The 57,671-nt window shown below is 65.1% G+C and carries 48 protein-coding genes and 2 pseudogenes (1 of these 50 only partly in view); 18 read left to right on the top strand and 32 right to left on the bottom strand.

Features of this window, described 5'->3' with window-relative positions; all coding sequences use genetic code 11:
- Positions 1-367: 367 nt before the first annotated feature.
- The 7 genes from WJ542_RS27820 to manD form a co-directional block, all read right to left on the bottom strand.
- Positions 368-1,354 carry an aldo/keto reductase gene (locus WJ542_RS27820; RefSeq protein ID WP_411192784.1) on the bottom strand — a complete coding sequence of 329 codons (987 nt, stop codon included), beginning with the start codon at positions 1,352-1,354 and terminating at the stop codon, positions 368-370.
- A 102-nt stretch (positions 1,355-1,456) separates the two neighbouring features.
- On the bottom strand, positions 1,457-1,987 hold the full coding sequence (locus WJ542_RS27815) for a nucleoside deaminase (protein ID WP_411192783.1): 531 nt from the start codon (positions 1,985-1,987) through the stop codon (positions 1,457-1,459).
- A gap of 11 nt (positions 1,988-1,998) precedes the next feature.
- Positions 1,999-2,841 carry a GntR family transcriptional regulator gene (locus WJ542_RS27810; protein WP_411192782.1) on the bottom strand — a complete coding sequence of 281 codons (843 nt, stop codon included), beginning with the start codon at positions 2,839-2,841 and terminating at the stop codon, positions 1,999-2,001.
- Between the two features lie 173 nt (positions 2,842-3,014).
- The gene (locus WJ542_RS27805) at positions 3,015-4,313 is read right to left on the bottom strand and encodes an MFS transporter (RefSeq protein WP_411192781.1); all 1,299 of its coding nucleotides are present in this window, start codon (positions 4,311-4,313) and stop codon (positions 3,015-3,017) included.
- Positions 4,314-4,392: 79 nt separating this feature from the next.
- Complete coding sequence (locus WJ542_RS27800; RefSeq protein ID WP_411192780.1) at positions 4,393-5,430, bottom strand: L-idonate 5-dehydrogenase; 1,038 nt, start codon at positions 5,428-5,430, stop codon at positions 4,393-4,395.
- A gap of 68 nt (positions 5,431-5,498) precedes the next feature.
- Complete coding sequence (locus WJ542_RS27795) at positions 5,499-6,869, bottom strand: MFS transporter (RefSeq protein WP_411192779.1); 1,371 nt, start codon at positions 6,867-6,869, stop codon at positions 5,499-5,501.
- Positions 6,870-6,924: 55 nt separating this feature from the next.
- Complete coding sequence (gene manD / locus WJ542_RS27790) at positions 6,925-8,133, bottom strand: D-mannonate dehydratase ManD (RefSeq protein WP_411192778.1); 1,209 nt, start codon at positions 8,131-8,133, stop codon at positions 6,925-6,927.
- A gap of 108 nt (positions 8,134-8,241) precedes the next feature.
- Here manD and WJ542_RS27785 point away from each other — a divergent pair, with 108 nt between their 5' ends.
- Positions 8,242-9,738, top strand: coding sequence for a mannitol dehydrogenase family protein (locus WJ542_RS27785; protein ID WP_411192777.1), 1,497 nt, complete (start codon positions 8,242-8,244; stop codon positions 9,736-9,738).
- Here the strand turns inward: WJ542_RS27785 and WJ542_RS27780 are convergent.
- Together WJ542_RS27780 and WJ542_RS27775 are read right to left on the bottom strand one after the other, a co-directional pair.
- On the bottom strand, positions 9,735-10,292 hold the full coding sequence (locus tag WJ542_RS27780; protein WP_411192776.1) for a sugar O-acetyltransferase: 558 nt from the start codon (positions 10,290-10,292) through the stop codon (positions 9,735-9,737). The genes WJ542_RS27785 and WJ542_RS27780 overlap by 4 nt on opposite strands.
- Before the next feature lie 3 nt (positions 10,293-10,295).
- Positions 10,296-10,520 (bottom strand): annotated as a pseudogene (locus WJ542_RS27775) (hypothetical protein); the annotation flags it as partial.
- Between the two features lie 383 nt (positions 10,521-10,903).
- On the opposite strand from WJ542_RS27775, the gene WJ542_RS27770 reads away from it, so the two are divergent.
- A complete protein-coding gene (locus tag WJ542_RS27770) occupies positions 10,904-12,388 on the top strand; it encodes an MFS transporter (protein WP_411192775.1) in 1,485 nt (494 codons plus the stop codon).
- A gap of 157 nt (positions 12,389-12,545) precedes the next feature.
- Positions 12,546-13,568 (top strand): phosphate ABC transporter substrate-binding protein PstS, encoded by a 1,023-nt coding sequence (pstS, locus tag WJ542_RS27765; RefSeq protein ID WP_411192774.1) that lies wholly within the window; start codon positions 12,546-12,548, stop codon positions 13,566-13,568.
- Between the two features lie 29 nt (positions 13,569-13,597).
- On the opposite strand, the gene WJ542_RS27760 is transcribed toward pstS, so the two are convergent.
- The gene (locus WJ542_RS27760; protein ID WP_411192773.1) at positions 13,598-14,077 is read right to left on the bottom strand and encodes a VOC family protein; all 480 of its coding nucleotides are present in this window, start codon (positions 14,075-14,077) and stop codon (positions 13,598-13,600) included.
- A 38-nt stretch (positions 14,078-14,115) separates the two neighbouring features.
- Positions 14,116-14,484, bottom strand: a complete 369-nt coding sequence (locus tag WJ542_RS27755; protein WP_411192772.1) for a hypothetical protein — start codon at positions 14,482-14,484, stop codon at positions 14,116-14,118.
- Between the two features lie 159 nt (positions 14,485-14,643).
- On the opposite strand from WJ542_RS27755, the gene WJ542_RS27750 reads away from it, so the two are divergent.
- Positions 14,644-15,780, top strand: coding sequence for a transporter substrate-binding domain-containing protein (locus WJ542_RS27750; protein ID WP_411192771.1), 1,137 nt, complete (start codon positions 14,644-14,646; stop codon positions 15,778-15,780).
- Between the two features lie 57 nt (positions 15,781-15,837).
- Here the strand turns inward: WJ542_RS27750 and WJ542_RS27745 are convergent, their stop codons facing one another.
- Complete coding sequence (locus WJ542_RS27745; RefSeq protein WP_411192770.1) at positions 15,838-16,734, bottom strand: SDR family oxidoreductase; 897 nt, start codon at positions 16,732-16,734, stop codon at positions 15,838-15,840.
- A 93-nt stretch (positions 16,735-16,827) separates the two neighbouring features.
- On the opposite strand from WJ542_RS27745, the gene WJ542_RS27740 reads away from it, so the two are divergent.
- The 3 genes from WJ542_RS27740 (at position 16,828) to WJ542_RS27730 (ending at position 20,223) form a co-directional block, all read left to right on the top strand.
- Complete coding sequence (locus WJ542_RS27740; protein ID WP_411192769.1) at positions 16,828-17,676, top strand: helix-turn-helix transcriptional regulator; 849 nt, start codon at positions 16,828-16,830, stop codon at positions 17,674-17,676.
- Positions 17,677-17,817: 141 nt separating this feature from the next.
- Complete coding sequence (locus tag WJ542_RS27735; RefSeq protein WP_411192768.1) at positions 17,818-18,678, top strand: class I SAM-dependent methyltransferase; 861 nt, start codon at positions 17,818-17,820, stop codon at positions 18,676-18,678.
- Positions 18,679-19,161: 483 nt separating this feature from the next.
- A complete protein-coding gene (locus tag WJ542_RS27730; protein WP_411192767.1) occupies positions 19,162-20,223 on the top strand; it encodes a HoxN/HupN/NixA family nickel/cobalt transporter in 1,062 nt (353 codons plus the stop codon).
- A 57-nt stretch (positions 20,224-20,280) separates the two neighbouring features.
- On the opposite strand, the gene WJ542_RS27725 is transcribed toward WJ542_RS27730, so the two are convergent.
- The 4 genes and pseudogenes from WJ542_RS27725 to metE form a co-directional block, all read right to left on the bottom strand.
- Entirely contained in the window at positions 20,281-20,778 is a 498-nt protein-coding gene (locus WJ542_RS27725; RefSeq protein WP_411190568.1) for an IS5 family transposase, read from the bottom strand.
- Positions 20,688-21,098 carry a transposase gene (locus WJ542_RS27720; RefSeq protein WP_411187075.1) on the bottom strand — a complete coding sequence of 137 codons (411 nt, stop codon included), beginning with the start codon at positions 21,096-21,098 and terminating at the stop codon, positions 20,688-20,690. The genes WJ542_RS27725 and WJ542_RS27720 overlap by 91 nt, the downstream gene beginning before the upstream one ends.
- Before the next feature lie 85 nt (positions 21,099-21,183).
- Positions 21,184-21,369, bottom strand: a pseudogene (locus tag WJ542_RS27715) (epoxyqueuosine reductase QueH); the annotation flags it as partial.
- 45 nt (positions 21,370-21,414) lie between these two features.
- Positions 21,415-23,709, bottom strand: coding sequence for a 5-methyltetrahydropteroyltriglutamate--homocysteine S-methyltransferase (metE, locus tag WJ542_RS27710; RefSeq protein WP_411192766.1), 2,295 nt, complete (start codon positions 23,707-23,709; stop codon positions 21,415-21,417).
- A 342-nt stretch (positions 23,710-24,051) separates the two neighbouring features.
- Here metE and WJ542_RS27705 point away from each other — a divergent pair, with 342 nt between their 5' ends.
- The 5 genes from WJ542_RS27705 (at position 24,052) to WJ542_RS27685 (ending at position 28,320) form a co-directional block, all read left to right on the top strand.
- A complete protein-coding gene (locus WJ542_RS27705) occupies positions 24,052-24,705 on the top strand; it encodes a VC0807 family protein (RefSeq protein WP_411192765.1) in 654 nt (217 codons plus the stop codon).
- A gap of 89 nt (positions 24,706-24,794) precedes the next feature.
- Positions 24,795-25,322: a 2,4'-dihydroxyacetophenone dioxygenase family protein gene (locus tag WJ542_RS27700; protein ID WP_027796931.1), complete on the top strand. Its 528-nt coding sequence runs from the start codon at positions 24,795-24,797 to the stop codon at positions 25,320-25,322.
- A gap of 66 nt (positions 25,323-25,388) precedes the next feature.
- Positions 25,389-26,702 carry an MFS transporter gene (locus WJ542_RS27695; protein WP_411192764.1) on the top strand — a complete coding sequence of 438 codons (1,314 nt, stop codon included), beginning with the start codon at positions 25,389-25,391 and terminating at the stop codon, positions 26,700-26,702.
- Positions 26,703-26,716: 14 nt separating this feature from the next.
- A complete protein-coding gene (locus tag WJ542_RS27690; RefSeq protein ID WP_411192763.1) occupies positions 26,717-27,448 on the top strand; it encodes an SDR family NAD(P)-dependent oxidoreductase in 732 nt (243 codons plus the stop codon).
- 62 nt (positions 27,449-27,510) lie between these two features.
- Positions 27,511-28,320 (top strand): IclR family transcriptional regulator, encoded by an 810-nt coding sequence (locus WJ542_RS27685; protein ID WP_411192762.1) that lies wholly within the window; start codon positions 27,511-27,513, stop codon positions 28,318-28,320.
- Positions 28,321-28,351: 31 nt separating this feature from the next.
- On the opposite strand, the gene WJ542_RS27680 is transcribed toward WJ542_RS27685, so the two are convergent.
- The 5 genes from WJ542_RS27680 to WJ542_RS27660 form a co-directional block, all read right to left on the bottom strand.
- Positions 28,352-28,750: a VOC family protein gene (locus WJ542_RS27680; protein WP_411192761.1), complete on the bottom strand. Its 399-nt coding sequence runs from the start codon at positions 28,748-28,750 to the stop codon at positions 28,352-28,354.
- A gap of 140 nt (positions 28,751-28,890) precedes the next feature.
- Complete coding sequence (locus tag WJ542_RS27675; protein ID WP_411192760.1) at positions 28,891-29,241, bottom strand: BON domain-containing protein; 351 nt, start codon at positions 29,239-29,241, stop codon at positions 28,891-28,893.
- A gap of 49 nt (positions 29,242-29,290) precedes the next feature.
- A complete protein-coding gene (locus WJ542_RS27670) occupies positions 29,291-30,376 on the bottom strand; it encodes a porin (protein WP_411192759.1) in 1,086 nt (361 codons plus the stop codon).
- Between the two features lie 126 nt (positions 30,377-30,502).
- Complete coding sequence (locus tag WJ542_RS27665) at positions 30,503-31,804, bottom strand: MFS transporter (RefSeq protein WP_411192758.1); 1,302 nt, start codon at positions 31,802-31,804, stop codon at positions 30,503-30,505.
- A gap of 63 nt (positions 31,805-31,867) precedes the next feature.
- Positions 31,868-33,061 carry a M20 aminoacylase family protein gene (locus tag WJ542_RS27660; RefSeq protein WP_411192757.1) on the bottom strand — a complete coding sequence of 398 codons (1,194 nt, stop codon included), beginning with the start codon at positions 33,059-33,061 and terminating at the stop codon, positions 31,868-31,870.
- Positions 33,062-33,181: 120 nt separating this feature from the next.
- Here WJ542_RS27660 and WJ542_RS27655 point away from each other — a divergent pair, with 120 nt between their 5' ends.
- The gene (locus tag WJ542_RS27655) at positions 33,182-34,081 is read left to right on the top strand and encodes a LysR family transcriptional regulator (RefSeq protein WP_411192756.1); all 900 of its coding nucleotides are present in this window, start codon (positions 33,182-33,184) and stop codon (positions 34,079-34,081) included.
- Between the two features lie 75 nt (positions 34,082-34,156).
- On the opposite strand, the gene WJ542_RS27650 is transcribed toward WJ542_RS27655, so the two are convergent.
- The 7 genes from WJ542_RS27650 to WJ542_RS27620 all read right to left on the bottom strand — a co-directional run bounded on the left by WJ542_RS27650 (position 34,157) and on the right by WJ542_RS27620 (position 45,341).
- Positions 34,157-34,897 (bottom strand): 3-ketoacyl-ACP reductase, encoded by a 741-nt coding sequence (locus WJ542_RS27650; RefSeq protein WP_411192755.1) that lies wholly within the window; start codon positions 34,895-34,897, stop codon positions 34,157-34,159.
- A gap of 156 nt (positions 34,898-35,053) precedes the next feature.
- The gene (locus WJ542_RS27645) at positions 35,054-35,941 is read right to left on the bottom strand and encodes a transglutaminase family protein (protein ID WP_411192754.1); all 888 of its coding nucleotides are present in this window, start codon (positions 35,939-35,941) and stop codon (positions 35,054-35,056) included.
- A complete protein-coding gene (locus WJ542_RS27640) occupies positions 35,938-38,550 on the bottom strand; it encodes a circularly permuted type 2 ATP-grasp protein (protein ID WP_411192753.1) in 2,613 nt (870 codons plus the stop codon). The genes WJ542_RS27645 and WJ542_RS27640 overlap by 4 nt, the downstream gene beginning before the upstream one ends.
- A 50-nt stretch (positions 38,551-38,600) precedes the next feature.
- The gene (locus WJ542_RS27635) at positions 38,601-42,050 is read right to left on the bottom strand and encodes a transglutaminase family protein (RefSeq protein WP_411192752.1); all 3,450 of its coding nucleotides are present in this window, start codon (positions 42,048-42,050) and stop codon (positions 38,601-38,603) included.
- A gap of 356 nt (positions 42,051-42,406) precedes the next feature.
- Complete coding sequence (locus tag WJ542_RS27630; protein WP_411192751.1) at positions 42,407-43,198, bottom strand: hypothetical protein; 792 nt, start codon at positions 43,196-43,198, stop codon at positions 42,407-42,409.
- 206 nt (positions 43,199-43,404) lie between these two features.
- Complete coding sequence (locus tag WJ542_RS27625; protein WP_411192750.1) at positions 43,405-44,451, bottom strand: 2-dehydropantoate 2-reductase; 1,047 nt, start codon at positions 44,449-44,451, stop codon at positions 43,405-43,407.
- Positions 44,452-44,573: 122 nt separating this feature from the next.
- On the bottom strand, positions 44,574-45,341 hold the full coding sequence (locus WJ542_RS27620) for a class II aldolase/adducin family protein (protein WP_411192749.1): 768 nt from the start codon (positions 45,339-45,341) through the stop codon (positions 44,574-44,576).
- Positions 45,342-45,703: 362 nt separating this feature from the next.
- On the opposite strand from WJ542_RS27620, the gene WJ542_RS27615 reads away from it, so the two are divergent.
- Positions 45,704-46,258, top strand: a complete 555-nt coding sequence (locus tag WJ542_RS27615; protein ID WP_411192748.1) for a DUF4142 domain-containing protein — start codon at positions 45,704-45,706, stop codon at positions 46,256-46,258.
- Positions 46,259-46,309: 51 nt separating this feature from the next.
- Here WJ542_RS27615 and WJ542_RS27610 read toward each other — a convergent pair whose 3' ends face one another.
- Together WJ542_RS27610 and WJ542_RS27605 are read right to left on the bottom strand one after the other, a co-directional pair.
- The gene (locus WJ542_RS27610) at positions 46,310-47,047 is read right to left on the bottom strand and encodes an OmpA family protein (protein ID WP_411192747.1); all 738 of its coding nucleotides are present in this window, start codon (positions 47,045-47,047) and stop codon (positions 46,310-46,312) included.
- A gap of 288 nt (positions 47,048-47,335) precedes the next feature.
- Positions 47,336-48,028 carry an aspartyl/asparaginyl beta-hydroxylase domain-containing protein gene (locus WJ542_RS27605; RefSeq protein ID WP_411193512.1) on the bottom strand — a complete coding sequence of 231 codons (693 nt, stop codon included), beginning with the start codon at positions 48,026-48,028 and terminating at the stop codon, positions 47,336-47,338.
- 237 nt (positions 48,029-48,265) lie between these two features.
- On the opposite strand from WJ542_RS27605, the gene WJ542_RS27600 reads away from it, so the two are divergent.
- Positions 48,266-48,532, top strand: a complete 267-nt coding sequence (locus WJ542_RS27600; RefSeq protein WP_411192746.1) for a hypothetical protein — start codon at positions 48,266-48,268, stop codon at positions 48,530-48,532.
- 20 nt (positions 48,533-48,552) lie between these two features.
- Here the strand turns inward: WJ542_RS27600 and WJ542_RS27595 are convergent, their stop codons facing one another.
- Both WJ542_RS27595 and WJ542_RS27590 read right to left on the bottom strand, forming a co-directional pair.
- Complete coding sequence (locus tag WJ542_RS27595) at positions 48,553-49,902, bottom strand: sigma-54-dependent transcriptional regulator (RefSeq protein ID WP_411192745.1); 1,350 nt, start codon at positions 49,900-49,902, stop codon at positions 48,553-48,555.
- On the bottom strand, positions 49,887-51,356 hold the full coding sequence (locus tag WJ542_RS27590; RefSeq protein WP_411192744.1) for an ATP-binding protein: 1,470 nt from the start codon (positions 51,354-51,356) through the stop codon (positions 49,887-49,889). The genes WJ542_RS27595 and WJ542_RS27590 overlap by 16 nt, the downstream gene beginning before the upstream one ends.
- 337 nt (positions 51,357-51,693) lie before the next feature.
- Here WJ542_RS27590 and WJ542_RS27585 point away from each other — a divergent pair, with 337 nt between their 5' ends.
- The 3 genes in view from WJ542_RS27585 to WJ542_RS27575 are tightly spaced (at most 13 nt apart) and all read left to right on the top strand, a layout consistent with a single transcriptional unit that may run on beyond the window.
- Positions 51,694-52,857 (top strand): efflux RND transporter periplasmic adaptor subunit, encoded by a 1,164-nt coding sequence (locus WJ542_RS27585; RefSeq protein ID WP_411192743.1) that lies wholly within the window; start codon positions 51,694-51,696, stop codon positions 52,855-52,857.
- Positions 52,858-52,870: 13 nt separating this feature from the next.
- Positions 52,871-55,969 carry an efflux RND transporter permease subunit gene (locus WJ542_RS27580; RefSeq protein ID WP_411192742.1) on the top strand — a complete coding sequence of 1,033 codons (3,099 nt, stop codon included), beginning with the start codon at positions 52,871-52,873 and terminating at the stop codon, positions 55,967-55,969.
- A 6-nt stretch (positions 55,970-55,975) separates the two neighbouring features.
- On the top strand, positions 55,976-57,671 hold the 5' portion of the coding sequence (locus WJ542_RS27575) for an efflux RND transporter permease subunit (RefSeq protein WP_411192741.1). Its footprint extends 1,532 nt past the window's final position; 1,696 of the gene's 3,228 nt are visible here — the first part of the coding sequence; it begins with the start codon at positions 55,976-55,978; the stop codon falls past the right edge of the window.

The following is a 57,671-nucleotide window of genomic DNA, read 5'->3' as shown; positions in this document are numbered from 1 at the left end:
ATGATTTATGCAAAGGGCATCAAGCGATTCTGAGTAGCCCTTCAAGCAACCGGAAAGCGGCCGCCGGGCATGGTGGATTTCGCGTACTGCCGCCAGCGCTCAGGTGGCTTGAGCCTTTTCCACTGTCCGACTATAAGCTTGCAGGAGACCACTCCTTCTCGATGTATGAATTTGCCGAGGAAGTCTCGAAACAGGCGGGCCGGTCGATCGTCTATAACAATCCGTCGCCGGCCGACTATGGGGCCGCACCGGTAAGATTCGGATTACAGAATATTCAAATTAGCACTACAGGCATAGCTCGAAAGAACGGCAGTGAGGTTGTTTTTTCGGGGTCCCGAGCCGCGACTGGGTGACCCCGAAGGCACCTCTAGCGGTCGAGATAAGACAGCATGGCTGGTAGATAACGCCTGCCGGCAGTCTGGTGTTCAGCAAGGAACGCCCGGATGCGATCCAGTTCCGCCGGCGTCAAACGGACGGAGGCCGCGCCCACGTTTTCTTCGAGGTATTTGCGCCGCTTGGTGCCGGGAATCGGCACCAGATCATCGCCCTGCTGCAACAGCCAGGCGAGCGCGATCTGGCCCGGCGTCACAGACTTCTCGTGTGCCAGTGTTGTGACGAAGTCGGCAAGCTTGACGTTCGCGTCGAAGTTGCTGCCCTGTATGCGCGGATCATTGGCCGCTCGCCAATCGTCGGAGGAAAGTTCCTCCGCTCTCCGGGCCTGGCCGGTCAGGAAGCCCCGGCCGAGCGGACTATAGGGAACAAAGCCGATACCCAGTTCGCGCAGGGCCGGCAAGACCTTGTCTTCGACGCCGCGCTCGAAGAGCGAATACTCGCTCTGCAGGGCCGAGACGGGTTGCACGGCGTGCGCGCGCCGAATGGTATCGACACTGGCTTCGGACAAGCCGAAATAGCGGACCTTGCCTGCGGCGATGGCGTCCTTGACCGCGCCCGCAACCTCCTCGATCGGCACGGCGGGATCCACGCGATGCTGATAAAGCAGATCGATGTGATCGGTCTGCAACCGGGCCAGCGACGCGTCGATCACCTCCTCGATATGTTCGGGGCGGCTGTCCAGACCGCGCACCCCGTTCTCGAACCTGAAGCCGAATTTGGTTGCAATCGTGACCTCATGACGACGCCCTTTCAGCGCGCGTCCAAGTAATTCTTCGTTGACGAAAGGACCATAAATCTCCGCCGTATCGAGGAACGTGCAACCCAGTTCGATCGCCCGGTGGATCGTCGCGATCGACTCTGCGTCATCAGGCGCGCCGTATGCGTAGGACATTCCCATGCACCCGAGGCCAATCTCCGAAACAACGAGTCCTTCACGTCCAAGCTTGCGCGTGTTCAGCATGGCGCCCTCCTGTGATAGCCATCTGCCTACAATGGCACGCAGGTCAAAGAGGTGTTAGACCAATACTCTTGATTCCTTGCACGATTCTTCGGCGCCGGCGCCTCATTGCCTGTCGAGCGTAGGCTGGCTCCAGAAACCAAGGTGCGAGCCTGCCGCTTCATCCTCGATGAGCGGGCCAACGACCTCGACAGGCCGTTGCCCGCGCGCGAAGACCTCGCGGCAGGGAAGCGAGAACGTCGGATTCTCGGCGTGGGCTCCGGTCAGCGCCAGCAGGCGGTGCTCGGAAAGCGCATAGACGACACGCCCGATGTTGCACCAGTAAATCGCGCCCGCGCACATGCAGCAAGGCTCGGCGCTCGTATAGAGCGTGCATCCGGCGAGTTGCGCCGGCGAAAGCGTGCGCGCCGCCTTCGCCGCGGCGACCAGTTCGGCATGCTGGGTAGGATCGCCCTCAGGCGGCATCGAGTTGTTTCCCGCGGACGCCACGATATGGCCGTGCTCGTCCGCCACGATCGCCGCGAACGGGTGGCGGCCGTTGCGTCGCGACTCGTTGGCGAGTTCAATGGCGGCGCGCAGCAGCGCCATGTCGCGTTCATCGAGGTTCGCGGATTCAAACGCCTTGTCTGTGTGCATGGGGTACCTTTCTAGTCCGCCAGCGACACCGTCTCGTGTTCGTCCGCCTCGAACCAGGCCGGATTGCGGGCGGCAATGGGTCCCAGCGTTACCAGGATCTCCCGCAGATGCTCCCGCATCGCGGTTTCCGCGGCATCCGGGTCATGAGAACGCAGCGCCGCCAGAATCTTTGCGTGCTGCTTGATGAGATGATCCAGCGGCGAATCGTCCGGCAGGCTCAGGTAACGAACCCGGTCCATCTGCGCCTTGATATCCTGAATCGCTTCCCAGGCGGCCCCGCAATCGATCGTCTGTGCAATCGTGCAGTGGAATGCTTCGTCCAGCGCGAGAAAGGCGGCCGTATCGTTTGCCTTCGCTGCGAGCCGCTGATCCCGAATGTTGTCCGCGAGCGCTTTCAACTGCACTTCGGTAACGCACTTCGCCGCTTTGCGCGCGACCGCCGCTTCGATCGCCTCGCGGATAAAGCGCCCTTCACGCACCCGGCGCGGCGAAATGCGCTTCACGAAAGTGCCCCGCTGCGGCAGAACCTGAAGCACCCCCGCCTCCACCAGTTTGATGAACGCTTCCCGAACCGGCTGGCGTGATACATGGAACATCCCGGAGACTTCTTTTTCCGAAAGTGGCGTGCCCGGCACCAGTTGACCGACGAAAATCGCCTGGCGAAGCGCGCGGTAAATCTGCCTGGTAATCGGTTCGGGCGATTCCAGCGATACTTGCGAGCGCAGGTCCGGCAACGTGGCGGCGCCGGAGTCATTGTCGCGGAGCCGACGGCGAACGCGTAGCGGCGCCGACCTGGCGAGCTGCGCGCCACCGTCTTCGGCCTGTATGGCGGCCGCGGATTCAGGGGTTTTCATCGTCGTTAAAGCGGTTTGAGAAAAGGCGCGTGGCATGCCGCTGCGCAACGGGCGACGCGGACATTCTCTGTTGCGACGCCGTGATGCTATACCACCATACTACTATGTTTCCTCATTGGCCCATTGCGTACGTCGCCGTCATGCGATGACCCAGGCTGCACCGCTCACGTCATTCACGCCGCTCGCGGCTGCCCTTCCCGACTGCCCTGCCGCTTAGGCTCCCGAACCCACACGAACGCAGCCAGCGCGCCGAGTACGGCAACCCCGCCCGCAAGCGCAAATGCAGCGCCGTACGCACCGTGCGTCGCTTCGATGATGAAGCCTGTCACCGCCGGCCCGATGACACCCGCCAGATTCGCCAGCAGATGCACAAAGCCGCCCACGCCGCCCACATTCTCGCGACGCACCGTATCCGCGATCACCGCCCAATAGACGGAGCCTGTGACATAGAGGAAGAAGATCGTCACGGACATCAGCGCGATAGCGCCCTGGGTCGTTTGCACGCGTCCCGCGAGGGCCACGCATACGGCGGCCATGCCGAGGCAAAACGACAGCACGAGGCGGCGCGACAACAGCGGCTTGCCGGTCAAGCGCAGAATCGCGTCCGTAACGAAACCGCCCGCCGCGAGACCGACGCTTCCCAGCAACCAGGGAATCACGGTGGCGAGGCTCATGTCGCGCAAGGACATGTGATGCGCTTCGGTGAGGTAGGTCGGAAACCACGAGAGAAAGAAGAACAGCACGTAGTTGTAAGCAAAAAACGCCACCGCGGTCGCGAGAATGATCGGCTGGCGCAGATAGAAACCCAGACCCGCTTTCTGTCCGTGCACGCCATGTTCCATCGACGCGGCCTGCTGCTGACCCGCGACGATCAGTTCGAGTTCGGCTTTCGCGACTCGCGGGTTTCCCTGCGGATGCTCGGTCGTGGTGAGCGTCCACAGCACCAGCCATGCGAGGCCGATCAGCATGATGGCGACAAACGCCCAGCGCCATCCGAACGCGATCGCCATATAACCGACCACGGGCCCCGCGACCGCGCCTCCAAGCGGCGTGCCCGAGCTGATCACACCAATCGCGCTCGCCACTTCGCGGCGCGGGAACCAGTTGTTCACCATCTTGCTGTTCGACGAGCTAAAAGGCCCTTCTCCGATGCCAAACAGCACGCGCAGCACGATCAGCGAAGCGAAGCTGCTCGCGAGCGCCGTCGCCCCGCAGAAGAGCGACCAGAGGCCCATTGCGCCGCCGAACACCTTTTTCGCGCCGATCTTGTCCGATAGCACGCCGCCGACGAAGTTGAACAGCGCATAGCCAATAAAGAAACTGCTGAACACCACGCCCATTTGCGCATGTGTGAAGTGCAGATCCTTCTGGATGAGCGGCGCCGCGATCGAAAGCGCGGCGCGGTCGAGATAGTTGACCACGCCCGCGAGAAACAGCAGACCTACGACGAACCATCGTTGGCTTTTGAACATGTTCAGTCTCCGATGTGCCACGTCTTGTTTATGCCGATCTGGCGGCTCGATGGCTTTGCGTGAATACCCAACCGTACTCTCAGTCGAATTGCAGATGCACCTTCATCGACTGACTGCGATCCTGCGCCACCTCGAACGCGCGGTTGGCTTCGGCGAGCGGAAACGAATGCGTCATCAACGGCCGCAGGTCGATGCGCTGCGATGCAATCTCGTCGGCGGCGATCGCGTATTCGTCCGTGAAGCGGAACGAACCTTGATAACGCAGTTCCTTCGCCATCACCAGATTGGCCGCAACGGGCGACTGGCCCGCAGGCAGGTTTCCAAGCTGGATCACCGTACCGCCCGCGCGCACCGCGCGCAATGCCGTATCGAGTCCCGCGGGACTGCCCGATGCCTCGATCACGACGTCGAAGGTGCCGCGTTCGCGCGCCCATGTGTCGATGCGCGCCTGGTCACTCGCGAGTACCGTCTCGTCGGCGCCCAGAGCGGCGGCCATCTGGAGTGCCCTGGGCGCCAGGTCGAGGGCAACGATGCGATGCGCGCCCGCTCGCCGTGCCGCCGCCAGCACGATGCAGCCGATTGGCCCGCACCCTACCAGCAGCAGGTTCGCGCCGACCAGCGAACCCGCCTGCTTCAATGCGTGCAACGCGACGGCAAGCGGTTCCGCCATCGAGGCTTGCGCGTAGTCCAGCGAATCGGGCACCGGCACGCATTGCCGTGCGGCCGCCGTGATGTATTGGCGGAACATCCCTTGCATATGCGGAAAGGTCGACGCGCTGCCCATGAAGCGCATATTCAGGCAGTGGTTCGGCATGCCCTTCAGGCAAAACCGGCACGTGCCGCAGTTCAGCCCGGGATTGACCGCCACGCGCTGGCCCACTTGCAGCCCGCTCACGCCTTCTCCCAGCGCGGCGATCTCGCCCGCCACCTCGTGACCGAGCACGAACGGCTCGTGCACCGCGAAGTCGCCACTCTTGCCTTTGAAGTAGTACGAAAGATCAGAGCCACAAATGCCGCCGGCGCGTACGCGGATCTGCACCTGGCCGGGAAGCGGCTGAGGCGCGTCCAGTTCGTCGATACGGAGTGTCTTCGCCTCATGGAGAACGGCTGCGAGCATGGTTGTGGTCCCTGGTTTTGCGGGGTTCGTGAAGAAGAAGATTGACGGGCATCCGCCGCGATTGCCTTTCAACGGCGCGCCGCGAAAGCGGGCGTGGCCTGCGTCCGAGCCGCGTTGGCGTCGCGCTGCGGCGCCGCCCAGTCATGAAGATCGGTGCCGAGGCGCGCAGGCGCGGTCTCCGGCAAAAGCAGCACGGAGATCGTCGATACGATGCCGGGCACCGCCACGTAAACGACCAGTCCGATCGAATCGCCGCCCGTCGCCTGGATGAGCTTCACGGCAACCAGCCCAAGCAGGCCGCTGCCGATCAGCGAGCCAATCTGCCAGATGAGCGCAATACCACTGCAGCGCACGCGCGCCGGAAAAAGCTCGGGAAAAAGCGACGCTTGCGGCGCGTAAGTGAGACTATGGCCGACCGTGATGGCCAGGATCATCACGATCTGGATCGCGAAGCGGCTGCCGCTGTCGATCGCATGAAAGAGCGGCCAGACGAGCAGCACCTGCAATACCGCGCCTGCGATGAAAGTGGCACGCCGCCCGATACGATCCGATAGCGCGCCCGCCAGCGGAATCGCAGCCAGTTCGAGCAATACCGCAACGATGATGGTCTGCAGCAACAGCGCGTCGGCAACACCGTGTGCGCGGCCGTACGCCAGCACGATCATCGTGTACATCGCAAACGTGCAGGCTTCGATCAGCTTCGCGCCCACGCCCTTCGCAATCGTCGCGCCGTATTGCCTCACCACTTCCACGACGGGTCGCGACTCGACGGCCTGGGTCGCGCGGATGGCCGCGAAAACAGGCGATTCTTCGGTACGCAAACGAATGTAGAGCCCCACCACGACGAGCACGATGCTGCCGAGGAACGGCAGACGCCAGCCCCAGTCCATCATTTGCTCATGCGTCAGCGTAGCGGCAAGCACGGCGAAGATGCCCGACGGAATCAGAAATCCCGCCGGCGCGCCCAATTGCACGAGGCTCGCGAAAAAGCCGCGCTCGCGCGGCGGCGCGTATTCCGCAGTGAGCAGCACCGCGCCCGCCTGCTCGCCCCCCACGCCGAAGCCTTGCAGCACGCGAATCGCGATGAGCGCAACGGGCGCCCAGATGCCTGCCTGCGAATAATCGGGCAGCAGGCCGATGGCGAAGGTGCCGAGCCCCACGATCAGAATGGTGACGATGAGCGCCGTCTTGCGGCCGACCCTGTCGCCGAAGTGGCCGAACACAATGCCGCCGATTGGCCTCGCGACGAAGCCCACCGCATAGGTCGCAAACGCGGCGAGCGTGCCGATCAGCGGATCGCTGCCCGGAAAGAACTTCGCGCCGAACACGAGAACAGCAGCCGTGCCGTAGACGAAGAAGTCGTAATACTCGGCCGCGGTCCCGATGGTCGATGCGGCGGCCACGCGCCGCAGCATTGCGTTGGTTTCTCTGTCTGCCATGTCTGTCTCCGGAATCTTGTGCTTTGCTGTGCGACACGCGGGCGTAGTCGCCCGCTCACCAGTTCCAGAGCGTACCGTCTTCGAGCCGCGCGACGGGCAGATACGCCGGGTCATACGGATATTTCGCGGCGAGCTTTTCGTCGATATCCACACCGTGCCCAGGCACCTCGCCCGGATGCATCATGCCGCGATCGAAGGTCCACGCATGCGGAAAGACTTCTAGCGCCTCCTTCGGGAAGCCCATGTACTCCTGCACGCCGAAGTTCGGCACCCAGAGGTCGAAGTGCAGCGCGGCGCCCATGCAGACCGGCGAAAGATCGGAGGGGCCGTGACAGCCGGTACGCACCTGGTAGAGCGAAGCAAAATCCGCGATGCGCTTCAGGTGCGTAATGCCTCCCGCGTGCGTCAGCGTCGCACGGATATAGTCGATCAGTTGCTCTTCGATCAGTTGCTTGCAATCCCAGATGCTGTTGAAGACCTCGCCTACCGCGATGGGCGTGACGGTATGTTCGCGAATCAGGCGGAAACCGGCCTGATTCTCGGCGGGGGTCGGGTCTTCCATCCAGAACAGACGGCAGGGCTCCACCGACTTGCCCAGACGCGCCGCCTCGATCGGCGTGAGGCGGTGGTGCACGTCGTGAAGCAGATGCGTATCGAAGCCGAACCGCTCGCGCACGGCCTCAAAAAGCTTCGGCACGAAATCCAGGTACTTTTCGGAAGACCAGCTCTGTTCCTCGACCGCTCCCTTGGTCGCCGGTTCGTACATGCCGTTGCCCTTCGCAACACCATACACCGACCGCATATTCGGCACACCGCATTGAATGCGGATCGCCTTGTAGCCCGCTTCGACATGTTCCGCGTAGCGATCGAGCGCTTCGGGAATGTCGCGGCCCGTCGCGTGACCGTAAACCATGACCCCATCGCGCGACGCGCCGCCGAGCAACTTGTACAGAGGCAGGTTGGCCGTCTTCGCAAGAATGTCCCAGAGCGCCATGTCGACTGCCGCGATGGCCGACATCGTGACAGGACCGCGCCGCCAATAAGCGCCTTTGTAGAGGAACTGCCAGGTGTCCTCGATACGCCCCGGATCCCGCCCGATCAGAAGCGGACAGACGTGATCCTTCAGATACGAAGCAACAGCGAGCTCGCGGCCATTGAGCGTTGCATCCCCGATGCCGTAGACGCCTTCGTCCGTCACCACCTTCAGCGTGACGAAGTTGCGGCCTGGGCAGGTGACGATGACATCGGCGCGAACGATCTTCATAGGGGATATCCTTGAGTGGGCAACTCGTTCAGCGCATACTACCATACCAGTATGTTGCAGGGTCAATCGCGGGTTTTCCCTCGCCCAGCTCGTCTACCGGATCGACCAATGACCGAAATATCAAGACTTTCCCGTCGCCATCAGGGTGCGTTGCGCTCCCATCTGCTCTCGCCGGAATGGCGTACGCCGGCCATAGGCATCGTGCATCTGGGCGTCGGCAACTTTCAGCGCGCACACGCGGCGCTCTACACGGAAGAAGCGATGCTGGCTCAGCCCGGCGATTGGGGTATTTGCGGCGTCACGCTGCAAGGCGACGTCAGCAAGCGCGACGCGCTGATGGCGCAGGACGGGCTGTACAGCGTCGTCGAGCGGGGGCCCGCCGGCATTCGGGTCACCGTCGCACGGGCGCTATGCGAAGTTCTCGCGATGCCCTTCGACCGCGCTCGGCTCTTCGAACGGCTGGCCGATGAACGCGTGCGCATCGTTTCGCTGACGGTCACGGAAAAAGGCTATTGCCGCGACCCGAAAACGGGCGATGCCGATTTCGCGCATGCCGGGGTTGCCCATGACCTTGCGCACCCGAACGAGCCGACAACGGTTCCCGGCATCCTGACCGCCGCGCTCAAGGCGCGGCGCGACGCGAATATCCCGCCTTTCACGGTCCTTTCCTGCGACAACCTCTCGCACAACGGCGCAGCGCTCAGGCAAGCCGTCTGTTCGTTCGCCCAAAAGCTCGACGCCCGCCTCGCGGCGTGGATCGAAGCGCACGTCGCCTTCCCGTCGACGATGGTCGACCGCATCGTGCCGGCCACGACCGACGCCGACCGGGAAGCCGCCTCCACCGCGCTCGGCCTGCGAGACGAAGCGCCGGTGCCGTGCGAGCCCTTTCGTCAATGGGTTATCGAGGACCGGTTTCCGGCGGGACGCCCCGCGTGGGAGGTTGCCGGCGCGCAACTGGTGGACGACGTCGCGCCGTTCGAGGTAGCGAAACTGCGCATGCTGAACGCAACGCACTCCGCGCTGGCCTACCTGTCCCTGCTTGCCGGCTTCGAAACGATTAGCGATGCCGTGGCCCACGCGCCGCTGAAGAAACTGATTCACGACATGATGACGCGCGAGATCGCACCCACCCTGGAGGTGCCGGCGTCGTTCGATCTCTTTGCTTACCGCGACGCACTGCTCGAACGTTACGCGAATCCCGCGCTCAGACACCGCTGCGCCCAGATCGCAATGGACGGCAGCCAGAAGATCCCGCCGCGCGTTCTTTCAACGATCGAGGCGCGCCTCAACGCGGGGCAATCCATCGAACGCCTGGCACTGGCAGTCGCGGCATGGTTCACGTTCCTGCGTGGACGCGCAGACAGCGGCGAACGCTACGCGATCAACGATCCGTTAGCCGACCGGTTATCGAAGATCGCTCTGGATGCGCGTGACGAAGCAGGTCTTGTCGACGCGATGCTCGCCGTTAGAGAGGTATTTCCCGCTTCGCTCGCGCATGAACCGGCACTGCGCGAATCGCTCTTGCGCGCCGGGCGTGCGTTGCGAAGCGGAGCACGCTCAGCCATCGACGACTATGCGCATTGCGAATGTTCGAAGCACCCCTAACCGTCAATCGACCGAATGACCCTCGCCGGATTCCCACCGACAAGCGTATTCGGGGGAACGTCCTTCGTGACCACCGATCCCGCCGCGACAACCGAGTTCTCGCCCACGGTGACGCCGCCGATAACGATCGCACCGGCGGCAATCCAGACGTTTCGCTCGATCACGATGGGCTTCGCGATGACACCATTGCGCCGCCGGGAGGGCTCGAGGGGATGGCCGGACGTGATGAGGCTCACGTTGGGCCCAATCATCACGTCGTCGGCAATATCGAGCCCGCCAAGGTCATAGAACGTGCAATTCTGATTGATGAAGACATTGCGCCCGACACGGATATCGACCCCGCCGGTCGTATAGAACGGTGGGATCAACGAAAAGCTGTCGTCCACCGGCTTGCCGATCAGATCGCTGAACAAGGCGCGGATTTCAGCGGCATCGTTGAATGTCAACCGGTTGAGCGCGGCGGTGAGCGTCATCGCTCGCTGGACGTTTGCTGACATTGCCGCCGATTCCGGCGTCCTCCTGGAAATTATCCTGGTGCGATCGTCATTTGCCATTCGCTACGCTCCTCCCGTTGCGGTGTCGTGGTTGCCAGTTGCGGCGGAAGCGGAGCGGTTCAGGCCGCTGGCCGGCGACAACGCCGCGCGCCTGCGCTGCAGGAACCGGCGCACGGCCGGATCGCGCGCCAGTCCGATCGCGAGATCATACGCGCCGAGGGCTTCGGCCCTCGTGCCGGCACGCGCAAGCAGATCCGCGCGCGCAACCCAGTATGGCTGGTAGTCGGCCCGAAAAAATTGCGGACGGCGTGAATACAATCAGCCCGATGTCGATGGATTGTGCGTTGCCGCACAGACTGCCGGCCGAAAAGATCATCGACTGGCATCGGCACCGCCGGGCGGCCCTCCCTCTTTTCACGCCGAACCGATTTCCTGGGCGCCTGTCATCCTCCCGACACCGGCGAGCGTCACCATCCCGTCACGAAATGGCGACCGGGCGGCAGTTTTACTGCGCGGCCTCGGCAACAAACCCCATGTTCCACGTCGCCTTGAACGGAGCATAGACCCGGACTGTGCGATATCCGCATAGCGCTGCGAGTCGCGCGGGCCGGTCATACGAGAATCGCCGATGTACCGGTAATCATCAGACGAGGAGCTTTCGGATGCAAGACATGGCGACTACAAACGACTTTCGGAAAGCCGCGATCAAGTCGGTTCAGGAGTACATCGACGAGCGGCCGATGTGGCCGGACGGCACGCGCCTTCCGTCGATCCCGATGACGGGGATGCAGTGGCGCATCTGGTCACTCGCCGCCGCCGGAAAGTTCTTTGAAGGCTTCGTCGTATTCATGACGGGCGTGGCGTTGCCGCTGATCTCGCGCGAGTTCGGCATCAGCGCGGCGCAGAACGGCTTCATCAGCGCAGCAAGCCTGTGCGGCATTCTCGTCGGCGCAGTGGGCCTCGGCGGCATGTCCGATCACTTCGGACGCAAACGCATGTTCATCGTCGAGATGATCATCTTCGTCGCGTTTCTCGTGCTGCTGGTGTTCTGCGCGAACTTCGTCTCGCTCGTGGTCTGCCTGTTCGGTCTGGGCGTGGCGCTCGGATGCGACTATCCCACGGCCCACATGATCATCTCCGAAAGCATTCCGAGCACGAGCCGGGGCAAGCTGGTGCTGGCCGCCTTCGCGTTTCAGGCCGTGGGCGCACTGGCGGGAACCGGGGTCGGCTTCCTGGTGCTCTCGATGGTGCCGACTCTCGACGCGTGGCGCTGGATGTACGGCACGGCGATTTTCCCCGCGCTGCTCGTCACCATCGGGCGCTTCTTCATTACCGAAAGCCCGAACTGGCTGCACGTACGCGGCGCGACCGACCGCGCGGAACTGGCCGCCCGTCGGCTGCTGGTTCGTTCTCCGCAATATCCGGCCGAGATCGTCCTCGCGCGCGAGTTCGTCGTGGTCGGCAAGGGCGAGCACGAGAAAGGCAGCTTCCTCGCGCTGTTCGAGCGGAAAAACCTGCGCGCGACCATCTTTGCCTCGGCGCCCTGGTTCCTGCAGGATCTGGGCACTTACGGCATCGGCATCTTCACGCCGACGATTCTCGCCACGGCGTTCGGCGCCAAACCCGATCACGTGCGCAGCATTGCCGACCTGATTCTCAACGATATCCTCGCCGCCAAAGGCGCCGCCCTCATCACGAGCCTGCTGATCATCGGCATCATCTTCGCCGTCGCGCTTGCGGACAAGTTTGGGCGTATCTGGCTGCAGGTCGTCGGCTTCGTTGGCTGCGCAGTCGGGTTGCTGATCGCGTCGCTCTCCGACGGCTTCGATGGCACGACCAAGACGGCGATGATTTTCGCGGGCTTCATGCTCTTCAACTTCATGACCAATCTCGGTCCGAACGCGCAAACCTATCTGCTGGCCGGCGAAGTCTTCCCCACCGCGATCCGCGGAACGGGTGCGGGCTTCGCCGCGGCGGTGGGCAAGATCGGCGCAGTGGCCACGGCCTTCCTGTTCCCGATTCTTCTCAGCAGCATCGGCACCGGTCCGCTTCTCTACATCCTCGTTGGTACGTCGATCCTGGGTGCGGTGGTCACCTGGATGTTCCGCATCGAAACCAATGGGGTCAATCTCGACCAGATCGGTCGCCAGTCGTAAGCAGTCCGTATGCGGCGCCCGATTCCCGATCCGGGAATCAGGCACGCGATTGAACCAATGGCTTCCCAACAAGGCGACGGAGATTCGCATGGCTTACCCGCGTAAGTGCCAGGCATTCTGGCTACGGTGGATCAGGTTTGCTGGACGGACGTTCGGCATGGCTGCGATCGCGATGCTGACCAGCGCGCCCGGCTTCGCACAGGAGACGACGCTCAGCGAGACGGGCTCGACCCTGCTCTATCCGCTCTTCACGACCTGGGTGACGCAGTACACCCGGTCGCATCCTGGCGTTCACATCAACACCGGCGCCACCGGTTCCGAGGCGGGAATCCAGCAGGTGATTGCGGGCAAGGTGAATATTGGCACTTCGGATGCCTATATGTCGGATGCCGACATCCGGCAGAATCCGCAGATCATCAACGTGCCGTTGGCAATCGCGGCCCAGACGGTCAATTACAACGTGCCGGGTCTGAACGCAACGCACCTGAAGCTGGATGGCCCGACGCTCGCGGGCATTTATTCGGGGGCCGTGCGCTCCTGGGATGCGCCGCAAATCGCGGCGCTCAACCCCGGCGTGACGCTGCCTCATCACGCGATCGTGCCGATCCGCCGCGCGGAAGGCTCCGGCGATACCTTCGTGTTCACGCAGTTCCTGACGTTCTCCACGCCTTCGTGGGAGAGCGATCACGGCTATGGCACGACGATCTCATGGCCCAGCGTGCCTGGCAGCTTGACGGCCGTGGGCAATGCCGGAATGGTGAAGACGATCCAGTCGACCGACTATTCGATTGGTTACGTTGGCGTGAGCTATAGCGACAGCATTGCTCAGGCGAAGATCGGCACGGCGGCGCTGAAAAACGGCGCCGGCGAGTTTGTCTTGCCGACCCAGGCGACGATCATGGCCGGCGCGGCTTCGCTTGGCGCGCGCACGCCGGCGGACGAGCGCCTGACGCTGGTGTTCGCGCCCGCCAGCGGTTCGTACCCGCTCGTGAACTACGAGTACGCGGTGGTCTCCACCAGGCAGCCCGACCCGGCCACCGCCGCCGCGATTCGCCGCTTCCTGCTCTGGACGATCGTGCCGTCGGAAGACAACGAAGCTTGGCTGACCTCGGCGCACTTCATTCCCTTGCCGCCGCATACCTGGGAATTGAGCCAGGCGCAGATCCAGTCGATCAAATAGCGGTTAAATCGCGTGCGCGGCGCGGCTCGTCAAGCGCCTGCCGCCGCCGCGCGCTCGATCTCCACGATATCGATCTTTCTCATCTGCATCATCGCTTCCATGGCCCGCTTCGCCGCGCCAACGTCGGCCCCGTTGACGAGTTCGAGCAGCCGCGCCGGCGTGATCTGCCACGAGAATCCCCAGCGATCCTTGCACCAGCCGCAGGCCGATTCCTCGCCGCCACGGCCAACAATCGCGTTCCAATACCGGTCGGTCTCTTCCTGGCTATTCGTCAGGACCATGAAGCTGACCGCCTCGCTGGCCTTGAAGTTGGGCCCGCCATTCAGTCCTACGAAGCGTCTGCCTAGCACGGTGAACTCGACGGTCAACTCGGGCCCGTGCCCAATGCCCGGTATCGGGGAGACGTGACCTGCATCGACATGGCTATCGGGAAAAGTGGCGGCATAAAATTCCGCCGCTTCGCGGGCTTTACCTTGATCGAACCACAGGCAGGTGACAAGCTCGGCCATCGCAATCTCCTTTTGAAAGCACGCGCCGTCGGCTGGCATCAGCCGGTTGGCCCGGACCGCGGCGCACTCGAAAGGGCCGCTCTGACTTCCTCCATCAGCGCGCCTTTCTCCAACTCGGAATTCACGGGAAAGCGCGCAAATTCCGGACCGGTTCTCACGTCCGCATAGAGCCCGCCAACGTCCTCGTGAAAATGCAGGAACGGTTTCGATTTCCAGTAGAATACGCCTCTCGAACGCTCCTTCAATTCGGAGCATTCACGCAACGCGCCAAGCAAGCTCTCCAGGCGGCCGAGTGCATCCCAACCCGCATGTTTCACCGTTTCCCGCTCCCATGGAACAACATCGCCCTTGCTTCGCAACCGCTCACGGATTGTGGACGATTCCGGCGGCGGTGTCGAATGGCCCATCCGCCCGGATCCGACTGACCCGACTGACCCGACTGGCCCGGATTCCCCGGAAGCCCACCCACGCCCCGCCGCTCTCGACAGCGTGCAGCCGGCCCGCTAAGCTCCCAGCATCAGTCGTCTCCCCCATGCCAACCAAAACGAAAAGGACGGTGGACGTTCATGAAAGCATGTGGTCCGGCAGGCTCCATTCCGGCTGCGCGTTTCGCGCCGTGGCGCGTGCTCATCCGCGCATGGCTGCTCGCGCTGGCTGCGCTCCTCGCCCCTCACGCGCACGCCCAGTCATCGGCCTCAGCGGTACGGGTCAGCACCTTCGTCATCGCTCCGTTCGTCATGCAGCAGAACGGCCAGCTCACGGGTTTCTCCATCGACCTGTGGACCGAGATCGCCACGCGACTGCATCTGCAGACGCATTACGACGTGACGCCGAACGTGAACGCGCTATTCCAGACGCTGCGCGCGGACAAAGCGGATATCGCCGTGTCCGGGCTGTTCTATAGCGTGGAGCGCGACCGGGAGTTCGACTTCTCCTATCCGATCATGGAGGCCGGCCTGCGCGTGATGGTGCGCGATACAGGCGAAGCGGAGGAAGTCACGCCGCTGCGCAGCCTCGGCACGTTGCTCGTTTCGCGCACGACGCTGCTGTGGTTCGCCGCGGCAATGGCGCTGACCGTGCTCGCCGCGCACGTGGTCTGGTTCGTCGACTGTCTGCACGCGCGCAAGCGCGGCGAGCGGGAGCCCTACTTCCCCAACATCTTCCGCGCCATCTACTGGTCCGGTTCCACGCTGCTCACGCAGGCCGACGAGCCGCGCCGCCTGTGGATCTCGCGCGGGATGGCACTGATCTGGATGTTCGTCGGAATCGTGTTCGTCGCGTCGTACACCGCGGAACTCACGTCGAACCTGACCGTGCAGCACATTCGCGGCGCGATCAACGGGCCCAACGATCTCGTGGGCAAGAACGTCGCCACGCTGGCCGGGAGCTCGGCCGTACCCTGGCTGCACGACCACGGCGCGCAGGTGGTCGAGTACGCGCGCAACCGCGATGTGTACGAGGCGCTGGCGAAGGACGAAGTCGATGCCGTCGTGCTCGGCTCGGCCGGGCTCAGCTATGTCGCGACCCACGAGGGCAAAGGCCTTTTCAAGCTGGTGGGGCCCGAGTTCAACCAGAACGACGTGGGCTTCGTCTTCCCGGTCGACAGCGCGCTGCGCAGGCGCGTGGACGCGGCCCTCCTCGCCATGCGCGAGGACGGGACCTGGCAGCGGATTTACAACAAGTGGTTCGGGACGGAGGACTGACGCCTGGCCGGGCCGCGCGATGACCTACGCGCGGCCCGGCCGCTATCGGGCGGCAAATCAGGCGGCAGCGAAATAACTGCGCTGTTCCAGATCGGCCAGCAGCGACGGCTGCACCGGCTGCCAGCCCAGGCGCGCGCGGGTCCGCTCGCTGGAGCTCGGGCAATCGACGCACGCGAACCGTGCGAACCAGCCGAAATGGCCCCCGGCTTCCTCCGGCGAAATCGCGACCACGGGAACGTTCAGGCCCCGCCCGATCGCCTCCGTGATCTGTCTGAACGGCACCCCTTCTTCGGCGACGGAGTGGAACGGGCCGCCTTCGGCGCCGTGCTCCAGCGCGAGCCGGTAAAGCCGCGCCGCGTCAAAACGGTGGGCGGCAGGCCAGCGGTTCTGCCCGTCGCCCACATAAGCGGCGACGCCTTTCTCGCGGGCAATCGCGATCAATCGCGGGACGAAGCCGTGATCGCCGATGCCGTGCGTGGTGGGCGAGAGCCGGATCGCGGCCACGCGCACGCCGCGCGAAGCAAAAGCGCCGGCAATCCGCTCGGGGTTGCGCGGAAACGCGGGCAAAGACACGTGGGGTCCGTCGTCCTCCGTCGAGACACGGCCCGGCGCGAGCAGCGCGACGCCCGAGGACACGAGGAAAGGGCGCCCCGAGCCTTCGAGCGCACCGCCGATGGCTTCGATGGCGAGCCGTTCCTGTTCGGAGTTCTGCACGAGCTTCGAAAAGTCGTGATTGAACGCGGTGTGGATCACGCCCTCGCTCCGCGCGGCGCCGTCTCGAAGCACATCGAGATCGTCGAGCGACCCGCGCTGAACCTCGGCGCCCGCCGCTGCCAGCGCACGCGCGCTCTCTTCCGAACGCGCAAGACCGAGCACGCTATGGCCCGCCGCAATCAGATCCTTGACGACCGCCGCCCCCACCCAGCCCGTGGCACCCGTTACGAATACACGCATGATGAAGTCCTCCAGGGTTTATGTGCGACTAATATCGATGCACGTCTTATCGTGGTAAAGTAGTGACGTTATCGTGTTATAAAAAGTAACAGGATGAGCGAACCCAATGGCAGTCCCCATCTGCTTGGCGACTTTCTGAAAGACCGCCGCACGAAGCTGGATCCCGCGGCATTCGGCCTGACGTCGCAGCGGCGGCGCACACCCGGCCTGCGCCGCGAGGAAGTCGCCCAGCGGGCCAGCATCAGCGCGGCGTGGTACACGTGGCTCGAGCAGGGCCGCGGCGGCGCGCCGTCTGCCGACGTGCTGGACCGCATCGCTCACGCCTTGATGCTCACGAACGTCGAGCGCGAGCATCTCTTCCTGCTCGGCCTCGGTCATCCGCCCGAGGCCCGCTACCGCAGCAACGAAGGCGTGACGCCGCGGCTGCAGCGCGTGCTCGATACGATGCACCCCTGCCCCGCGTTGATCCGCACGGCAATCTGGGACGTGGTGGCCTGGAACCGGGCCGCGACGGTCATGCTCATGGACTATGGCGCGGTCGCGCCCGCGCAGCGTAACGTGCTGCGCAACATGTTCCTCAATCCGGGTGCCCGCGCCATTCAATACGACTGGGAGAGTGTCGCGCGATTCGTGGTGGGCGCGTTCCGCGTGGACGTGGCCCGTGCGGGCGCCGCGACGGCCGTGAGCGAACTCGTCGACGAACTCTGCCATGCGAGCCCCGAGTTCGAGGCCATGTGGCGCGAGAATACGGTCCCCGTCCCGCATGAAGGCGTCAAGCACATCCGCCATCCTGTGTTCGGTCCTTTCTCGTTCGAGCATTCGGCGTTTGCCGTGGACGGGCGGCCGGACCTCACGATGGTGGTGTACAACCCCGCCACGCCGGCCGACGCCGCCAAAATCAGCGCCGTGATGAACACGGAACCCGTTCCCGAGCAGTCCTGAACGAAGTGCACCGCGCGCCCGGAAGATATCGGGCGCATGACGCAGCGGCCGACCGTCGAACCCGCGAGCGGCCGCGTGAGCCTATGCACCTCGGCCTGCTATCGGCCAGCCTCTTCCACTCTCATCACCCACGGAGCCCGCATGACCGACACACCCCGCACCGAACCGGACAGCACCGCCATTCGCGTCGCGCTGTGGCGCGCCCTGCACGTCGAAGCCGATCCTGCGCCGCACGTGCTAGACGACACGATCGGCCTGCGGCTCGCCGCCCCGCCCGCAGGCTGGCGCGAGCGCCCCGACATGGACCTGAACGGCACGCGAGGCTATCGCGCATCCATCGTCGCGCGGGCGCGTTTCATCGAAGACCTCGTTGCCGATGAAGCGGCGCGCGGCGTCGCGCAATACGTGGTCCTCGGGGCGGGCCTCGACACGTTCGCCCAGCGCCGGCCCGAAGTCGCCGGGAGTCTTACCGTATTCGAAGTGGACCAGCCCAGCCCGCAGGCCTGGAAACGGGAGCGGCTCGACGCGCTGGGATACGGCGTGCCGGACGGGCTACGGCTCGTGCCCGTGGATTTCGAAGCGGGCGAGTCGTGGTGGACGCGGATCGTCGACGAAGGCTTTGCAACGCAGCAACCGGCCGTCATCGCCTCCACCGGGGTCTCGATGTACCTCACGCGGGAAGCCAATCTCGCGACCCTGCGCCAGATCGCGCAACTCGCACCCGGCTCGACGCTCGCGATGACCTTCCTGCTGCCGCTCGACCTGATCGAAGACGCCGCCGAACGCGCGCAGCACGAATTCGTTTATGCGCGCGCCCGCGCGGCCGGCACACCGTTCATCAGCTTCTTCAGCCCCGACGAGATGGTGGCGCTCGCGCGCGAAGCCGGGTTTCGCGAAGCACGGCACGTGGGTACGGGCGAGTTGACGCGCCGCTATTTTCAGGGCCGCAGCGATGGCCTGAAACCGGCCAGCGGCGAATCGTTCCTTCTGGCCACGACCTGACTGAAGCCGAAGCCCCGGGCCGCATCTGGCGACGCGACGCCTACCCGGGATTCTACGTACTCAACTTCGCAGCGCTGCGGCCGTTAAAACAGACATGGAACGGGGCAGCGGAGCCAACGACTTGCCGCCGCATACCACGGGCCATACCCTGTCTCATGCAGTTGTAAGCGAGACGCCAAGCAGAGCCAACCTTCGGCGCCGGAGATGTCTTGTCCGGCGCGTTTTCTTTTGTGTCGCCGGTACACAGCTTCGCTCCCCTCCTTCCCCGTCGCCTCCCTCCCGTCTCCCGACGGAACCCACCAGAATCGCATCGTCGTGCGCAGGCACGACAAGCGGCCGGCGGCAATAGCAAGCAACCCGAAAGCAAAAGCGGCTGGCGCAACGCAAAACGGAATCGACTTGGCTCTATCGGCGATGTATAAGCGCAAAGGGCCACGCCACAACATAAGCGCCGCGGAAAGCCGGCATTGCGGGAGATTGTTAATGCTTGATCACCTCATCCAGATCTTCAACGACTCGGACTCGAAAGTCCGCGGCAAACTGTTCGGCATCCATGGCGTACTGATTGCCATCAACGTACTCGCATGGGTGTGGGCGCTTGCCGCCTTTCACGCTTATCCCGTACTCCTTGGGACTGCGATGCTCGCCTATGGCTTCGGACTGCGCCATGCTGTCGACGCCGACCACATTGCGGCCATCGACAACGTGACACGCAAGCTCATGCAGGAGAAGAAGCGGCCCGTTGCCGTGGGATTTTTCTTTTCGCTCGGACACTCGACCGTCGTCGTGCTGGCTTCCGTTGCCGTGGCGCTTGCAACTTCGGCCATGCAGGATCGCTTCGACAATTTCAAGGAAATTGGCGGCGTGATCGGCACGCTCGTTTCCGCTTTCTTTCTCTTCGCGCTCGCGCTGATGAATTTCCTGATTCTGCGCGGCATTTACCGTGCATGGAAACACGTGCGCAGCGGCGGCGCCTATGTTGACGACGACTTCGACATGCTCCTCGCCAACCGCGGCTTCCTGGCACGCCTCTTCCGCCCGCTCTTTCGCCTCGTGACACGGAGCTGGCACATGTATCCCATTGGCTTCCTGTTCGGCCTCGGCTTCGATACGGCTACGGAAATAGGACTGCTCGGCATCGCGGCAACGCAGGCGGCAAAAGGGCTTTCGCCATGGGCGATCATGGTGTTCCCCGTACTCTTCAGCGCGGGCATGTCGCTGATCGACACGCTGGACGGCCATCTGATGCTGGGCGCCTATGGCTGGGCCTACCAGAAGCCGCTGCGCAAGATCTACTACAACATGACGATCACGCTGGTTTCCATTGTGGTTGCGATCGTGATCGGCGGCATCGAGGCGCTCGGCCTGCTCGCGGATCAGCTCAATCTGAAGGGGGTGCTCTGGGACGCGATCGGTTCGCTCAACGACAATTTCGGAGTCCTTGGCTACATCATCATCGGCATTTTTGCGCTTAGCTGGATCGCCTCGGCGGTGATCTATCGCGTCAGGCGCTACGATGAGGCGAAAACGAGTCCGCAGCCCTGAGAACGAGGCCCGCGACGACGGAAACGCTCGAATCCAGGAAGACGCTTAAAGGCCAGTTCAAAATGGCCGCTCAGCTCGGCTGAAGATGTTCCAGCAGACGAGAGAGCAGCCGAGTTTGAGGAACGCTTCGTGAATGTCAGATCGGCGTTCGAAGCGGATGCGAAGACGACGGAAACCATGGAGCCACGAATGAGTCCGTTCGACGACCCAACGGAATTTGCCGAGGCCGCTGCCGTGTTCGGTGCGGCGTCTGGCGATGACCGGTCTGATACCGCGTTCGCGAAGTCGGTGGCGATGCGAGTCGGAATCGTAGCCACGGTCGGCGTAGAGGACCTTGGGCTTGCGAAGCGGTCGGCCGCGAGTGCCGCGAATCGGCGGGATAGCGTCGACCAGCGGCAGCAGTTGCGTGACATCGTTGCGGTTCGCGCCGGTCAGGATCACGCTGACAGGAACGCCATTCGCGTCTACGAGGACGTGATGTTTGGACCCTGGTCGTGCGCGATCGGTGGGGTTTGGCCCAGTTTTTGGCCTGCCCCAACGGCGCGCACGGACGATGAATCGACAGCCGCATATGAGAAGTCGAGCTGGCCGGATTCGCGCAGCTTGTCGAGCAGCAGCCCGTGCAGTTTGTCCCACACTCCGGCTTGCTGCCAGTCGTGCAACCGACGCCAGCAAGTCGCTCCAGAGCCGAAGCCCAACCGGGTCGGCAGATGATTCCATCGCATCCCTGTCTTGAGCACGAGCAGGATGCCATTGAGTGCCGCACGGTCCGAGACCGGCAGGCGCCCAGGGTATCGCCTGTGTCGCGGCTTGGGCGGCGGAAGTAGTGGTTCGATCAGTGCCCACAGCGCGTCATCGATGATAGGTGCCGGCATTCCTTGATCCGTTGTTCAGGCATCCAAGGTTAACCGTTTCACGGGAAAGTAAACAGCCCTTCCGGGCTCTTTTTGAACTGGCCTTTTACGGCTCCTCAGCGCTCCCATCCGGGTTCGGGCCATTCTGCCCGTAGTACTGAACCCCGATGCGAATCGGCTCGCGATCGTGCGCCTTGCGCTGCAGATTGGTATCGCGCAGCGAATAGGCACAGCCGCAGTACTCCTGCTGATAGAACGATTCCCGCTCGCTGATTTCGATCATGCGCGCCGTATCCGCCGCGCTTGCGGCGAATGCTGGCGGCGAGGCATGCCTCGCTTACTTCGCCTGGGCGCGCAGCGCCTTCGCGGCGGCCACCATGTTGGTCAGCGCGGGAATCACCTCTGCCCATTGACGCGTCTTCAGACCGCAGTCCGGGTTCACCCACAGACGCTGTGCCGGAATGCGCTCGGCCGCCTTCTGCATCAGTTGCACGATGTGCGCTTCGGTCGGGATGTTCGGCGAGTGGATGTCGTACACGCCCGGCCCGATTTCGTTCGGATACTTGAAGTTGTCGAACGCGTCGAGCAGCTCCATGTCCGAGCGCGAGGTCTCGATCGTGATCACGTCCGCATCCATGTCGGCGATCGACGCAATGATGTCGTTGAACTCCGAATAGCACATGTGCGTGTGGATCTGCGTTTCGTCCTGCACGCCGTTCGCCGTGATGCGGAACGATTCCACCGCCCAGCGCAGGTACTCGGCCCACTGCGCGCGGCGCAGCGGCAGGCCTTCGCGCAGCGCGGCCTCGTCGATCTGGATCACGCGCACGCCGGCCTTTTCGAGGTCGATCACTTCCTCGCGGATCGCAAGCGCAAGCTGGTAGCACGACACCGAGCGCGGCTGGTCGTCACGCACGAACGACCAGTTCAGGATCGTCACCGGGCCCGTGAGCATGCCCTTCATCGGCTTGTTCGTGAGCGACTGCGCGTAGGTGATCCACTCGACCGTCATGGCCTTCGGGCGGCTGATGTCGCCGAACAGGATAGGCGGCTTCACGCAGCGCGAACCGTACGACTGGACCCAGCCGAACTGGCTGAACGCGTAGCCGTCGAGTTGCTCGCCGAAATATTCGACCATGTCGTTGCGCTCGGCTTCGCCGTGCACGAGCACGTCCAGACCCAGCGCTTCCTGTTCGCGCACGCTGCGTTCGATCTCGGCGCGCATGGCGGCCTGATAACCCGCATCGTCGAGTGCGCCGGCCTTGTACTGGCTGCGCGCCTGGCGGATTTCGCCGGTCTGCGGGAACGAGCCGATCGTCGTCGTCGGATACGCCGGCAGGTTCAGGATCGCGGCCTGCTTCGAAGCGCGTTCTGCATAGGCATGCTGACGATTGCCGAGGTTCGCGTCGATACGGGCCAGCGCAGCCTTCACCGCCGGATTGTTCACGCGCGGCGAGCTGCGGCGCGCGGCGATCGCGGCGGCGTTGGCGGCCAGCGCGGCGGCAACCTTGTCGCGGCCCTGGTTGAGCGCGGCGGCAAGCAGTTGCACTTCGTCGAGCTTTTGCAGCGCGAAGGCGAGCCACGAGCGAATTTCCGCGTCGAGCTTCGTTTCGCTCGCGAGATCGACCGGCACGTGCAGCAGCGAGCACGACGGCGCGATCCACAGGCGGTCGCCCAGTTGCTTCGCGAGGGGTTCGAGCCATTCCAGCGCGGCGCTCAGGTCCGTCTTCCAGATGTTGCGGCCGTTGATCGCGCCCACGGAAAGCACGCTCTGCGCGGGCAGCTTCTGCGCGGCGAGCGCGACTTCTTCACGTGCGTTGATCGCGTCGATATGCAGGCCATCCACCGGCAGGCTGCACGCGAGTTCGAGGTTCTCCTTGAGCTGACCGAAATACGTGGCCAGCAGCAGCTTGACGCTGCGCTGCTCGAAACCTTCGTAGGCCGTCATGAACGCTTCGCGCCAGGCCGGCTCGAGTTCGGTCACGAGAATCGGCTCGTCGATCTGCACCCACTCCACGCCCAGCGCGTTGAAATGGCTCAGCAGTGCGCGATACACCGCCATCAGGCGCGGCAGCAGCGCGAGCTTGTCCGAGTCGTCCTTGGCCTTGCCGAGCCACAGATACGTGAGCGGCCCGACAATCACCGGCTTGGCCTTCACGCCCTGCACCTGCGCTTCTTTCAGTTGCTCCGAGAGGCGCGAGAAATCCAGGTTGAACTGCGTATCGGCCGTGAATTCGGGGACGATGTAGTGGTAGTTCGTGTCGAACCACTTCGTCATTTCGCCGGCAGCTACACCGCCGCAGCACGCTGCGTGGTCTTCGGCGCCAGCGGCCGAACGGCCACGCGCGACGCGGAAGTAGTTGTCGAGCTTGTCGCCATGAAAGCCCTGCACGCGTTCCGGCAGGTTGCCGAGCGTGAAGCTCATGTCGAGCACCTGGTCGTAGAACGCGAAGTCGCCCACAGGCACGAAATCCAGGCCCTTCTGGTTGTCCCAGTGGCGCGCGCGCAGCTCGGCACCAAGCGCCTTCAGTTCGTCGCGCGACGATTCGCCCTTCCAGTAACGTTCGAGGGCGAACTTCAGTTCACGTTTTGCGCCAATGCGGGGAAAGCCGAGATTGTGTGTCGTGACCATGTGGGCTGCCGTCCGGAATACAGAAGTTGAAAGTCGTGACAGCGATAATAGGTTTTCTATCTCATGAAATAAAATGGATTTATTTCATCTTTTCATTAGAATTCTTCATTCATCCAGTTCAGGTCTGCCGCCATACCCGGACGCATCCATCTCGTCATCGTCCGCGAAGTCGCTCGCCAAGACTGGCAGGCTTCGAGGATAAGCGCCTGAGCCGACCACCGGCCATCGCGCCGAAAAGTAGCCTATCCTTGGCTCTGACTCCGCGTGGCCCAGTAGAACAAGGCCGGCATTCACGACCACGGCAACGACCACGGCGAGCCCATGGTCAGACAGCAGACGCTCATGATGAATCCTTCCGCCCGTTATGTCCTCGCGTTCGTCGTCAACGTCGCATTGCCCGTCGCGGCCTACTGGATGGCAATCGGCACTTACGGGCTGCGGGGCGCGCTGATCGCATCGAGCCTGCCCGTGCTGGTGTGGATGACGATCGATCTGGTGCGATTCCGGCATTTCGACGCGCTGAGCGCCATCGTGCTCGCGGGCATTGCCCTGTCACTGCTCGTGCTGCTTTCCGGTCCCCCGCGCTGGCTGCGGGAAGCCCGCGACCCGCTGGTGAACGGCATGATCGGGTTGCTCTTTCTGCTCTCGCTGGCATTCAAGCGCCCTCTCGTCTTCTATCTCGGACGATCGACGCTGTCCCGTCAGCGCGCCGGGCGAGAAAACGAATTCGACGAAATGTGGCAGACCCACCCCACCCTGGTGAAATCGATCCGGCTCATGACAGCCGTCTGGGGCATCGGCCTCGTGAGCGAAAACATCATCCGGCTCTGGATCTCCAGCTACATGACGAATCCCCAGGCCGACCGCCTCTCCACGATCATCCGCTACACGGTATACACGGGGCTCACGGCCTGGACGATCTTCTATCGGCGCGTCTATCTCAAGCGCCAGGTCGCGCCAACACCCGCTGAAACAGCGGGTACCGGTCACGCTTGACACCTGTCTCGAAACGTCTGACTATCTGCCCAGCGCAGGTGTCCACAATACGGCGCAAATGTCCACTATATGGACAGACAGGAGACGGAATGACAGCCCCATCGAACGGCGCCGATGCCATGACGCCCTATCAGCTTCCCAACCCGCCTGAAGCCTTGCGCGAGATCGTGGTCGAATCCGCGATACCGAAGGACGAACGCGTGTGGGTGCCGCAGGCCGAAAACGTCTGGTTCCGGCCGCTGTGCCTGAACGTCTCCAGCGGCTACTGGATGAATCTCCTGCGCGTGCGCAAGTCCGGTGTGCTGAGCCGCCATCGTCATCCGCAAGCCGTGCATGGCATGGTGCTCAAAGGCCGCTGGCGCTATCTCGAACATGACTGGGTCGCCACCGAAGGCAGCTACGTGTTCGAACCGCCGGGGGAAACGCACACGCTTTACGTGCCCGAAGACGTCGAGGAAATGATCACGTATTTCCAGGTCAACGGCGTCATGTACTACTGCGATCCGTACGGCAATCACACGGGCTACGAAGACGTCTTCACGAAGCTCGAAATGTGTCGCGAGCACTATGAGCGTGTCGGGCTGGGCGCCTGCTACGTCGATCAATTCGTCAGGTAAGCCAAACAGATTGCATCATGCAGTAGCGGCACGCAAACATCACAAGAGCATCGGCGGAGACAAGACATGCAACCGAAGACACCGCGCCTGAAGCGCATTCAGTGGATTGCGCTCACCTTCCTCACGCTGGCCGGCATTGTCAATTATCTGGACCGCAGCACGCTGTCCATCGCCAATCATTCGGTCAGCGGCGAACTGGGTCTCTCGGCTTCGCAGATGGGCCTGCTGCTCTCGGCCTTCTCGTTCGCCTACGCATTTTCGCAACTGCCCGTGGGCGCGTTGCTCGACCGCTTCGGTGCGCGCGTCATGCTAGGTCTCGGCATGCTCGTGTGGTCCTGCGCGCAGTTGTGCGGCGGCTTCGTTCGTACGCTGCCGCAATTTCTCGCGGCACGCATTGCGCTTGGCATTGGCGAAGCGCCGCAGTTTCCGGCCGGCGCCAAGGTCGTCAGCGAATGGTACGCGTTGCGCGAACGCGGCCGGCCCACGGGCATCTTCACCACCTCCTCGACGATCGGCCCGGCGTTGGCCCCGCCCATTCTCACCGTCCTGCTGCTCGCGTTCGGCTGGCGCTGGATGTTCGTCGTGATGGGCGTGCTGGGCATTGCCGTGTCGATCGGCTGGTATCTCGCCTATCGCAATCGCGCCGAGGTCACGCTCGGGGCCGACGAAATCCAGCATCTCACCGAGGACGAGCCCCACGCCCGCGCCGAACGCCGCATGACCTCGGCGGAATGGCGCGGACTTTTCAAATCGGCCACCACGTGGGGCATGATCTTCGGCTTCATGGGCGTCATCTACATGGTGTGGCTGTATCTCACCTGGCTGCCCGCTTATCTGGAACACGAGCGGCACCTCACCATCGCAAAGACCGGCTGGGTCGTGACGATCCCCTATGTTTTCGGCACGCTCGGCATGCTATCGAGCGGCTTCGTCGCCGACGGCCTGATGGCACGCGGCATGGCGCCGATCCGCAGCCGCAAGTGGCCGATCTGCTCCGGGCTGATCGGCGCGGCCGTGTTCACGGTGCCGGCCGCGTACACGCCGACGCTCACGCTCGCCATCGTCTATCTTTCGCTCGCGATGTACTTCGTCAACATGGCAAGCGGTGCCGCGTGGGCGCTCGTGAGCGTCGCGGCACCACGGCATCTGGTGGCCTCGCTCGGCAGCATCCAGAATTTCGGCGGTTATTTCGGTGGCTCGTTCGCGCCGTTCATCACGGGCCTCGTGGTCGATCAGACGCATTCGTTCGTCAACGCGTTTCTGATCAGCGCGGGTGTGGCATTCGCGGCGGCGCTCGTCTACATGTTCGTCGTGCGCGTGCCGATCGCGGAGATGACGCCGCACGACGCCGCGCCCGGAACCCGCATGACCCATTCCTGATTGCACGTACCGTCATGACCTTCCAGCACGATCTCTTTGCAGACAAGACGGCCGTCGTAACGGGCGGCACGCAAGGAATAGGCGCGGGCATTGCGCGCCATCTGGCCGCGCTCGGCGCGCGCGTGATCGCAGCCAGCCTCACGCCCACCGATGCACAACGCAGCGCGCTGGCCGCCGACGGCATCGAAACGGCTTCGCTCGATGTCGCTTCGAAAGCCGATGTCGACGCGCTGTTCGCCTCGCTGTCGTCGCTCGACATCCTTGTCAACTGCGCGGGCGTCATCCGGCGCGGCGACGAACTCGATCCCGAGGTGTTCGCCCAGGTGCTGGACGTGAACCTGACCGGCACGATGCGCACGTGCGCCGCGGCGAGGCCGCTCCTGGCCCAACGCGGCGGCGCGATCGTCAATACCGCTTCGATGCTGAGCTTTTTCGGCGGCGGGCTCGTGCCCGGCTATAGCGCGAGCAAGGGCGGCGTGGCGCAATTGACCAAATCGCTTGCCATCGCCTACGCGCCGGAAGGCATTCGCGTGAACGCGGTGGCGCCGGGCTGGATCGCAACGCCCCTCACCCAGGCCTTGCAGGACAACGAAGAACGCACGCAGGCCATCTTGTCGCGCACGCCGCTCGGCCGCTGGGGCTCGCCCGACGATATCGGCCCTGCCGTGGCGTTCCTCTGTTCGCCGGCGGCATCGTTCATCACGGGTACGGTGCTGCCCGTCGACGGCGGTTATCTGATCGCGTGACCGTGGCGGGGCGGCGCGCCTCGCCAGCATCGTCACGCCACTCCACATTTATCTGTACGACCATGCCGACTTCCGCCGCCGAAACCCTCGAAGCCGCTCGCGCCACGGGCACCGCCGCCTTTTCGAAGTTCATGACGATGCTGCAGTTGATTGCGGACGCAACGGAAGCGCCGGGCATGCCGCAGTTGGTCGCATCGAGCGGGTTTCCGCGTCCTACGGTCTACCGCATCGTTACCGCGCTGATCGCGGAAGGGCTCGTGGTCGAGAGTGCGCGTGGCGGCGCGTTCGAACTGGGGCCGAGGCTCCTGACACTCGCCAGCCGCAGTTGGGAACGTTCGGATATCCGCGTCGTTGCCGAGGAGGCGCTGCGATCGCTGCGCGATGCGACACAGGAAACCGTGCATCTCGCCGTGCGCAGCGGCAGTGAAATGGTCTACATCGAGAAGCTGGAAAGCCCGCACGCTGTACGTATGGCTTCGCGGATCGGCACGCGCGTGACGCTGTATTCGAGTTCGGTCGGCAAAGCCTGGCTGGCCGCCGTTGACGAAGCCGCACGCGATGCGCTGCTCGACGGCCTAGCGCTCGTGCCGCTCACGGCCAATACGATCGTCGCGCCCGAGGCTTTGCGCGCGGAACTCGACGCAACGCGCGAGCGCGGCTATGCGCAGGACCGCGAAGAAAATGAAGCGCAGATCTTCTGTTACGGATGCGCGATTCGTAGTGCGAATGGCCAACCCATCGCGTGCGTCAGCGTGAGCATTCCGCTATTCAGGCTCAGCGAAACGCCACTCGACACGTATGTGGCGCCGCTGCTCGCCGCGTGCAATGCGGTCGCGCAACGGCTGGGGCCCGCCCCGCGATCGATCGCTTGATGCCGACTGGGCCGCAAAAGCCTCACACGCATTACTTGCGGCTGTACTTCGCGATGGCTTCCGCGCTAACCGGCGTAAACAGATTCACGAGGTTGCCGTCGGGATCGCGAAACAGCACCGAGCGGTTGCCCCACGGCTGCGTTGTCGGGGCCTGCACGAAATCCGTGACCACCTCTTGCAGCTTCCTGTACTCGTCGTCGACGTCGTCCACGCGAAACTCGACGATGACCGACCGGTTGCTCGCCGGCGTCGCGGCTCCCGCGCCGAACAGGTCCATCGTGCGTTGACTGCCGACCGCGAGGGTCGCGGACGGCGTGGAGAGTTCCGCGAAATCGTCGGTGTACCAGGTGGCCACGAGGCCGATCGCTTCGTAAAAGCGAACGAGTCGTTTGATGTCGCCGGTGATCATTCTGGTCGAAACGAAATCCATCTTTCTCTCCATGGTGGGTGGTGGGGTCGGCAGGGTTGCCGCGGGCGGGTCCGAAGCACGAACGGAACAGCGCCGCCGCAACCGCTACGCATCCTACTGAACACCTGCTGCCACCGTTCTGTCAGTAGCCATCGCAGCGTTCACGGAACCGGCATGCGGACTTGCAGGCTGTTGCGAACCTCCGTGACACCACTCACGCGCTGCGCGCCAGACATGGCGAGCGGAATCTGACTCGCATCGGGCACGGAACCGCCCAGGGTCACGACACCGCCTCGGGCAACAACGACCACATTGGTCGAGTCCAGCCCTTTGACGTGGACCAGCGCGCGACGTATCTGCTTTTCCAGCAGATGGTTGGCTTTGCGAATCTGCTTCGCGCTCGGCGCCGGGCCGGCCGACGCCGCGGTTTCGCTGCCCTGTGCATAGGCGCTCGTCGCGCCCAGCGCGATCAGGGCCGCGACGGCCAACCGGAATAGAGAATACTTGCCCATCTATCGTTCTCCTTACTAGCAATGGTTCGTCAAATAGACCCGGCAACGGCTAGAACACGTGGCGAATGCCGAAATCCAGACCCAGCGTGGTTCCCGTTGCGCCAAGCGGCGTGTCGATGGAAAGGCCGGTATCCATCGTGCCGCAGTTGTTGACGAGACCCGCCTGCACGTAGACCGTGGTGGTCCGGGACAGGTAATAGTTCGTACCCAGCCCGACCAGCAGCGAGTGGTTCTGCGCAACGCGACTCTGCTGCTCGTACCAGACACCGCCATTCAGGTCCAGTTGGGTCGTCACAAGAAAGTTGAGGCCGCCGCCATAGACGTTGTTGGAGGTCGAGCCCACCTTGTAGTTGACGAACGATACCTTGGCCGTCAGCCTGCCGATCTTGTACGACGCGCCAAGCTGGCGCCCCTCTACCTCGACGGGAAACTGGGTTGGCACCGGCGTCACCAACGCGCTTCCCGTGCTGGGTTGCGCTTCGAAGAACGATGCGCTGACCATGACGGTCCCATTGGTGTACTTCAAGCTGCCCGAATACTGGAAGCCATTCCGGAAATCGCCCGCCACGCCGCCGAGCGAAACCATCGCTGCGGCCTGGAATCCCCAAAGAACGGGGCTCGTGTAAGAGACGGCGTTCGGCACGAACCAGGAGGCGGCGATCAGATTGTCGGAGTTGATGATGAGGCTGCTTGCGAATTGCGAAAGGCCGCGCGGATCGAGGGCGTCCAGTTCATCGGCGAACGGCGAGTACTGCAGACCCGCCTTCACTTCGCCAAATCCGCCCTTCAGCCCGACATACGCCTGCCGGCCAAAGAGGTAGCCGTTGGAATCGTTAAAGCCTCCCGTGCCCGTGTCGTAGCCGCTCTCCAGCCTGAACTCCGCCCTCAGGCCGCCGCCCAGGTCCTCCGTGCCGTACATGCCGAATCGCGATGCGGAAAGGCCGCTGTCCGTGAACCCGAACTGCTTGCCGGCATTTTGCAGGGTCGTCATGTTCAGCGTCTTGTTGGTGTAGATCAGCCCCGCATCGGCGGTGCCGTACAAGGTGACGCTACTCTGCGCCTGCGCCATGCCTGAACAGGCCAGACCTGACGAAACAGTCAGTAATCCGATATAAAATTTTCGACTCGATGACATGATGAAGTTGCTCTCCTGTAAACCTCGCTCCCTTGGCCATCAATCGCGTCCAAGCGGGGTTTTATTTTTAGTATTACTATTTATTGGAACGACACGATGTGTGGGCGACGTCGCGCGGCTTCAGCGTTAGATCTGCCGACCTCGGCTTTCCGGCAACAACAGTATCGCCAGCGCCGTGACAAGGCTCGTGCCGACCACATACCACGCGGGTGCAAGCGGGTTGTGAGTCGATCCGATCAGCCATGTAATGACAAACTGGGTCGTTCCGCCGAACAGCGAAACGCCCACCGCGTAAGTAATCGCGAGGCCGAGCGCGCGCACCTGCGGCGGCATCAGCTCGGGCAGGACCGCCATCCCGGCCGCGCCGCTCGTGGCGGTCGCTCCGGCGAGCAGCACCGTGACACCAACGAGGCTCGCCAGATCCTTTTGCCCGGCCAGCAGCACGAACGCCGGATAGATCGCGAACAGCAACACGAGACGTGGGATCAGCATGACCGGCTTGCGTCCGAAACGATCGGACAACCAGCCGCCGAGCAGCGAGAACACAAAGGTCGCGACGCCGAACGCGGCGGTTGCCGTCATCGATACGGTCGCCGGCAACTTCAGCACGGTGATCGCGTACGTCGTCATGTAGAGGGCGATATACGTCGAGACCGTTCCGCCGAGCACGATCGCCACACACAGCGTCATCAGCCATGCGTTGTCCCTGAGCAGCGCAGCGCGCACGACAGGTGTCGTGACCGCTCGCGCGCCATCGCCGTGATCGAGCGTTTCCGGCAGGCGGCGACGCAAATAAAGCGCCATGGGAATCAGCACGAGGCCGAGCGCAAACGGCACGCGCCAACCCCACGACTGCAACTGCGCCTTCGTCAGCAACGCCGACACTGTTACGCCGACCATGCCGGCGGCGAGCGACGACACGCCCTGGCTCGCGAGCTGCCAGCTCGAATAGAGCCCCCGCTTGCCGGGCGGCGCGATCTCGATGAGAAACGCCGTTGAAGGACCGACCTCGCCGCCAAGCGCGATGCCCTGCACGAGCCGGCACAGCACGACGATCACCGGCGCGGCCACGCCGATCGTCGCGTACGACGGCGTGAGCGCAAGACCCAGGGTGCCGAACGTGATGAGGCCAATTGTCAGCAGCATCGCGGGTCGTCTGCCCGCACGGTCGGCAAAGGCGCCGATCACGATCCCGCCAAGCGGCCGCGTGAAGAAGCCGACACCGAACACCGCGACCGATGTCAGCAAGCTGACGAGCGGCACGGTGGACGGAAAAAATGCGCGGCCAATATAGACCACGAAGAACGCGTAAGTGACGAAGTCGTAAAACTCGAGTGCGTTGCCGGCCACCGTCGCGACGACAACGCTACGCGAAACGGGGGCATGGCGTGTCCCGGCCGGGACCGCCTGCGCAGTCGTGTTGTTCATCGGATATCTCCTCGTTGCCTCTCTTCTTTTTTGTGAGCCCGCGGTTGCGGGCGCGTGGTTCGTTCAGGAGTCCATGAGGAAGCGTTCCGCAAGCAGCGTCCAGTATGCCGAGCCCACGGCGACGTTATCGTCGTTGAAATCGAATCCGGGGTTGTGCACCATGCAGCCGGTCGGGCCGCTCTCGTTGCCGTTGCCGATCAGCAGATAGCAGCCGGGGCGCCGTTCGAGCATGAACGCGAAGTCTTCGCTGCCGGTGAGCGCCGGGCCTTGCGGCGTCACCCGCTCCTCGCCGACGAGTTCGACGGCCACGCGGCATGCGAATTCCGTTTCGGCCGTGGTGTTGACGAGTGCCGCGTAGCCGTGCTGATAGTCGATTTCGGCCGTCACGCCGAAGCCTTGCGCGATCGAGTGCGTGAGTTCGACAACGCGTTTTTCGAGCAGCGCGCGCACCTCGGGCTTGAGCGCGCGCACGGTCAGTTCGAGGCGCGCGGTTTGCGGAATGACATTGTTCGCGGTACCCGCCTGCATTAGGCCCACCGTGATGACGGCAGTGTCCTGCGGGTCGACGTTGCGCGACACGACGGTCTGCAGCGCCGTCACGAGGGTCGCGGCCGCGACGACCGGATCGTTCGCGCGGTGCGGGGAAGCGCCGTGGCCGCCGCAGCCGTGAATCGCGATCGCCACCTTGTCGGACGATGCCATCATCGGCCCGTCGCGGAACACCAGATGCCCCTGAGGAACGCCGGGCGCGTTGTGCATGCCGAAGATCGCGTCGCACGGGTACTTGTCGAACAGGCCGTCGTCGATCATCCGCGCGGCGCCGCTATCGGACTTCCCGTATTCCTCGGCCGGCTGGAAGATCAGGTTCAGCGTGCCGGAGAAGCGGCCGCGCTCAGCGAGCGTCCGGGCCGCGCCGAGCAGCATCGCCGTGTGGCCGTCGTGGCCGCACGCGTGCATCACGCCGTCATGGCAGCTCGCGTGGGCGAGCCCGGTCGCTTCGTGGATCGGCAGCGCATCCATGTCGGCGCGAATGCCGAGCGCGCGCGTGCCGTTACCGCGGCGCAACTGCGCGACGAGGCCGGTGCCGCCAAGCCCGCGCTCGACGCGATAGCCCCACGCCTGCAGCCTATCGGCAACGAGGTCGCTGGTGCGTCGCTCCTGAAACGACAATTCGGGATGGCGATGAATATCGCGCCGGATCGAGACGTATTCGTCGGCATGACGCCGCACGTCCTGCAAGAGTTCTTCAGCGTACATATATCGGGCTCGCGGTGAGGGGAACGCCGACCATGGTAGATATCGAAAAATAATAATTCCAATGCATAATTCTATGGATCAGCATTACCATGACTCATAGACTATTCATCTGGCCACAGCATGAACCTCGCCCAACTCCAGCATCTGATTGCGCTCGCCGACACCCAGTCGTTCAGCAAAGCGGCGCAGCGCGTCCACGTGACCCAGCCGGCGCTGAGCCGCAGCATCCAGGCGCTGGAGGAGGAACTGGGCGAGAAGCTGGTCGACCGGATAGGGCGGCGCAATGAGCTCACCCCGTTCGGGCTGACCGTGGTCGAGCGCGCGCGGCATATCGTGTTCGAGACCACGGAGCTGATGCAGAGCGGGAGCCGGCTGCGGCAGGGTGTCGAGACGCCGCTGCGTGTCGGCTTTGGCTCCGGGCCAGGCGTGCTGCTGACGGTGCCGCTGATGCTGCATTTCGCGAATACTTATCCGCGCGCGAAGCTCAGCATCGCGCGCGGCGCGATCGAGCTGCAGTTGCAGGCGCTGCGCGCGCGCAAACTCGACGCGATCGTTGTCGACATGCATTCGCTAGGTGCGGCCGCGGACCTGATGATCGAGCGGCTGCCCGATCTGCGCGCGGGCTTTATCGCCCGTGGCCAGCATCCGCTCGCGAGGCAGGCCGAAGTCACGCTCGCTCAGATGCGGCAATATCCGATCGTGTCGACGGTGTTGAGCGATATGGCGTCACGCAGGATGCGCGAGCGCTTCGGGCCCGAAGGCGATCCGCAGCAACTGATCACGCTGCGTTGTGAGGACATCATGTCGTGTATCGAGGTGGCGCTGGCAAGCGACGCGATCTTCCTGGGCATTCTCGCGGCGGCGCGCGATCGTCTCGCGCGGGGCGAACTGGTCGAGTTGCCGATCAGCCCGTCGGGCCCCGGCCATGCCAATCTCGCCATCGTGACGCTGGCGGGACGCAGCGAAACACCGTTGATGCCAATGCTGCGCAATTTCGTGTTTGCGCATATGCACGACTGAGGCGGCGACTGTGGGCGACGGAACAACAAGGCGCCCGGTTGGCAAACCTCGACAAACCCCGGGCGCTCTTGCCGCTTAGCTCATGTGCAGGCCGCCGTTCAGCGAGAAGTCGGCGCCCGTCGAAAAGCCCGCGTCGTCCGACGAGAGCCACGCGACGATCGACGCGATTTCTTCCGGCGCCCCAAGCCGCCGTACCGGAATGCTGGCCACGATCTTCTCCAGCACCTCGGGCTTGACCGCACGCACCATGTCCGTGCCGATATAGCCCGGCGAAACGGTGTTGACCGTCACGCCCTTGGTGGCCACTTCCTGCGCGAGCGCCATCGAAAAGCCGTGAATGCCGGCCTTGGCCGTCGAGTAGTTGGTCTGCCCGAACTGGCCTTTCTGGCCGTTCACCGACGAGATATTGACAATGCGGCCCCAGCCGCGCTCGACCATGCCGTCGATCACCTGTTTGGTGACGTTGAAGAGGCTCGTGAGGTTGGTGTCGATGACGGCGGTCCAGTCTTCGTGCGTCATCTTGCGGAACACGACGTCGCGCGTGATGCCCGCATTGTTGACCAGCACGTCGACCTCCCCAACGTCCTTCTTGACCTTCGCGAAGGCGGCGGCCGTCGAATCCCAGTCGGCCACGTTACCTTCCGAGGCCACGAAGTCGTAGCCCTGTGCCTTCTGATCTTCGATCCATTTCGCGCGACGCTGCGAGTTAGGCCCGCAGCCGGCGACCACGGTGTAGCCGTCCTTGAACAGCCGCTGGCAGATTGCGGTGCCAATGCCGCCCATTCCGCCGGTTACGTAAGCAATGCGCTTCGCCATAAATCCTCCTTTCATTTTTTGGGGGGTATAAGCCAGTCAACAAAAGCCAGGGAGGATGGAAGTCAGTTTGACGACCGCGCGCGCGCCGCACGATGGGCATTAACCCGTAGGTAAAAACGCCGAAAACCGGGACCCGGCGCGCGGTGCACCGGCCGTTCAGACCGGCAGTACGCTGACTGCCACCTCCACCTGATGCTCGCCGCCGCCGAGCAGCGAGCCGCGCAGAAGCGACACGTCGCTATAGTCGCGGCCGATGGCGAGCGTCACGTGATCGAGGTCGGCAAGAACGTCATTGGTGGGATCGAGGTCGATCCAGCCGCTTGCCGGACAGTGGACGGAGAGCCACGCGTGCGAGGCGTCCGCGCCAATCAGGCGCGGCTGGCCCGGCGGCGGGTCGTTGCGCAGATAGCCGCTCACGTAGCGGGCCGGCAGGCCGAGCGAGCGCAGGCAGCCGATCATCACCTGCGCGAAATCCTGGCAGACCCCGCGCCGCATTGCGAAGGCACGCACGGCAGGCGTGTCGAACGCCGTGGCCGAGGTCTCGTACGCGAAGTCCGCATGAATGCGATGCATCAGGTCGATGGCGCCCTGGGCGATCGGCATGTCCTGCGGGAAACTCGGCAAGGCATAGGCGCGCAGCTCGGGACTCGGAACGACGTTCGGCGATGCGAAGCAAAATTCGGACTCCGGATAAAAAGGCGTGCCCGCACGATAGCGCAGACCTTCGGCCACCTGCTCCCACGCGGGCGTCGTGGAGGCGTCGAGCGCAGCCCGGCGGGGTGATAGCTGTACGACCGTTTCACTCGTCATGCATAGTGCTTCGTGCGGAATATCGAGGGCGAAGTAAAGCACGTCGTTGCCGAATGCGTCCATGCGATTCGACAAATAAGCAGGATAAGGTTCGATGCTTTCGGTATGCGAGACGATCTGCTGCCATGCGCAGGCAAGCGGGCGGATCGTCGCAAGATGCTGCGCGGTCGCCACGGTCGTGGAATAACGATAGGTCGTACTGTGGGAAACGCTGAGCGTCACGGGGCCACTCATGCGCCCCCCTGCTGCGCGGCGCTCGCCGCATGGCTGAAGTAGCGTGCGCTGATTTCGGTGGAAGCCGCCATCGCGATCGCGCACAGCCGCTCGCACACCTCGACGAGCACGGGATAGCCGCCGCCCGGATCGGTCGTGCATAGCGGCTCCAGCGTGGGCAGCGTCGCCGCTTCGGGCATCAACTCGCGGAACGGCCGCCGCGACGTGCCGCCCGCCGACTCCTCGATCTGCGCGAGCTTGCGGCGCAGCCGCACGTAGACGCCATACAGGGCGCGCGGATTGGTCTCGTCGATGACGAGCAGGTCCAGCAGCGCCGGCACCTCCAGCCGCCCGGGGTACATCGAGCGGTAGGTGAGCGTCGAGTCGAACAGTTGCAGCAGCACGTCGAAGCCCTCCGGGCGGGCGAGCAGTCCGTTCGCCGCCACCGTGCGCAGGAACGTGCTCATCGCCCACAGGCGTTCGATATGGCGGCCCGCGAACAGCAGGCGCCAGGCCTCGTCGCGCGTCATGCGGTCGCCCTGCGCGCCGCTGATCGCCGAAAGCTGCGTCGCGAGACGTTCGAGCACGTCCATGAGCGCCACGCGGTCGTAGCGTTCGCCGGCGCTCGCGGGCGCAAAGCGGGCCAGGGCGTCGCGAAAGTCATTGCGCGCCGCGAGTATCGTGCGCCAGTGGTCGTTCGCGAGGCGCCCGCGCACTTCCCCGCAGGCGCGCGCCTGGCTCGCGAGGCAATAGCCGATGCCGGGCACGTTCGAAGATTCGCCAAGACTCGCCACGAGCGCGCGTTCGAACGCATGCGGCGAGCCGCGCACCGCCGTCTCTCCCGCGGGGATCAGGGAGCCCAGCGAGGCGAGCTCGACAAACGACGCGAACATCGTGTCGGCATCGTTGCTTTCCAGCGAGCCCAGGATCAGCCGGCACAGGCGCACGCCGTTCTCCGCGCGCTCGCCATAGCGGCCCGACCAGAACAGGTTCTCCGCCGCGCGGCTCGATACGGTGCGATGCCGGCGCGTGGCGAGGTCGCCCGGCTTCATGGGCGAAGGCAGCAACGTAAACGGCGGGCTGGGCTGCTTCGAAAGCACCCACGTATCGACGCTGCTGCCGCCAAGCTGCATCGACTCCGTGGCCTGGCGTTCCGCCGCGAGACGCGTGAAGCCGCCCGGCACCGCGCGCCAGTTGCCGGCGAAATCGGCAATCGCGTAGACGCGCAGCACCGAAGGGCGGCCCGCCAGCGTGCCGTCCTCGTAACGCGGCATGCAGGAGTAAGCGAGCGGCGCCTGGATCGTGAAGGCGTCCGCGGCACGGTCGATACGTTCGCACCATGTCGCCAACGGCTGGCGTCCCGCGGCCATGCCCGGGGCGCTTCCGGGCGGCGGGCCGGACTGCGAGTTTGACTGCGAATTTGACTGTGAAGCGGGCCACGTCGGCACGACGAACGCTTCGTCGAGCTGCGCGAAGGCCGCCTCGCGAGCCGCCGCTTCGCCGCACCACCAGGTCGGCACGCTCGGCAGCGCGAGCGTCTCGCCCAGCGCGGCGGCGATACCCGGCATGAAGCCGTGCAGCGCGGGCGATTCGACGAAGCCCGCGCCCGGCACGTTCGACACCACCACATTGCCCGCGCGCATCACCTGGAGCAGGCCCGGCACGCCGATGGTCGAGTCGGCACGCAGCTCGACGGGGTCGCAGAACACGCCGTCGAGGCGGCGCAGCACGGCATGCACGCGTTCGAGGCCGTTGAAGGTCTTCAGGTACAGCTTGTCGTCGCGCACCGTGAGATCCTTGCCCTCCACGAGCGTCACGCCCAGATAACGCGCAAGAAATGCGTGCTCGAACCAGGTCTCGCTGAACGGACCCGGCGTGAGCAATGCGATATGCGGTGCGGCGCCGGCATCGTCCGCGCGCAGGGTCGTGCGCGCCGCCTCGGCCAGCGTGCCGATCAACTGCGAGTAGGCCGGCGCGAGGCGGCGCACGCGCATCGAGCGGAACGCGTCCGTAAAGAGGCTCGACACGATCAGGCGGTTTTCGAGCGCGTAGCCGAGACCCGAGGGCGCCTCCGTGCGATGCGACATGACAGTCCACGTGCCTTCGGGCGAGCGCGCGAGATCGACGGCGACGATCTGCAGGTAGCCGCCGCCCGGCGGCCGGTAGCCCTTCACGGGGCGCAGATAGCCCGGATGCCCGAACACGAGGGCCGGCGGCAGCAGGCCGCGCTGCAGCAGCGTCTGCGCGCCGTAGGTGTCGGCGACGATGGCGTCGAGCAGCCGCGCGCGCTGGATCACGCCGCGCTCGATGTGCGCCCATTCGGCGTCGTCGATCAGGAACGGCAGCAGGTCCAGCGCCCAGGGACGCGGCTCGCCCTTGTCGGCATAAACGTTGTAGCTGATGTCGTTGTCGCGCACCTGGCGCGCCACCGAGTCGCGCACCTTGTCCAGCCCCGCCGCGCCCTCCTCGCCCAGCAGCTCGAAAAACTGACGCCATGGCTCGCGCAGCGCGCCGCTCTCGTCGCGCAGTTCGTCCCAATGCCCGGCGCGCGGCGGCAGCAGACGCAGGCTCGACGGCGCGTGAGCGAGGGACGCCGTGGCGTCGAAGGGCAGGATCGACTGGAATGACAAGTTCGTATCGGCTCGACTAACTGGCGTGCCCCCGGGTCGCGGCACGGAATTCAGGAGCGGCGCAGATCCAGCGTGAACGGAAACTCCAGGCTGCGTTCGAGCGGCTTCACCTCGACCGGTCCCGGCGTATGACCGATCGTGAAGAAGCGCGCGCGGCGGCGGCTTTCAGCTTCGTAGGCATTCACGGGAAACGTCTGGTAATTACGCCCACCCGGATGAGCCACATGATACTGGCATCCGCCGACCGGGCGGCTCGTCCAGGTATCCACAACATCGATCGTGAGCGGCGCATGCACACCGATGGCCGGATGCAAGGCGGATGCCTGGGCCCACGCCCGAAAGCGCACGCCCGCCACGTATTCGCCCGCGCGGCCGGTGGGCTGCAACGGCAGCGGCTCGCCATTGACCGTCACCACGTGGCGATGGTCGTTCAGTCCCAGCACGCGTATTTCCAGCCGCTCCACCGAAGAGTCGACATAGCGCACCGTGCCGCCCGCCGAGCCCTCCTCGCCCATGACGTGCCACGGTTCCAGCGCATTGCGCACGGTGAGCGCGAGGCCGCTCGCGTGCAATTCGCCTACCAGCGGAAAGCGGAACTCGAAATGCGGCGCGAACCATTCGCGCTCGAAGGCATAGCCCGTTGCGCGCAGGTCGGCCAGCACGTCGTCGAAATCCATCTGTACGAACGTGCTCAGCATGAAGCGGTCGTGCAGCTCGGTGCCCCAGCGCGTCAGGCGCGCCGTGTAAGGCGTGCTCCAGAAGCGCGCCACCAGCGCGCGCAGCAGCAGTTGCTGCACGAGGCTCATGCGCGCGTGCGGCGGCATTTCGAAGCCGCGCAGCTCCAGCAGGCCGAGGCGGCCCGTGGGGCCGTCGGGCGAATAGAGCTTGTCGATGCAGAACTCGGCGCGGTGCGTGTTGCCCGTCACGTCGATCAGGATATTGCGCAGCGTGCGGTCGATGAGCCAGGGCGGCACGCGGCTGCCCGCGCCCATTTCCGCGAGCAGATCGAGCTGGCGTTGCAGCTCGCGGAACGCGATCTCCAGTTCGTAGAGCTGATCGTTGCGGGCCTCGTCCACGCGCGGCGCCTGGCTCGTCGGGCCGATGAAGAGCCCCGAGAACAGATACGACAGCGAGGGATGGTTATGCCAGTACGCGATAAGGCTCGCGAGCAGGTCGGGACGGCGCAGGAACGGGCTGTTCTCCGGCGTCGCGCCGCCGAGCACCAGATGGTTGCCGCCGCCCGTGCCGGTATGGCGCCCGTCGAGCATGAACTTCTCGGTGCACAGGTACGACTCGTGCGCGGCCTCGTAGAGGTATTCCGTGTGATCGACCAGTTCGTCCCAGTTCGAAGCCGGATGAATGTTCACCTCGATCACGCCCGGGTCGGGCGTCACCTGCAGCAGCTTCAGGCGCGGGTCGCGCGGCGGTGGGTAGCCCTCGATCACAATCTTCATGCCGAGGTCCGACGCGGTCGCTTCGACGGCGGCCAGCAGGTCGAGGTAATCGTCCAGCGCGGTCAGTGGCGGCATGAAGACATAGAGCAACTGGTTTGCACTGCCGATCAATTCGTTCTCGACCTTCGGTCCCGCCGCGCGAGCCGGATCGCGTACCTCGACGCACAGCGCCGTACGCGTGATCCAGGACGCCGATTCGCCGCGGGCAGGCATGCGGTTCGCGTCTGGCCCCAAGCCGTGGACGCCCCCGTTGCCCTGCGCGCTGGCGCTCGTCTCGTTCCTGTGGCTTGTCGGGCCGGCGGCCGGCCGCCCTTCCTCGCGATACTGCGCGCGCAGCTCGGCCGCCTGGCGCAGCGGCACGGCCGGCGCGAACGGATCGTGCGTGTGCTGCCACGGATAATCGGTGGCCGAGACCCACGGCAGCGATTCGAGCGGCAGGCGGTAGCCCATGGGCGAATCGCCCGGAATCAGGTACAGGCGTTCGTCGCGGAAGAACCATGGCCCCGTCACCCAGCGCGGGCCCGCCAGCGAACCTTCCTGTTCGCGCGCGAGCGGCAGCACGTAGCCCGTCACGGCCGGAAGTCCAGCTTCGAACACGCGACGCAGACGCACGCGCTCGAGCTCGTCGTCGAGGCGCGAATCGAACGGATCGACGTTCACCGGCAACCGGCGCTCGCGCCACAGGTAATACCAGGTGTCTTCGTAGGCCGGCTGGATATGTTGCGCGTCCAGTCCGAGCTTGCTGGCGAGGTGGCCGATGAAGCGGCTCGCGTCGTCCGCCGTGCGCGGCTCGGGCTCGCGCTCGTCGGCGAACAGCGAGGGGTCGTGCCAGCACGGCTCGCCGTCCGCGCGCCAGTAGAGCGACATCGCCCAGCGCGGCAACTGCTCGCCCGGATACCACTTGCCCTGCCCGACGTGGAGAAAGCCGGCCGCGCCATAGCGCGCGCGCAGCTTGTTCATCAGCGCGGTCGCATAGCCGCGCTTCGTGGGACCGAGTGCGTCCGTGTTCCACTCGGCCGCGTCGCGGTCGCGCACCGAAACGAAGGTCGGCTCGCCACCCATCGTGAGCCGCACGTCCATCTCCGCAAGCTGCGCGTCGATATGGCCGCCCATGTGCAGCACGGCAGCCCATTGTTCGTCGCTGTACGGCTTCGTCACGCGCGGCGTTTCCAGTACGCGCGTGATCGACATGCCATGGTCGAACTCCACCTCGCACTCGTCCACGGCGCCCGAGATCGGCGCGGCGCTACCCGGCTCCGGCGTGCACGCCACGGGAATATGGCCTTCGCCGGCCAGCAGCCCCGAGGTGGGATCGAGGCCGATCCACCCCGCGCCCGGCAGATAGACTTCACACCAGGCATGGAGATCCGTGAAATCGACTTCGGTGCCGCTGGGGCCGTCCAGCGCCTTCACATCCGGCGCAAGCTGCAGCAGGTAGCCCGAAACGAAGCGCGCGGCCAGCCCGAGCTGACGCAGCGTTTCCACGAGCAGCCAGCCGCTGTCGCGGCACGAGCCCGAGCCGAGCGCGAGCGTTTCCTCCGGCGTCTGCACACCGGGCTCCATGCGGATCAGATAGCGGATCTCCTGCTGCAACCGCTGGTTCAGCTCCACGAGAAAGTCGATCGTCTTGCGCGGCGTGCGGTCGATGCTCTCGACAAAGCTCGCGAAGCGCGGCGTGGGCTCGCGCCTGACGAGGTAGGGCGCGAGCTCGCGCTGCAGGCCGGCCGGATAGACGAAGGGGAACTGCTCCGCTTCCGGTTCCAGGAAAAAATCGAACGGGTTGTAGACCGCCATTTCGGCGACCAGGTCGACCGTCACCTTGAAATCCTGCGTGGGCGCCGGGAAAACGAGCCGCGCCTGCCAGTTCGCGAAAGCATCCTGCTGCCAGTTGACGAAGTGCTGGGCAGGTTCGATACGCAGCGAGTACGACAGGATCGGCGTGCGGCAATGCGGAGCGGGCCGCAGCCGGACGATCTGCGGCGAGAGATGCACCAGCCGGTCGTAGCGATAGTGCGTGACATGATTCAGCGCGACTCGAATAGACACACCAGGCTCCTGATCAGATCATCGTGAACCGACGTCCTGCCTCGCGCCTGTCGCTTCTTTGAGTCGCGGCATGGCCGGCCGGAATCGGGCAAGCTCGCTGCAATGTTGGTACCGGAATGTGACAGTTCGCGATCGACGCGAGGCCCCAGGTGTACGCAGCTTCCATGCCAACCTGGGGTTGCGCGCAACATCGCACGCGCAAGGGGACATACCCCCTGCTTCACGAGGGAACGCTCGTGTTCAGTGCCGAAGAAGAGAAACGTGTGAGCAGCCGGCACGGGCAGACGCACCGGATCGGTGCAGTGCGCGCGCGCGGCGCACCATCGAAGGACGGCGCAGGCGCGAAGCGCCGCGCCTCACGGCTGCGCGGCAAGCGCAGCGGCGTAACGCAGGTACAGCCAGGCCCCACATCCGGCGCTGACGAAGACCGAGGCGATGCCGACGATCGCCCCGCTGATCGCATTGATGCCGCCAATGCCGTGGCGCCGCGCCGCGACCTCGCAGAGCATCGCCACACCGGACACCGCCAGCATCGGCAGCGTGGCGGCCATCTGTGTCAGCCAGATGCTCCAGCAATGTCCGCGCGTGTCGGCCCATGCCGCCCGAATCCGCATGCCTCCACCGATAGCGACATGCGTGGACAGCAGGCTGAGCCGCATCAGCAGGAAGAAGCCCACGCACATCGCGACGAGCATGCCGAGCCCTATCAAGGCTGGAATGAGGATGGGCGATCCGAGGTGGTGCCTCGCCGCCAGCAGCCACACGACACCGGCCCCGAGACCGAAGCCGATGGCCGCGAGGGCCAGCACGAAGAGGCACAAGACATAGATCAGCCCGAGATAGCGCCAGTAGTTTCGACCGAAGAGCGGCTCCGAGTCCGCCTCGCGTGCGCCCAGCAGCACGAAGCGCAGCGCGTGCACCGTCAGCGTCGCAAGGAGCGCGATCTTGACCAGTTCGAACGCACCCAGTGGAACATACGTGATGACCCGGAACGGCGGGCGCCGATCAGGCTTCAGCACGCCCTCGACAAAGGACGCCATCCATACCAGCACGAACATCAACGTCACGAGGCCGGGCCGATGCTGAACATAGCGCCAGCCGTCGCGCCACGCGCCCTTCACGCACTGCCCGAAGCCGATCGCCTCCATTCGTGCCCCCTGTATGCCGTCTCAGATGCGCCCACCTGTTTGCGACGCGAATGATTTTCTGGCCTGCCCGCCCAGCCGCGAGCCTGGTCTGCGGATTCTGGCACGGGGTCATGCACGGCATGTGTGGGGTAACGCACGAAAGCCCGCAGCGGCGCTATGGCAGTGCTCTGCGCCGAAAAATCATCAGTTATGCGAATTAAAAAGCTTCAGGCACGCGCCAGTTCCCCGGCACGTGCGCCCGCAGCAGCCGCACGCAACTGCGCCAGCAGATCGGCGCCGGACCACGATGGACGGGTCAACGCCCGCTCGGCCTCGCGCACCAGCTCGCACAGGCGCGCGTTGACGGGCGCCTTGCGGCCCAACCGGTCGGCCAGGCGCGGCACCTCGCCGTTGATCCAGTCGATCTCGGTCTTGCGGCCCGCCGCGAGGTCGTCGGACATCGAGGAGCGCGCGAGCGGGTCGATCGTCAGCATGCGGCGGCCAAGACGTTCGAACCAGGCGTCCGGCAGGGCGAGCAGCCGGGGAATCCAGTGCGGCGGAAATGGCGTGAGCCGCGCAGGACGAATGCCTGCCGCGCTCAAGAGCGAGAGGGCCTCGCGCTGCGCCATGGCAAGGCACTGCCTGTAGGCGCGCTGCGCGAGTTCCTCCTTCAGCGGCCGGTTCGCCAGGGCGTTGATCGCATTGTTCAGGTTCAGGAGAAGCTTGGACCACTGCACCGGCAGCATCTCGTCGTGCTCCACGAGCGGCAGGCCCGCCCGGCTGAAATCGGCAAGAAACGGCTGTAGCGTCGGGGCTCGCTGCACTTCGAGCGCGCCCGCCGTGGCCTGATGAAAAGCGCCCGGGCCGCGCTCGACCACGTTGAACGGCACCATGCCCGCCAGCACAGGATGGTTCGGCAACGCGGCGCGCAACACGTCGGCATTGCCCACGCCATTCTGGAAGCTGGCGACCGGCACGCCGGGCCGCAGCACCGCCGCGAGTTCCGCAGCGGCTTCGGCGGTGGCGGCCGACTTCACGGTGACGAGCACGAGATCGGCCGATGCCGCCGCGGCGGCGTCCGTCGCATAGTCGACCTGATGAGGCGCCGCCAGCCAGCGCTGACCGCTGTAGTGCGTGAGACCGACGCCATGCTGGCGCAGCAGCCCGCCCATGCGCTCGCGTCCGATGAACACGACATCGCTCCCGGCCGCGAGCAGCCGGCCGCCGAGGTACACGCCGATCGAGCCGGCGCCATAGATACAGATCCTTGCCATTTCCCTGCCTCAGTACACCATGCGTGCGGCATGCGCCTCACCAGCGCTCCCCGAACATTCGCCGGGCATGCAGGCCGCATTCCGGCAGATCGATGCGCAGGTCGGCCTGCGCGGCCCAACCCTTACTCCGCGTAACCGGGATTCGCGCGGTCGAGACGGCGCAGCAGCCCCGGCCAGACGAGCGCGCCCGGGCTCATGCCGCGCGTCACCTCGACGATCTGGCGTTTGATGCCGGCGAGGATGGGCTGCGGGATCGAACGCAGCGCGCCGCCGCCGGCCTGCGCACGCACCTGGATCATGCAGGAGGCTTCGAAGAAGTACATCGCGACGAATGCGTCGGCAGCCGATTTGCCCACCGTCAGCAGACCGTGATTGCGCAGCATCAGGTAGGTGTTGCTGCCGAGATCGGAGACGAGACGCGGCTTCTCCTCTTCGTTGAGCGCGATGCCCTCGTAATCGTGATACCCCAGCGACGCGAGCACGCCCAGCGACTGCTGCGAGAGCGGCAGAAGGCCCTCTTCCTGCGCCGAAACCGCCACGCCGTTCACCGAATGCGTATGCATCACGCACAGCGCATCCTCGCGCGCGGCATGCACGGCGCTATGGATCGTGAAACCGGCCGGATTGATCTCGTAAGGCGAGTCCATGACCTTGCGCCCTTCCAGATCGACCTTCACGAGAGAGGACGCCGTGATCTCGTCGAACATCAGCCCATACGGGTTGATGAGGAAGTGATGCTCGGGACCCGGCACGCGCGCCGAAACATGCGTGAAAACCAGGTCGTCCCAGCCGAACAACGCGATGAGCCGGTAGGCGGCGGCGAGGTTGACCCGCGCGGTCCATTCGGCGGGGGAAACGGTCTGCTTCACGTCGGATTGCAATGCGCTCACGGTTTGTCTCCGGATCAGGGGTTGTGGTGTGGGACGTCGTTGCGTGCTTGAGTCCTTGCCAGGATGCGGCGCTGGACCGAAGCGAGCCCTCATGATCGGCATATTGGCACGCGAAATCTGTCGGGTACGCGACAACCCTGTGCAGCGCCCAAGGTGCCCGCGATGCCGCCTGCATCGTTACCAACCGTTACAGAAGCGACGCCATCGTTTCACCTACCGCCGGAGCGAGTTTCTAGAATTCGTCAGACCGTTGGGCAGCCACTCCGGGTCATCCCCATCCGGCCCGACGGTCCCGCGCAAGGCCGCCCTGGCTGCGGCCGCGCCGGTGCAGTCGATACCAACCACGCAGAATGGAGCTTTCTATGACTCGCCTCTCGCTGGCCTCGATCCTTGCCACGTCCGCCTTCGGCCTTTGCGCCGTTGCGCTCAACGCCCATGCTCAAACCCCGGCGGCGCCCACCACATCCGACGCCGGGGAACTGCATGCCGCCGACAAGACCTTCATCAGCGATGGCACCCAGACCGTTGCGACCCAGCGCGATGCCGCGCGCATTGCGGACTCGCGTTCCACCGACCGTGACGTGAAGGCCTTCGCCGAAAAGCTGGTGTCCGACTATACGAAGCTTTCCGATTCGTTGCGCGCGGCGAGCCCGCGCGGCGTCGATGTGCCGGCCAACGATCCCGACACGGCCACGCTGGCCGGCATTCAGGATCTGCGCGGCGCCGATTTCGACAAGAAATATATCGAGCAGGTGGCGCTGGACGGCCAGCAGAAGACGCTTTCGGCCTTCCAGGCCGAGATCGCATCGGGCCGCGACGCGGGCCTGAAGAAGGCGGCTACCGCCGCATTGCCCATGATCCAGGCCGATTACGCCAAGGCGCAGGAATTGGCCAAGCGTAAGCATCTCGCGGGCTGATCGATCATCCCGAATGCGCCGGCTCGCTCGATGAGGGGGCCGGCGCGCGCATCACTGCGTAGCCATCCCCGGCCCGGGCGGCGGCCCCGACGGCGCGTAGCGCTCGCCGGTCCGCGCGAACGTGACGATCTCGACACGCCGGTCGGGCTGCAGGCACGAAATAAGGCTATCCCGCGCCTGATTGTCGGAGCAGTGCGTGATCGGATCCTGCGCGCCCAGACCGCGCGCATCGATACGCCCGGCCGGGATGCCCTGCTGCACGAGCAGCGCCTTCACCGCATCCGCGCGACGTTGCGACAGTTCCAGGTTATATGCCGGCGAACCCAGACGGTCCGTATACCCGCGGACTTCGATATGGCCGAAGCGCGTTGCACTAAGCTTCGCCGCGACGTCGCGGATTTCGGCACGGCCACCCGGCAGGATGTCCGCAAGATTGCCCCGGTCGAACGCGAACAAGGCATCGGCCGACAACCGCATCACCTGCGCGACGGGCGCGGGCGGCGGGGGCGGCGCGGCCACGCCGCGGGCAACGACGACCCAGTGGCCCGGCACCCAGACGTAGCGACCGTACTGCCAGGCCCAGTAGCCGCCCGTCCACATGTAGCCTCCGCGCGGCGGCGGCGCAGCCTCATAGACCGGCGCCGGCGGCGCCAGCACCATCACCTGCGCCGAAGCCGGCGCGATGCCGCCCAATCCTGCGGCGGCTGCGAGCGCGGCACCCGCCGCCAGTTCGATTGCGATGCGGCGGCGCCGGTTGCCAATGTCGTCACGGAAAATAGCGGGTTTCATGTTTTATCGTGCAAAGCGTTGAATGGGGAGTCGGCGCAAAGACGGCAGAGACTGAGGCCGTGACCCAAGGCTAACGGCTTGCACGATGAAAAGTTTTTGCGGAGTGTAAGTAAACGTCGGTGCAAGCTTGGGCGCTGCGAACACACGCCCCCGCGCTGAAAGACGTGTTTTACCGGGACTCGCAGGGCGCGGCGGCCGCGTGCGGCAATCGCCGAAGTAATGCCGAGTAATAAACCGGCTGTAAGCCGGATACATCGGTTAAATAGGCGTTAAATCTCGCGAGTCGGCCTAAACCGCAATTCTCGATCCGCGCAAATAAATCCCCAGCCGCACGAGCGCGATCACCGCCCCCGACAAAAGCCGCATGTCGCGCGGCATGCGGCGGCGGCGAATATCGAGCAACAGCACGACGCGCACAGCGTTGCTGGCATTGCGCACTTCGTGCTCGAACGTGTCGTCCCACAACATGAATTCGCCGTCGTGCAGACGATGGTCATGGCCGTCGACGGTCAGCGTCGCCGCGGGTCGCCCATCGGCGTCGAGCGGCATCGAGAGGACGAGATAACCGCGCAGAATGCCGCGAAATGGCCCGCGATGCGGCGGAATGTGCTTGCCCGGCGCGAGAAAGGAAAACGAAGCCGAAAGCACGTCGGGCGACCGGGCCACGACTGCCGCGAGCGTGGGACAACGCGCGAGATTACGGGCAAAGCGCACGCCGTAAGCCTGCATGATGTACATGCGCCAGTCGCGTCCGTCGTTGGCCGAGATGTCGGCCTGCTCCCGCATGATTTCGTGAAAGCGTGGGATGCGGCCGAGGCTGGCCGCGACTTCCAGCGCCTCGGCGCGTATCGCCTGCCAGTTCGCCACGAAGTGTTCGGCGTCGGGGAAATGACGGGGGGCGTCGAGCACGGCCGCATCGTGCAGACGCCGGTCGTAGATGCGCCGCATGAGCCGCGCGCCGCTGTCATAGAGCCGGTTCATGAGCGTCGCGGCGGCATTGGCCAGCGTGTTGGCTGCCTGGGAGTCGTGTTTCTGCATCAACGAGTCGGATGGTCGGGTTCGTCGATCTATTGTCTCGCGAACACCTGACGGAATGACTACGTTGCTGCGGACCAACGGTCAGCCCGCAGCGAGCCTCGAAGCCATACCCGGCGCGGGCGCGCGCCTTGCGGCGCCGCGCGTGACATACTCCCGAACCTGGAAAGTACAGATACCGCCATGTTTCCTGCCATTACCACCCTCGCCCTGCTGATCATCGGCTATGTCCACGCCAACATTCCCCGCTTTACGGTGGCGGGTCGCAAGCGCTTCGTCGCGCACGCTGTGCTGCTGGCGGTCGGCCTTCTGTTCGGCGTGATCTGCGCCATGCTGGCCGGGCCGCTGGCGCCACCGTGGGTGGTGATCGCGTGCGGCGCCGGCGTCGTCCATGCGCCCGCGTTCTGCGTGCTCGTCATCAAGCGCATCAGGCATTCGGGACGAAGCTGAGCGCGCGAGGTACGAGCGGATCAGTCCTCGCCCTCGGGTCCCCTGTCGTCCGCCTCCTCGATACCATAGCGCTTGAGCTTCGCATAGAGCAGTTGACGATTGATGTTCAGCCGCCGCGCCGCGTCCGTGCGGTTATTGCCGCTGTGCCTGAGCGCGCGGCGTATGAGCATCTCTTCGAGGCGCGCGAGCGCGGAAGGCAGGTCTTCGTCGGGCCAGTCGAGCACGTGATCCGCGCCCGCGCGCTCGCCCTGCAGGAACGCGAGATCGGTCGTGTGGATATACTCGCCGCGCACCATCACGGCCACGCGCTCCATCGCGTTCTTCAACTCGCGCACGTTGCCGGGCCAGCCATAGCGGATCAGATGTGCCGCGGCGTCGGCGGACAGGCGCTTGCGCGTGAGCGCGCGGGCGAGGAAATGCTCGGCGAGCGGCACGATGTCGGCAATGCGCGCCGAAAGCGGCGGCAGATGAATCGGCACCACGTGCAGCCGGTAGTAGAGGTCTTCGCGAAAGCTGCCTTCGCGCACGCCTCGCATCAGGTCGCGGTGCGTCGCCGCGATCACGCGCACCTGCACGGGTACGGGCCGTCCGCCCACCGGCGTCACCACGCGTTCCTGCAGCGCGCGCAGGATCTTGGCCTGCATCGCCATGCCCATGTCGCCGATCTCGTCGAGAAAGAGCGTGCCGTGCGCGGCCTGGCGGAACGCGCCTTCGCGCTCGGCGCTCGCGCCCGTGAACGCGCCGCGCGTATGGCCAAATAGTTCGCTTTCCAGAAGATCGGCGGGAATCGCCGCACAGTTCACCGCGACGAACGGCCCGCGATTGTGCAGGCCGTGTTCGTGGATCGCGCGCGCGACGACTTCCTTGCCCGTACCCGTTTCGCCGGTGAGCAGCACGGTGGCGTCGCTGTCGGCGAGTACGCCGATGGTCTTCTGCACCGCGCGCATCGCCTCGCTCGAGCCGATCAGCGTTTCGGGCTCCGCGCTCGCCACGAGCGGCTGCGGCTCCACGATGCTCGCGAGCATGCGCTCCAGCACCTGGGCGATATCGTTGCGGCCGATAGGCTTGGTGAGGTGGTCGAAGGCGCCAAGGCGCATGGCCTCGATCGTGTTGGACGCCGTGGCGTGCGCGGTGAGCACGGCAACCGCCGGAGCGGCCGGACGCTCGCGCAGGCGGCGCAGCACCTCCAACCCGTCGATGCCCGGCATGCGCAGATCGAGGAACATCGCGCTCACGGGTTCGCGCTCGACGAGTTCGAGCGCCAGCGCGCCGTTCGCGGCGAGGCAAACGCTGTGGCCGAGGTCGCGCACGACTTCGGCGAGCGCGTCGCGCATGGTCTCGTCGTCGTCGACGATCAGGATGTGGGCCATGGCAATACCATTTCGAATGTCGTTCCGTTCGCGCGCCGCACGAAGCGGGCCACGCCGCCGTGCGCTTCCGCCACTTCGCGCACAATCGAAAGGCCGAGGCCCGTGCCGTCCGGGCGGCCCGTGACGAACGGCTCGAACAGGTGCTCGAGAATCGCGGCAGGCGGGCCCGCGCCTTCGTCGTGAACCGCCAGGATGGTGGCGTCGTGCTCGCGCCGCGCGGCCACCACGATACGGCTGCCGGAGGGCGCCGCCTCGATCGCGTTGAGGATCAGGTTGTCGAGCGCGCGCTCCAGTTGATCGGGATCGAAGCGGGCCTCGTGAAGATCGCCCGTGCGCGTCATCGTAACCTGCTTCGCCGCGGCCCGATCCGCATGCCGTGCGAGGCACGCGTCGAGGAACGGCCCGATCGCCACCTGCTCGCGCCGCGGCTCGTCGTGCTCCGTGATGCTGAGGAGGCGCCGCACGAGCGCGTCGAGCCGCTCGATCTGTCCGAGTATCACCTGAAGCGCCTGCGGCTGCCGCTCGGGGCCCGCCGCCACGGCGCTCTCCGCCTTCAGGCGCATCGCCGCGATCGGATTGCGGATTTCGTGCGCGACGCCTGCGGCCACGCGGCCAATCGCGGCCATCCGCTCGGCCGTGGCCATCTGGCGCGCCAGCGTGTCGGCGCGCTGGCGCGCAGCCGAAAGCCGCCGCCCCGCCTCGTTCAGCGCGAGCACGATGCGGTCGAGCTCGCGCTCGCGCGTGGCGGGCAGCACCGGCAGCTCGGCCACGTCGTAGGCGTTGAGCGCGCTCTCGATTTGCGAGACGTGGCGCGACCAGGTCATCGTGAGATGCGTGAGCAGCGCCGCGGCCGCCAGCACCATGACGAGCAGCACGCCGAGACCCGCCATGAGCTGGTGGTAGCTGCTGCCCGCGAAGGTCAGCGCCCAGCTCATCGTCCAGGCGGTGAGGTGCGGAATCGGCCCGGGCAGCGGGCACGCCGCCAGCAGGAGCGTCTGCGACTGCCCCCGGTAGCGCTTGCTCGTCGTGTGGTCGCTCGCGAGCGCGGCCTCGTTGATCGCGCGAATGCGCGGCAGCTCGCCTCCGGGCGGGTCGGTGCGCTCCACCGCGCCGGGGTAGGTGGGATACGCGTAGGCAAACGAGCCCGCTTCGCCGCTCCAGATGCCGCCCTGAATGCCGGGCCGCGTGCGCAGCGAGCCGTCGAGCAGATCGCTCAAGCGGCGGTGCACGGTGGCGTCGTCGAGGCCGGCCTTCAGCTCCGGATGTGCCTCGCTATAGGTGCGGTAGGCCGCCGCGATCGAGTCGCAGGCGCGCGTGTTCTCGGTCGCGGCCTGATTCAGCAGCGCATCCGCCGATTGGTGAAACAGTCCGACCATCAGGACACCGGTCGCCAGCGCCGCGCCAACGAGGAGAACGAGCAGCAGGATCAGCCGGCCGCGTAGGGATCGGAGCATGTCGGTCCAGTTACGGTTTTCAGTGGTGGTGAGGGACAGGGGCATTATCCAACGCGAAAGCCGTGCCAGGCGAGCCGCGGGTTCCCGCGCCAGCCGCCAGGCGCCGGCCAGCCTGCGCGTGTCGCAAATCACGACACGGCCTGTTGGGTTTTACGACAGCGGCCGGCCGTCCGATCCCGGTCATCGCCCGGAAAACCCAAGCCGCATCGTTGCGCTCTGCCTGGCATGTCCTTTGCAGAGGATGGCACGCGTTTTATCCCTCCCCGCGTGGCCAGGATCGTCCCGATCGAACCCGCATGGCGATGGCGGCGCGCTTACGGGCCCCGATCGAGGCGTTATGAATAGAAAACACATCAACTGGGTAGCACTCGCTATCGCAGTGCTGCTCGTCGCCGTCGCGGCGTGGTTCTTCCTCGGCCGGCGCCCTGCCGCGAGCAACGCGGCGGCGCCGCGCGGCATTCCGGTTTCGGCCGTCGCCGTCAAGCTGGCCGACGTGCCCGTGTACATCGACGCGCTCGGCACCGTCACGCCCATCCGCACCGTGACGCTGATCACCCAGGTCAACGGCATTCTCGATTCGGTCGGCTTCAAGGAAGGCCAGCGCGTCAAGAAAGACCAGGTGATCGCGCACATCGACTCGCGCCAGCTCGAGGCCGAGCTGCAGCAGGCCCAGGGCACGCTCGTGCACGATCAGGCCACGCTCGCCAACGACCGCCTGAACCTGCAGCGCTACCAGGTGCTCATCAAGACCGGCTCGATCACGCAGCAGCAGCTCGACACGCAGGTGGCCACCGTCAAGCAGGACGAGGGCGCGGTCACAGCCGACACGGGCAACGTCAAGAATCTCCAGGTGCAGGTGAGCTACTGCACGATCACGTCGCCGGTGGACGGCGTGATCGGCCTGCGCCTCGTCGATCCAGGCAACTACGTGACGACGACGAGCACGACCGGCATGGCCGTCATCGCCCAGCTCGAACCGATCACCGTGATCTACGCGGTGCCGGAGGACTACCTCGGCCAGATTCACGAAGCCATGGCGCGCGGCCCCGTGAAGGTGCTCGCCTGGGACCGCGACAAACGCAAGCTCCTCGCCACCGGCACGCTGCTCGCGCTCGACAACCAGGTCGACACGACCACCGGCACGGTCAAGGTCCGCGCCCAGTTCGATCACGCGGGCGACGCACTCTTTCCGAACCAGTTCGTGAATGCGAGCATGCAGGCCGACACGCTCGACCAGGTGCCGGTGATCCCGACCGCGGCGATCCAGCACGGCACCAACGGCGACTTCGTCTTCGTGGTGGGCGCGGGCAACAAGGCCGTGCTGCGCAACGTAAAGGCGGGCCCGGTGAGCGGCGACGACACGGCCATTCCCGACGGCAGCGTGAAGCCGGGCGAGCGCGTGGTGACCGACGGCGCCGACAAGCTCGACAACGGCTCGCTCATGCGGGTTGTTTCGTCGCCGGCTGTCTCGTCACCCGCTGTTTCGTCCGCTTCGCACTGAACAGGCCGCGCCCATGAATATCTCGCGCCCGTTCATCGAGCGGCCGATCGCCACCGCGCTGTTGATGGTGGCGATTCTGCTCGCCGGCCTGCTCGGCTATCACCTGCTGCCCGTTTCGGCGCTGCCCGAGGTCGATTACCCGACGATCCAGGTCTACACGCAGTACCCCGGCGCCGCGCCCGACGTGGTCAGCTCGTCGATCACCGCGCCGCTCGAAGTGCAGCTCGGCGAAATGGCGGGCCTGAAGTCGATGAACTCGACCAGTTCGAACGGCGTCTCGGTCATCACGCTAGAGTTCGACCTCACGCTCTCGCTCGACGTCGCGGAGCAGGAGGTGCAAGCCGCCATCAATGCGTCGGCGAGCTACCTGCCGGCCAACCTGCCCTACCCGCCCGTCTACAGCAAGGTCAATCCGGCCGACGCGCCGGTGCTCACACTGTCGCTCACGTCCCAAACGCTGCCGCTCACGAAGATCGAAGACCTCGCCGACACGCGCCTCGCGCAGAAGATCTCGCAGATCTCGGGCGTGGGGCTCGTCACGATCAGCGGCGGGCAGCGTCCGGCCGTGCGCGTGGAAACGAACACGGGCATGCTCAACTCGCTCGGCATGTCGCTCGACGACGTGCGCACCGCGCTCGCCGACGCCAACGTGAACCAGGCGAAGGGCAACCTGGACGGCCGCTACCAGTCGTATGCGATCGGCGCCAACGACCAGCTTCAGACCGCTTCGGCCTATACGGACCTCGTGATCGCCTACAAGAACGGCGCGCCCGTCCGCCTCTCGCAGATCGCGCACTCCGTCGACGGCGCCGAGGACGTGCGCCAGGCCGCGTGGACCAACGACACGCCCTCGATCGTGCTCAACATCCAGCGCCAGCCGGGCGCGAACGTGATCGACGTGGTGGACCGCGTGCAAAAGCTGCTGCCGCAGTTGCGCGCAAGCTTGCCGGGCACGCTGAAGGTCGACGTGCTGACCGACCGCACGCAGACTATCCGCGCCTCGGTGCGCGACGTCGAGTACGAGCTCGGCATGGCCGTCGCGCTCGTGGTGATGGTGATCTTCCTGTTCCTGCGCAAGCTCGCGGCCACCCTCATTCCGGCCGTGACGGTCCCGCTCTCGCTGATCGGCACGCTCGCGGTGGCCTACGGCCTCGACTTCTCGCTCAACAATCTCACGCTGATGTCGCTCACCGTGGCCACGGGCTTCGTGGTGGACGACGCGATCGTGATGATCGAGAACATCACGCGCTACCTCGAAATGGGCGAAACGCCGCTCAATGCAGCGCTGAAGGGAGCCAAACAGATAGGATTCACGATCATTTCGCTTTCGGTCTCGCTGATTGCCGTGATGATTCCGCTCCTCTTCATGGGCGACGTGGTCGGGCGGCTCTTTCGCGAGTTCGCGCTCACGCTCGCCATCGCCATCGTGATCTCGGCATTCGTCTCGCTCACGCTCACGCCGATGATGTGCTCGCGCATGTTCAAGCCGCACGACGCCGCACACGGCGCGGAGCACCATGCGGACTTCTTCGACAAGATCAACGCGCAGTACGTCAAGGGACTCGGCTGGGTGCTGGAGCACCGCGTGCTCACGCTGATCTCGGTGGCCGTGACGGCGGCGCTCACCTTCGCGATCCTGTTCTTCATGCCGAAGGGCTTCTTTCCCGAGCAGGACACGGGCCTTATCGAAGGGATCTCCCAGGCCTCGCCGGGCATTTCGTTCCAGTACATGGTGAAGAAGCAGGAACAGCTCGTTGGCCAGATCCTCAAGGATCCGGCGGTGGAAAGTCTCTCCTCGTTCATCGGCATCAACCAGACGAGCCCGACGCTGAACCAGGGAACCATCCTCATCAACCTGAAGGACAAGGGCGATCGCGACAGCAGCGCCGCCGTGATCCGCCGCCTCTCGGATTCGACCGCGGGCGACGCCGGCATGCGCCTCTTCCTGCACCCCGTGCAGGATCTCACGCTCGACGACACGCTCTCGACCACGAGCTACCGCGTCGGCCTCCAGGCGACCGACACGGACGTGCTCAACGAATGGACCGGCAAGCTGATCGCGGCGCTGCGCGCGGACCCCGCGTTCGCCGACGTGCAAAGCCAGGCCATGCAGCAGGGCAACCAGATCCAGCTGACCTTCGACCGCGACACCGCTTCGCGCCTCGGCATCACGCCCCAGGCGATCGACGACGTGCTGTACGACGCCTACGGCCAGCGCCAGGTCTCGACGATCTATACGCAGCTGAACCAGTACCACGTCGTGCTCGCGGCCAACCGCGAATCGAGCGACATGACCCACCTGCTCGACGGCCTCTACGTCGATACGGCCTCGGGCGGCGTCGCGCCGCTCGCCACGATGGCGACCATGAAGCTCATCCCCTCGCCCGTCACGATCAACCGCCAGGGCCAGTTCCCCTACGCGGACGTGTCGTTCAACCTGGCGCCGGGCTACACGCTCGGCACGGCGCTCTCGCACCTTTCCGGCATCGAGAAGCGCATCGGCCTGCCGGCCACGGTGCAGGCGTCGCTCGAAGGCTCGGCGGCCACCTTCCAGGCCTCGCTCGCGAACGAAGCCTTCCTCGTGGCAGCGGCCATCATCGTCGTGTATCTGATGCTCGGCATTCTGTACGAGAGCTTCATCCATCCGGTGACGATCCTCTCCACACTGCCCTCGGCCGCGCTCGGCGCGCTCGCCGCGCTCGTCGTCACCGGCACGCAGTTCGACATCATCGGCCTGATCGGCATCGTGCTGCTGATCGGCATCGTGATGAAGAACGCGATCATGATGATCGACTTCGCGCTCGAACTGGAGCGCAACGAAAAGCTCGCGCCCGTCGAGGCGATCCGCCGCGCCGCCGAGCTGCGCTTCCGGCCGATCCTGATGACCACCATGGCGTCGCTGTTCGGCGCCGTGCCGCTCGCGTTCGGCACCGGCATGGGCTCGGAGCTGCGGCATCCGCTCGGCATCGCGATCATCGGCGGCCTGATCGTGAGCCAGCTGCTCACGCTCTTTTCGACGCCCGTGATGTATCTCGCGCTGCATCGCGTCGAGGACTTCTTCAGCAAGAACGCGCCCGGCGCAGCCGGCGCAACCGGTGCGGCGGCGGAGTAACCGGCAATGAACCTCTCAGAACCGTTCATTCGCCGGCCCGTCGCGACCACGCTGATCGCCGTGGGCATCGCGCTCTTCGGCATGCTCGCGTTCAAGCTGCTGCCCGTGGCGCCGCTGCCCGAGATCGACTTTCCGACCATCAACGTAACGGCGCACCTGCCGGGCGCCGATCCGGAGACGGTGGCGACCTCGGTGGCCACGCCGCTCGAACGCCAGTTCGGCCAGATCGCCGGCATCACGCAGATGACCTCGGTGAGCTCGCTCGGCGCGACGCGCATCACGATGCAGTTCGACCTGAACCGCAACATCGACGGCGCCGCGCGCGACGTGCAGGCCGCCATCAACGCCGCGCGCACGAACCTGCCCGCGAACCTCGACGGCAACCCGACCTATCGCAAGGTCAACCCTGCCGACGCGCCCATTCTCATCATCAGCCTCACCTCCGATTCGGCCACGCGCGGGCAGCTCTACGACGCCGCCTCCACGGTGCTGCAGCAAAAGCTGCTGCAAACGCCGGGCGTGGGCGACGTGACCGTGGGCGGCGGCGCGCTGCCCGCCGTGCGCATCGAGCTGAACCCCGACCGCGTGAGCCACTACGGCGTGAGCCTCGAGCAGATCCGCACGGCAATCGCGAACTCCAACACCGACCTGCCGAAGGGCTCGGCGGCATTGAGCGGGGTGGCCTACACGATCGGCGCCAACGACATGCTGTACAACCCGGCCGACTACGCGCCGATCATCGTCAAGCAGGTCGGCAACGACGTCGTGCACATCTCGGACCTGGGCTACGTGCGCCAGGACGTGGAAAATCTGGAGAACTACGGACTTTCGGACGGCAAGCCCGCCGTGCTGCTGATCGTCTACAAGGAGCCGGGCGCGAACGTCATCGACACCGTGGACAACGTGAAGGCCGCGCTGCCGTTCCTCGAAGCGTCGATCCTGCCCACCATCCGGCTCAACATCCTGATGGACCGCACGGTCACGATCCGCGCCTCGCTGCTCGACGTGGAGATCACGCTGGCCGTTTCGATCCTGCTCGTCACGCTGGTGACTTTCGCCTTTTTCCGCAGTTGGCGCACGACGCTCGTGCCAGCCATCGTCGTGCCGCTCTCGCTGCTCGGCACGTTCGGCATCATGTACTTCCTCGGCTTCAGCCTGAACAACCTCTCGCTGATGGCGCTCACCATCTCGACGGGCTTCGTGGTGGACGACGCGATCGTCGTGGTCGAGAACATCATGCGCCACCTGGAGCGCGGCGAACGGCCCGTGCAGGCCGCGCTGAACGGCGCGCGCGAAGTGGGCTTCACGGTGCTCACGATCAGCGTGTCGCTCGTCGCCGTGTTCATTCCGCTCCTGCTGATGGGCGGCATTGTCGGGCGGCTGTTCCGCGAGTTCTCGGTGTCGCTCTCCGCCGCGATCATCATGTCGATGCTCATCTCGCTCACGGTCACGCCCATGCTCTCCAGCGTGGCCCTGCACGGCGCGCACGAAGGGCACCGCGAAGAGGAGTACCCCGACTCGCGCTTTCACCGCTTCTACGCGCGCACGCTCGGCTGGGTGATCCGCCATCCGCTCCTGATGGGCATCGTCACGATCCTCGTGCTCGCGCTCAACGTGATGCTCTATGTGGTCGTGCCCAAGGGCTTCTTTCCGCAGGAGGACACGGGACGCCTGATCGGCTCGATCCAGGCCTCGCAGAGCA

Source organism: Paraburkholderia yinzeri (assembly GCF_046581065.1).
In the GTDB taxonomy this organism is placed as follows: Bacteria; Pseudomonadota; Gammaproteobacteria; order Burkholderiales; family Burkholderiaceae; genus Paraburkholderia.
This window is presented reverse-complemented; position numbering and strand designations above follow the sequence as displayed.

Coding starts and splice junctions, on each gene's coding strand:
- WJ542_RS27805 (WP_411192781.1), bottom strand. CDS start 4,313: ATGTTCAAAAGCCAACGATGGTTCGTCGTAGGTCTGCTGTTTCTCGCG.
- WJ542_RS27665 (WP_411192758.1), bottom strand. CDS start 31,804: ATGAACAACACGACTGCGCAGGCGGTCCCGGCCGGGACACGCCATGCC.
- WJ542_RS27735 (WP_411192768.1), top strand. CDS start 17,818: ATGACCGACACACCCCGCACCGAACCGGACAGCACCGCCATTCGCGTC.
- WJ542_RS27820 (WP_411192784.1), bottom strand. CDS start 1,354: ATGCTGAACACGCGCAAGCTTGGACGTGAAGGACTCGTTGTTTCGGAG.
- WJ542_RS27655 (WP_411192756.1), top strand. CDS start 33,182: ATGAACCTCGCCCAACTCCAGCATCTGATTGCGCTCGCCGACACCCAG.
- WJ542_RS27615 (WP_411192748.1), top strand. CDS start 45,704: ATGACTCGCCTCTCGCTGGCCTCGATCCTTGCCACGTCCGCCTTCGGC.
- WJ542_RS27670 (WP_411192759.1), bottom strand. CDS start 30,376: ATGTCATCGAGTCGAAAATTTTATATCGGATTACTGACTGTTTCGTCA.
- WJ542_RS27700 (WP_027796931.1), top strand. CDS start 24,795: ATGACAGCCCCATCGAACGGCGCCGATGCCATGACGCCCTATCAGCTT.
- WJ542_RS27795 (WP_411192779.1), bottom strand. CDS start 6,869: ATGGCAGACAGAGAAACCAACGCAATGCTGCGGCGCGTGGCCGCCGCA.
- metE (WP_411192766.1), bottom strand. CDS start 23,709: ATGGTCACGACACACAATCTCGGCTTTCCCCGCATTGGCGCAAAACGT.
- WJ542_RS27585 (WP_411192743.1), top strand. CDS start 51,694: ATGAATAGAAAACACATCAACTGGGTAGCACTCGCTATCGCAGTGCTG.
- WJ542_RS27770 (WP_411192775.1), top strand. CDS start 10,904: ATGGCGACTACAAACGACTTTCGGAAAGCCGCGATCAAGTCGGTTCAG.
- manD (WP_411192778.1), bottom strand. CDS start 8,133: ATGAAGATCGTTCGCGCCGATGTCATCGTCACCTGCCCAGGCCGCAAC.
- WJ542_RS27815 (WP_411192783.1), bottom strand. CDS start 1,987: ATGCACACAGACAAGGCGTTTGAATCCGCGAACCTCGATGAACGCGAC.
- WJ542_RS27810 (WP_411192782.1), bottom strand. CDS start 2,841: ATGAAAACCCCTGAATCCGCGGCCGCCATACAGGCCGAAGACGGTGGC.
- WJ542_RS27660 (WP_411192757.1), bottom strand. CDS start 33,061: ATGTACGCTGAAGAACTCTTGCAGGACGTGCGGCGTCATGCCGACGAA.
- WJ542_RS27650 (WP_411192755.1), bottom strand. CDS start 34,897: ATGGCGAAGCGCATTGCTTACGTAACCGGCGGAATGGGCGGCATTGGC.
- WJ542_RS27695 (WP_411192764.1), top strand. CDS start 25,389: ATGCAACCGAAGACACCGCGCCTGAAGCGCATTCAGTGGATTGCGCTC.
- WJ542_RS27755 (WP_411192772.1), bottom strand. CDS start 14,484: ATGGGCCATTCGACACCGCCGCCGGAATCGTCCACAATCCGTGAGCGG.
- WJ542_RS27730 (WP_411192767.1), top strand. CDS start 19,162: ATGCTTGATCACCTCATCCAGATCTTCAACGACTCGGACTCGAAAGTC.
- WJ542_RS27780 (WP_411192776.1), bottom strand. CDS start 10,292: ATGGCAAATGACGATCGCACCAGGATAATTTCCAGGAGGACGCCGGAA.
- WJ542_RS27675 (WP_411192760.1), bottom strand. CDS start 29,241: ATGGGCAAGTATTCTCTATTCCGGTTGGCCGTCGCGGCCCTGATCGCG.
- WJ542_RS27580 (WP_411192742.1), top strand. CDS start 52,871: ATGAATATCTCGCGCCCGTTCATCGAGCGGCCGATCGCCACCGCGCTG.
- WJ542_RS27645 (WP_411192754.1), bottom strand. CDS start 35,941: ATGAGTGGCCCCGTGACGCTCAGCGTTTCCCACAGTACGACCTATCGT.
- WJ542_RS27600 (WP_411192746.1), top strand. CDS start 48,266: ATGTTTCCTGCCATTACCACCCTCGCCCTGCTGATCATCGGCTATGTC.
- WJ542_RS27605 (WP_411193512.1), bottom strand. CDS start 48,028: ATGAACCGGCTCTATGACAGCGGCGCGCGGCTCATGCGGCGCATCTAC.
- WJ542_RS27690 (WP_411192763.1), top strand. CDS start 26,717: ATGACCTTCCAGCACGATCTCTTTGCAGACAAGACGGCCGTCGTAACG.
- WJ542_RS27800 (WP_411192780.1), bottom strand. CDS start 5,430: ATGCTCGCAGCCGTTCTCCATGAGGCGAAGACACTCCGTATCGACGAA.
- WJ542_RS27745 (WP_411192770.1), bottom strand. CDS start 16,734: ATGCGTGTATTCGTAACGGGTGCCACGGGCTGGGTGGGGGCGGCGGTC.
- pstS (WP_411192774.1), top strand. CDS start 12,546: ATGGCTGCGATCGCGATGCTGACCAGCGCGCCCGGCTTCGCACAGGAG.
- WJ542_RS27720 (WP_411187075.1), bottom strand. CDS start 21,098: ATGCCGGCACCTATCATCGATGACGCGCTGTGGGCACTGATCGAACCA.
- WJ542_RS27610 (WP_411192747.1), bottom strand. CDS start 47,047: ATGAAACCCGCTATTTTCCGTGACGACATTGGCAACCGGCGCCGCCGC.
- WJ542_RS27750 (WP_411192771.1), top strand. CDS start 14,644: ATGAAAGCATGTGGTCCGGCAGGCTCCATTCCGGCTGCGCGTTTCGCG.
- WJ542_RS27785 (WP_411192777.1), top strand. CDS start 8,242: ATGACCGAAATATCAAGACTTTCCCGTCGCCATCAGGGTGCGTTGCGC.
- WJ542_RS27630 (WP_411192751.1), bottom strand. CDS start 43,198: ATGGAGGCGATCGGCTTCGGGCAGTGCGTGAAGGGCGCGTGGCGCGAC.
- WJ542_RS27740 (WP_411192769.1), top strand. CDS start 16,828: ATGAGCGAACCCAATGGCAGTCCCCATCTGCTTGGCGACTTTCTGAAA.
- WJ542_RS27590 (WP_411192744.1), bottom strand. CDS start 51,356: ATGCTCCGATCCCTACGCGGCCGGCTGATCCTGCTGCTCGTTCTCCTC.
- WJ542_RS27760 (WP_411192773.1), bottom strand. CDS start 14,077: ATGGCCGAGCTTGTCACCTGCCTGTGGTTCGATCAAGGTAAAGCCCGC.
- WJ542_RS27625 (WP_411192750.1), bottom strand. CDS start 44,451: ATGGCAAGGATCTGTATCTATGGCGCCGGCTCGATCGGCGTGTACCTC.
- WJ542_RS27680 (WP_411192761.1), bottom strand. CDS start 28,750: ATGGATTTCGTTTCGACCAGAATGATCACCGGCGACATCAAACGACTC.
- WJ542_RS27595 (WP_411192745.1), bottom strand. CDS start 49,902: ATGGCCCACATCCTGATCGTCGACGACGACGAGACCATGCGCGACGCG.
- WJ542_RS27685 (WP_411192762.1), top strand. CDS start 27,511: ATGCCGACTTCCGCCGCCGAAACCCTCGAAGCCGCTCGCGCCACGGGC.
- WJ542_RS27705 (WP_411192765.1), top strand. CDS start 24,052: ATGATGAATCCTTCCGCCCGTTATGTCCTCGCGTTCGTCGTCAACGTC.